At 62.8% G+C, this 56,240-nt stretch carries 51 protein-coding genes and 1 tRNA gene; 32 read left to right on the forward strand and 20 right to left on the reverse strand.

The annotated features are described in order from the left end of the window. Positions 1 to 467: 467 nt before the first annotated feature. The 4 genes from ACZYOF_RS15010 to ACZYOF_RS15025 form a co-directional block, all read right to left on the reverse strand. Entirely contained in the window at positions 468 to 1,349 is an 882-nt protein-coding gene (locus ACZYOF_RS15010; RefSeq protein ID WP_463716236.1) for an NAD(P)/FAD-dependent oxidoreductase, read from the reverse strand. Next, positions 1,339 to 1,545, reverse strand: a complete 207-nt coding sequence (locus ACZYOF_RS15015) for a hypothetical protein (RefSeq protein WP_463716237.1) — start codon at positions 1,543 to 1,545, stop codon at positions 1,339 to 1,341. The genes ACZYOF_RS15010 and ACZYOF_RS15015 overlap by 11 nt, the downstream gene beginning before the upstream one ends. A gap of 72 nt (positions 1,546 to 1,617) precedes the next feature. Continuing rightward, positions 1,618 to 1,965 carry a hypothetical protein gene (locus ACZYOF_RS15020; protein ID WP_463716238.1) on the reverse strand — a complete coding sequence of 116 codons (348 nt, stop codon included), beginning with the start codon at positions 1,963 to 1,965 and terminating at the stop codon, positions 1,618 to 1,620. After that, positions 1,941 to 2,114, reverse strand: coding sequence for a hypothetical protein (locus tag ACZYOF_RS15025; RefSeq protein ID WP_463716239.1), 174 nt, complete (start codon positions 2,112 to 2,114; stop codon positions 1,941 to 1,943). Before ACZYOF_RS15025 ends, ACZYOF_RS15020 begins: the two co-directional genes overlap by 25 nt. 133 nt (positions 2,115 to 2,247) lie before the next feature. Between ACZYOF_RS15025 and ACZYOF_RS15030 the strand changes: the two genes are divergently transcribed. From ACZYOF_RS15030 to ACZYOF_RS15065, 8 genes are all read left to right on the forward strand, one after another. Continuing rightward, entirely contained in the window at positions 2,248 to 2,580 is a 333-nt protein-coding gene (locus tag ACZYOF_RS15030; protein WP_463716240.1) for an ArsR/SmtB family transcription factor, read from the forward strand. Beyond that, on the forward strand, positions 2,580 to 3,506 hold the full coding sequence (locus tag ACZYOF_RS15035; RefSeq protein WP_463716241.1) for an SRPBCC domain-containing protein: 927 nt from the start codon (positions 2,580 to 2,582) through the stop codon (positions 3,504 to 3,506). The genes ACZYOF_RS15030 and ACZYOF_RS15035 overlap by 1 nt, the downstream gene beginning before the upstream one ends. Positions 3,507 to 3,693: 187 nt before the next feature. Then, positions 3,694 to 3,768, forward strand: a tRNA-Asn gene (locus ACZYOF_RS15040). 228 nt (positions 3,769 to 3,996) lie between these two features. Further along, the gene (locus ACZYOF_RS15045) at positions 3,997 to 4,176 is read left to right on the forward strand and encodes a hypothetical protein (RefSeq protein WP_130581694.1); all 180 of its coding nucleotides are present in this window, start codon (positions 3,997 to 3,999) and stop codon (positions 4,174 to 4,176) included. 135 nt (positions 4,177 to 4,311) lie between these two features. Continuing rightward, positions 4,312 to 4,977: a protein-L-isoaspartate O-methyltransferase family protein gene (locus ACZYOF_RS15050; RefSeq protein WP_463716242.1), complete on the forward strand. Its 666-nt coding sequence runs from the start codon at positions 4,312 to 4,314 to the stop codon at positions 4,975 to 4,977. A 322-nt stretch (positions 4,978 to 5,299) separates the two neighbouring features. Continuing rightward, the gene (locus ACZYOF_RS15055) at positions 5,300 to 6,679 is read left to right on the forward strand and encodes a TolC family outer membrane protein (protein ID WP_130581692.1); all 1,380 of its coding nucleotides are present in this window, start codon (positions 5,300 to 5,302) and stop codon (positions 6,677 to 6,679) included. Between the two features lie 396 nt (positions 6,680 to 7,075). Then, positions 7,076 to 7,837: a PopZ family protein gene (locus ACZYOF_RS15060; protein WP_165421364.1), complete on the forward strand. Its 762-nt coding sequence runs from the start codon at positions 7,076 to 7,078 to the stop codon at positions 7,835 to 7,837. Between the two features lie 133 nt (positions 7,838 to 7,970). Beyond that, positions 7,971 to 10,847, forward strand: coding sequence for a valine--tRNA ligase (locus ACZYOF_RS15065; protein ID WP_463716243.1), 2,877 nt, complete (start codon positions 7,971 to 7,973; stop codon positions 10,845 to 10,847). Positions 10,848 to 10,968: 121 nt separating this feature from the next. Here ACZYOF_RS15065 and ACZYOF_RS15070 read toward each other — a convergent pair whose 3' ends face one another. Continuing rightward, positions 10,969 to 13,218: a glycoside hydrolase family 113 gene (locus tag ACZYOF_RS15070; protein WP_463716244.1), complete on the reverse strand. Its 2,250-nt coding sequence runs from the start codon at positions 13,216 to 13,218 to the stop codon at positions 10,969 to 10,971. 246 nt (positions 13,219 to 13,464) lie between these two features. Beyond that, on the reverse strand, positions 13,465 to 14,076 hold the full coding sequence (locus ACZYOF_RS15075) for a DNA-3-methyladenine glycosylase (RefSeq protein ID WP_463716245.1): 612 nt from the start codon (positions 14,074 to 14,076) through the stop codon (positions 13,465 to 13,467). A 132-nt stretch (positions 14,077 to 14,208) separates the two neighbouring features. On the opposite strand from ACZYOF_RS15075, the gene lipA reads away from it, so the two are divergent. Genes lipA through ACZYOF_RS15090 form a run of 3 tightly spaced genes read left to right on the forward strand, consistent with a single transcriptional unit; the run spans position 14,209 to position 16,188 of the window. Continuing rightward, positions 14,209 to 15,168: a lipoyl synthase gene (gene lipA / locus ACZYOF_RS15080; RefSeq protein WP_130581687.1), complete on the forward strand. Its 960-nt coding sequence runs from the start codon at positions 14,209 to 14,211 to the stop codon at positions 15,166 to 15,168. 13 nt (positions 15,169 to 15,181) lie between these two features. After that, positions 15,182 to 15,721: a P-loop NTPase family protein gene (locus tag ACZYOF_RS15085; protein ID WP_463716246.1), complete on the forward strand. Its 540-nt coding sequence runs from the start codon at positions 15,182 to 15,184 to the stop codon at positions 15,719 to 15,721. After that, positions 15,721 to 16,188 carry a type II toxin-antitoxin system RatA family toxin gene (locus ACZYOF_RS15090; protein WP_130581685.1) on the forward strand — a complete coding sequence of 156 codons (468 nt, stop codon included), beginning with the start codon at positions 15,721 to 15,723 and terminating at the stop codon, positions 16,186 to 16,188. Before ACZYOF_RS15085 ends, ACZYOF_RS15090 begins: the two co-directional genes overlap by 1 nt. Before the next feature lie 140 nt (positions 16,189 to 16,328). On the opposite strand, the gene ACZYOF_RS15095 is transcribed toward ACZYOF_RS15090, so the two are convergent. Both ACZYOF_RS15095 and ACZYOF_RS15100 read right to left on the reverse strand, forming a co-directional pair. Further along, on the reverse strand, positions 16,329 to 16,931 hold the full coding sequence (locus ACZYOF_RS15095; protein WP_463716247.1) for a CinA family protein: 603 nt from the start codon (positions 16,929 to 16,931) through the stop codon (positions 16,329 to 16,331). 1 nt (position 16,932) lies between these two features. Further along, entirely contained in the window at positions 16,933 to 18,114 is a 1,182-nt protein-coding gene (locus ACZYOF_RS15100; RefSeq protein WP_463716248.1) for a bifunctional 2-C-methyl-D-erythritol 4-phosphate cytidylyltransferase/2-C-methyl-D-erythritol 2,4-cyclodiphosphate synthase, read from the reverse strand. 286 nt (positions 18,115 to 18,400) lie between these two features. On the opposite strand from ACZYOF_RS15100, the gene dusB reads away from it, so the two are divergent. From dusB to hflX, 7 genes are all read left to right on the forward strand, one after another. Continuing rightward, positions 18,401 to 19,402, forward strand: a complete 1,002-nt coding sequence (gene dusB / locus ACZYOF_RS15105; protein WP_463716267.1) for a tRNA dihydrouridine synthase DusB — start codon at positions 18,401 to 18,403, stop codon at positions 19,400 to 19,402. Next, complete coding sequence (locus ACZYOF_RS15110) at positions 19,399 to 20,574, forward strand: two-component system sensor histidine kinase NtrB (RefSeq protein WP_130223420.1); 1,176 nt, start codon at positions 19,399 to 19,401, stop codon at positions 20,572 to 20,574. Before dusB ends, ACZYOF_RS15110 begins: the two co-directional genes overlap by 4 nt. 9 nt (positions 20,575 to 20,583) lie before the next feature. Next, positions 20,584 to 22,026 carry a nitrogen regulation protein NR(I) gene (gene ntrC / locus ACZYOF_RS15115; RefSeq protein WP_130578437.1) on the forward strand — a complete coding sequence of 481 codons (1,443 nt, stop codon included), beginning with the start codon at positions 20,584 to 20,586 and terminating at the stop codon, positions 22,024 to 22,026. Positions 22,027 to 22,272: 246 nt separating this feature from the next. Continuing rightward, positions 22,273 to 24,645 carry a sensor histidine kinase NtrY-like gene (locus ACZYOF_RS15120; RefSeq protein ID WP_463716249.1) on the forward strand — a complete coding sequence of 791 codons (2,373 nt, stop codon included), beginning with the start codon at positions 22,273 to 22,275 and terminating at the stop codon, positions 24,643 to 24,645. Between the two features lie 16 nt (positions 24,646 to 24,661). Continuing rightward, a complete protein-coding gene (gene ntrX / locus ACZYOF_RS15125; RefSeq protein WP_130223414.1) occupies positions 24,662 to 26,032 on the forward strand; it encodes a nitrogen assimilation response regulator NtrX in 1,371 nt (456 codons plus the stop codon). A gap of 261 nt (positions 26,033 to 26,293) precedes the next feature. Next, positions 26,294 to 26,542, forward strand: a complete 249-nt coding sequence (gene hfq / locus ACZYOF_RS15130; RefSeq protein ID WP_027578348.1) for an RNA chaperone Hfq — start codon at positions 26,294 to 26,296, stop codon at positions 26,540 to 26,542. Positions 26,543 to 26,553: 11 nt separating this feature from the next. Next, entirely contained in the window at positions 26,554 to 27,936 is a 1,383-nt protein-coding gene (hflX, locus tag ACZYOF_RS15135) for a GTPase HflX (RefSeq protein ID WP_463716250.1), read from the forward strand. A gap of 78 nt (positions 27,937 to 28,014) precedes the next feature. On the opposite strand, the gene mazG is transcribed toward hflX, so the two are convergent. Further along, a complete protein-coding gene (mazG, locus tag ACZYOF_RS15140; protein WP_282526548.1) occupies positions 28,015 to 28,845 on the reverse strand; it encodes a nucleoside triphosphate pyrophosphohydrolase in 831 nt (276 codons plus the stop codon). 127 nt (positions 28,846 to 28,972) lie between these two features. Here mazG and queC point away from each other — a divergent pair, with 127 nt between their 5' ends. Then, entirely contained in the window at positions 28,973 to 29,701 is a 729-nt protein-coding gene (gene queC, locus ACZYOF_RS15145; protein ID WP_463716251.1) for a 7-cyano-7-deazaguanine synthase QueC, read from the forward strand. Positions 29,702 to 29,706: 5 nt separating this feature from the next. Here queC and ACZYOF_RS15150 read toward each other — a convergent pair whose 3' ends face one another. Together ACZYOF_RS15150 and ACZYOF_RS15155 are read right to left on the reverse strand one after the other, a co-directional pair. Continuing rightward, complete coding sequence (locus tag ACZYOF_RS15150; protein WP_282526546.1) at positions 29,707 to 29,871, reverse strand: hypothetical protein; 165 nt, start codon at positions 29,869 to 29,871, stop codon at positions 29,707 to 29,709. A gap of 149 nt (positions 29,872 to 30,020) precedes the next feature. Beyond that, complete coding sequence (locus ACZYOF_RS15155) at positions 30,021 to 30,719, reverse strand: hypothetical protein (RefSeq protein WP_463716252.1); 699 nt, start codon at positions 30,717 to 30,719, stop codon at positions 30,021 to 30,023. A gap of 253 nt (positions 30,720 to 30,972) precedes the next feature. Here ACZYOF_RS15155 and ACZYOF_RS15160 point away from each other — a divergent pair, with 253 nt between their 5' ends. The 3 genes from ACZYOF_RS15160 to ACZYOF_RS15170 all read left to right on the forward strand — a co-directional run bounded on the left by ACZYOF_RS15160 (position 30,973) and on the right by ACZYOF_RS15170 (position 36,043). After that, positions 30,973 to 32,040, forward strand: coding sequence for an endonuclease domain-containing protein (locus ACZYOF_RS15160; RefSeq protein WP_463716253.1), 1,068 nt, complete (start codon positions 30,973 to 30,975; stop codon positions 32,038 to 32,040). Continuing rightward, a complete protein-coding gene (locus ACZYOF_RS15165) occupies positions 32,037 to 32,825 on the forward strand; it encodes a hypothetical protein (protein WP_463716254.1) in 789 nt (262 codons plus the stop codon). The genes ACZYOF_RS15160 and ACZYOF_RS15165 overlap by 4 nt, the downstream gene beginning before the upstream one ends. A 119-nt stretch (positions 32,826 to 32,944) precedes the next feature. Then, positions 32,945 to 36,043, forward strand: a complete 3,099-nt coding sequence (locus ACZYOF_RS15170) for an ATP-binding protein (RefSeq protein ID WP_463716255.1) — start codon at positions 32,945 to 32,947, stop codon at positions 36,041 to 36,043. 22 nt (positions 36,044 to 36,065) lie between these two features. Here ACZYOF_RS15170 and ACZYOF_RS15175 read toward each other — a convergent pair whose 3' ends face one another. From ACZYOF_RS15175 to nthA, 3 genes are read right to left on the reverse strand one after another with little or no spacing between them, the layout of a single operon-like run. Next, positions 36,066 to 36,446: a nitrile hydratase accessory protein gene (locus ACZYOF_RS15175; protein WP_463716256.1), complete on the reverse strand. Its 381-nt coding sequence runs from the start codon at positions 36,444 to 36,446 to the stop codon at positions 36,066 to 36,068. Then, positions 36,446 to 37,105: a nitrile hydratase subunit beta gene (gene nthB / locus ACZYOF_RS15180; RefSeq protein WP_463716257.1), complete on the reverse strand. Its 660-nt coding sequence runs from the start codon at positions 37,103 to 37,105 to the stop codon at positions 36,446 to 36,448. Before nthB ends, ACZYOF_RS15175 begins: the two co-directional genes overlap by 1 nt. Beyond that, complete coding sequence (nthA, locus tag ACZYOF_RS15185) at positions 37,102 to 37,728, reverse strand: nitrile hydratase subunit alpha (protein ID WP_130578447.1); 627 nt, start codon at positions 37,726 to 37,728, stop codon at positions 37,102 to 37,104. The genes nthB and nthA overlap by 4 nt, the downstream gene beginning before the upstream one ends. Before the next feature lie 80 nt (positions 37,729 to 37,808). Here nthA and ACZYOF_RS15190 point away from each other — a divergent pair, with 80 nt between their 5' ends. Further along, entirely contained in the window at positions 37,809 to 38,615 is an 807-nt protein-coding gene (locus tag ACZYOF_RS15190; RefSeq protein WP_463716258.1) for an enoyl-CoA hydratase/isomerase family protein, read from the forward strand. A 9-nt stretch (positions 38,616 to 38,624) separates the two neighbouring features. Here ACZYOF_RS15190 and ACZYOF_RS15195 read toward each other — a convergent pair whose 3' ends face one another. From ACZYOF_RS15195 to ACZYOF_RS15210, 4 genes are all read right to left on the reverse strand, one after another. Next, complete coding sequence (locus ACZYOF_RS15195; protein ID WP_130578449.1) at positions 38,625 to 38,966, reverse strand: hypothetical protein; 342 nt, start codon at positions 38,964 to 38,966, stop codon at positions 38,625 to 38,627. Between the two features lie 200 nt (positions 38,967 to 39,166). Continuing rightward, entirely contained in the window at positions 39,167 to 40,294 is a 1,128-nt protein-coding gene (locus ACZYOF_RS15200; RefSeq protein WP_130578450.1) for an ABC transporter permease, read from the reverse strand. 4 nt (positions 40,295 to 40,298) lie between these two features. Continuing rightward, positions 40,299 to 43,043, reverse strand: coding sequence for a ribosome-associated ATPase/putative transporter RbbA (gene rbbA / locus ACZYOF_RS15205; protein WP_463716259.1), 2,745 nt, complete (start codon positions 43,041 to 43,043; stop codon positions 40,299 to 40,301). After that, complete coding sequence (locus tag ACZYOF_RS15210; RefSeq protein WP_463716260.1) at positions 43,040 to 44,131, reverse strand: HlyD family secretion protein; 1,092 nt, start codon at positions 44,129 to 44,131, stop codon at positions 43,040 to 43,042. Before ACZYOF_RS15210 ends, rbbA begins: the two co-directional genes overlap by 4 nt. Positions 44,132 to 44,371: 240 nt before the next feature. Between ACZYOF_RS15210 and ACZYOF_RS15215 the strand changes: the two genes are divergently transcribed. Together ACZYOF_RS15215 and ACZYOF_RS15220 are read left to right on the forward strand one after the other, a co-directional pair. Continuing rightward, complete coding sequence (locus ACZYOF_RS15215; protein WP_130578452.1) at positions 44,372 to 44,557, forward strand: hypothetical protein; 186 nt, start codon at positions 44,372 to 44,374, stop codon at positions 44,555 to 44,557. 123 nt (positions 44,558 to 44,680) lie between these two features. Beyond that, positions 44,681 to 45,520, forward strand: coding sequence for a universal stress protein (locus ACZYOF_RS15220; RefSeq protein WP_130578453.1), 840 nt, complete (start codon positions 44,681 to 44,683; stop codon positions 45,518 to 45,520). 14 nt (positions 45,521 to 45,534) lie between these two features. Here the strand turns inward: ACZYOF_RS15220 and ACZYOF_RS15225 are convergent, their stop codons facing one another. Beyond that, entirely contained in the window at positions 45,535 to 46,449 is a 915-nt protein-coding gene (locus tag ACZYOF_RS15225; protein WP_130578454.1) for a LysR substrate-binding domain-containing protein, read from the reverse strand. A 77-nt stretch (positions 46,450 to 46,526) separates the two neighbouring features. Between ACZYOF_RS15225 and ACZYOF_RS15230 the strand changes: the two genes are divergently transcribed. Genes ACZYOF_RS15230 through ACZYOF_RS15255 form a run of 6 tightly spaced genes read left to right on the forward strand, consistent with a single transcriptional unit; the run spans position 46,527 to position 53,700 of the window. Continuing rightward, positions 46,527 to 47,681: an acyl-CoA dehydrogenase family protein gene (locus ACZYOF_RS15230; RefSeq protein ID WP_130578455.1), complete on the forward strand. Its 1,155-nt coding sequence runs from the start codon at positions 46,527 to 46,529 to the stop codon at positions 47,679 to 47,681. 4 nt (positions 47,682 to 47,685) lie between these two features. Then, the gene (locus tag ACZYOF_RS15235; protein WP_463716261.1) at positions 47,686 to 49,758 is read left to right on the forward strand and encodes an acetate--CoA ligase family protein; all 2,073 of its coding nucleotides are present in this window, start codon (positions 47,686 to 47,688) and stop codon (positions 49,756 to 49,758) included. Positions 49,759 to 49,768: 10 nt separating this feature from the next. Further along, entirely contained in the window at positions 49,769 to 50,134 is a 366-nt protein-coding gene (locus ACZYOF_RS15240) for a hypothetical protein (RefSeq protein ID WP_130578457.1), read from the forward strand. Next, entirely contained in the window at positions 50,131 to 50,991 is an 861-nt protein-coding gene (locus ACZYOF_RS15245; RefSeq protein WP_130578458.1) for an alpha/beta fold hydrolase, read from the forward strand. The genes ACZYOF_RS15240 and ACZYOF_RS15245 overlap by 4 nt, the downstream gene beginning before the upstream one ends. A 37-nt stretch (positions 50,992 to 51,028) precedes the next feature. Further along, positions 51,029 to 52,240: an ABC transporter substrate-binding protein gene (locus tag ACZYOF_RS15250; RefSeq protein WP_130578459.1), complete on the forward strand. Its 1,212-nt coding sequence runs from the start codon at positions 51,029 to 51,031 to the stop codon at positions 52,238 to 52,240. 14 nt (positions 52,241 to 52,254) lie between these two features. After that, a complete protein-coding gene (locus tag ACZYOF_RS15255) occupies positions 52,255 to 53,700 on the forward strand; it encodes an NAD-dependent succinate-semialdehyde dehydrogenase (protein WP_463716262.1) in 1,446 nt (481 codons plus the stop codon). A gap of 9 nt (positions 53,701 to 53,709) precedes the next feature. Here the strand turns inward: ACZYOF_RS15255 and ACZYOF_RS15260 are convergent, their stop codons facing one another. Further along, positions 53,710 to 54,735: a pyridoxal phosphate-dependent aminotransferase gene (locus tag ACZYOF_RS15260; protein WP_463716263.1), complete on the reverse strand. Its 1,026-nt coding sequence runs from the start codon at positions 54,733 to 54,735 to the stop codon at positions 53,710 to 53,712. Between the two features lie 427 nt (positions 54,736 to 55,162). On the opposite strand from ACZYOF_RS15260, the gene ACZYOF_RS15265 reads away from it, so the two are divergent. Beyond that, a complete protein-coding gene (locus tag ACZYOF_RS15265; protein ID WP_463716264.1) occupies positions 55,163 to 55,633 on the forward strand; it encodes a hypothetical protein in 471 nt (156 codons plus the stop codon). Positions 55,634 to 56,240: the final 607 nt, after the last annotated feature.

The raw sequence follows: 56,240 nt of genomic DNA on the forward strand, positions 1-56,240 counted from the left end.
TCGCGCATCCCATCTTGGCCAGCGATCATCCGATCGCATCAAACAGGCCGGACATATGGATGCAAGCGATCCGATCACCTCAAAAGCTCTTGTGCCACGGGGGCCGTCCACATATGGGTCCCGGGTCCCGGCTTCGCTAAGGCTTCGCCGCGCCGCGCAAGCCCGGGACGACGGGGGACGACGGGGACCGTCATTGCGAGCGCAGCGAAGCAATCCATGTCTCCGCAAGCGGCGCGATGGATTGCTTCGCTCCGCTCGCAATGACGTAGGGAGAGGTTCCGATTCAATTGTCAAACAGCGGAGTGGATGCGAGTGCGCGCTCTCGCGGGCGCTTTGCGCCCGAGCTTTGCATCTCGCTTCACCCTCTCATTGAGCATTTGATAGGACCGCTGCTGCGGTTGTCGATGCGTGTCTGCGTGGTGGACTGGGATTGGCCGATAACGCACGGATCGCCCCCCAATGGGCCCTCAAAAGACCAGTGAACGGTGCACATGCACCCCAGCCATTGCGCCATCGCCAACCGCAAGCGATACCGAATGCGGTACTCGCGCGACGTCTCCGCAGGCAAAGGCGCCGCGCACCGTCGTTTGCTTGCTTTCGTCGGTTCGGATCTGGATGCCGAACGGAGTCGTTTCCAATTCGCAGCCAAGCGTCTCGGCCAATGGCGTAGAGGGCACATTGCGCGTTGCGGTGAACAGGCCGGCGAAAGGCAGGACGCGTCCGTCTTGCAGCCTCACGTCTGCGTGGCCTTCGATCCCTGCGATAGGACCTGCCTCGATCGTGACGCCGCGCGCAGCAAGCGCGGCGCGGGCGTCCGCGTCCGGCTCGAAGGCGCCGTTGAGCAGGAGCGTCACGTCTCCCCATTCCGTAAACAGAACGACGTGATGGAGCACGTCCGGGCTTGTGGCGATCACACCGATCCGTCCCTTATTCAGTTCATATCCGTGACAATAGGGGCAGTGAAAGACGCTACTGCCCCAGCGCTCGGCGAGCCCATCAAGAGGAGGGAGTGCATCGCTGACGCCGGTGGCAAGGATAAGCCTCTTGCCACGATAGAGCCCGCTGTTGGCTGTTGTCACCGCGAAGCCATCTCCTTGCCGCTTGGCGTCGGTAGCGATTCCCTCGAGCCATGTGAGCGTCGGATAGGCCGTGAGCTGTTCTCGCGCAGTGCGTGCGATCTCGGCTGGATCGACTCCATCCTGACCAAGAAAGCCGTGGGATGCCGAGGCGAACCTGTTGCGCCGGGCGCCTGCGTCAACGACGATCACCTTGCGCCGGGCGCGCAACAATTGAAGGGCCGCGGCCATGCCGGCGTAGCTGCCACCGATGACGATCGCGTCATGAAGCATTTCTGTTCCTTTCCTTGTGGTGCGCCATATGACGTCGCGAGAATTCCGCACTGAGATCGGCGAGGGTGATGCCGCCGAAGCGATCGAGCAGTAGCGCCTCTGCTTCGGCGAAAGCTTCGTCCAAAACGGCGTTCGCCATGCTCAGCCATGTGCAAAAGAGCATGAAGCACGGAGGTGAGGCGGCGTCTCGCGTCATGTAACTTCGTATATTACATGAGCTGCCAAGTTTCAAGGCGAGCCTTGAGGCCCGGAGCGATTCTCCTCGAAACTACGTCAAAGCCCCTTCACCAAAATCCGATGGCGCTACTCTATTGATTTGCAGGGGCGTCGGCGCGCCGTCGTATCGTGGGAAGATTCCTTCTCCCCACTCGGCGATGGTGGGCCATTCAGCAATGTCTGGTAGGGCCGGATGCATTGCGAGATGCGCGCGAATGGATTCGGGAAGAAAGCGCCAATTCGGCGTGAAAGAAAACAGCAGCGCGTCGCGCCGTGAAAGGCTGCGGTTCGGATGCGTTCCATGGAGGAGACGGTAGTCCACCGCCGCTGCATCGCCACGGCGCACATTGAGCGTGATCTGTCCTTCGTGGTCACTCAGGGCAGGGTGGTCGGCCGCCAACTGCTCGGCGGCTGCGCGAGCCGGCGCTGAACCTGCTTTTCGATCGCTTGCAAGTCAGGTTCTTCAAAGAGCGCCGGGATGGTTGTGAAACCGTCTACAGCAAAATTCGAACCTGACATGCGGGCTCCGTTACGCAGATGAAGTTTCATTACGAGATTCATCCAACCGCCGAAAGCTGACGGATCGGCTCCGGCGATTCGAACACCTGCGCCGATGCGCCCTTGACGAAAGGCGCACACTCCTATAGGAACCAGTCAGTTCCAGAACTATTTGGTTCCAAATATGCAGCCCCAAGACACGTTGAGCGCCACGTTTGGTGCCCTGGCTGATCCGACGCGCAGGGCAATTCTCGCGCGGCTGTTGGAGGGCGAGGCCTCGGTCGCCGAACTGGCCAAGCCATTCTCGCTGACGCCCCGGGCCGTCTCCAAGCATGTCGCCGTGCTGGAGGCGGCGGGCCTGGTGACGAAGGGCCGCGATGCCCAGCGACGTCCGTCGCGGATCGTCGCCAGCCCGCTGATCGAGATCGATTCCTGGCTCGCCAACTATCGCAAGCTCTGGCTGCAGCGCTTCGACAAGCTCGAGACCCATCTGGCAAAGCAAACGGGAGGAGAATGATGGACAGAGGCAAGGTGACCTTGGAGGAGAGGCCGCTGGGCGCCACCATCCAACGCTGGTTTCCAGCCCCGCCCGAGCTCGTCTATCGCAACTGGATTGAAGCCGAACAGATCCGGCACTGGTTTGCGACCGACGGCTACGAGGTCACTGGCTGCGAGATTGATGCACGGCCGGGAGGAAAGTGGCGGGTCGATTTTCGCTCCTCGACCGGGCACGTCTATTTCGAGCACGGGGAATTCCGCGAAATGGTGCTGGGGAGGTCCCTCGTGCTGACCCTGACCCAGGTCGATGGCGCCCACACAGGACCGGAGACGCTGATGACCGTCACCTTCGAGGCTTCACGCGGTGGCACTGACATGACGTTCCGCCAGGTTGGCTACGACAGCAGCCTGCGCCGCGACGGCAATGCCGAGGGCTGGCAGGAATGCTTCGACAAGCTCGTCGCCCGCCTGACAAGCTCGAACGTCACCGCCTGGAAGGAGACGCATATGAGCAGGCATGCCGCGGAAGAGCAGGAAGTCCGCGCTCTCTTCGCCGACTGGCTGCGCACTTCATCGGCGCTGGACATCGACGGCGCCATGCGTCCTCTCGATCCCGATATTCATTCCTATGAACATGTGGCGCCACTTCAGTACCGCGGTATCGATGCTATTCGCGAGGTCTGCCGGCAGGGCTTCGACCTGATCAAGGGCGAGTTCGAATGGGACATTCCTGATCTTCAGGTGATCGTGCGCGATGACATTGCCATCGCGTGGGGCCTCAACCGCATGCGCTACCGTTCAGCTTCAGCGCCGGTGGTTGAGAATTGGTCGCGAAGCACGAGAGTGTTTCAGAAGAAGGACGGGCAATGGAAGATGATCCACCAGCATCTTTCCGTCCCCGCCGATCCAAAAACCGGACAGGCCAGATTCGACCTGAAGCCCTGAAATGGCGATTGCCGAGCAACCCTGCCGATGCGATGTGCCGCTGAAATTGTACAGACCGCGCAACGAGCGGCCCGATGGCTCGCGCTGTTATCTTTGCGGACTGTGCGGCGAAGCCCATTTGGTCCTTTGCAAGCCGGGAAGGCTTTGTTATAGGGCTGACCGCAAGCGAAACGCCGGTTTCGCCCATTCCTCGGTAGCTCAGCGGTAGAGCATTCGACTGTTAATCGAATGGTCGCTGGTTCGAATCCAGCCCGGGGAGCCAATATTTCAATTAAATCAAGCTGTTAGCTGAACCTCCTAAGCTCCTGGTTTCGCGTATGCGCGGCCCGGACAAGGCGGATTCGCATCCGACGTCCCGATTCGAGTCGTCCTGAAGGGCGCGACTCAATCACATCCGCGTGGCGCTTTGCGGGTTTGGTGCGGACAGCCGCCAAATCGACTCATTCACCGTCGATTCTTGGCTAAGCAGGGTTCCTTGCGAGGTGATTCCATGGCCGTCTTCGACACCGAGGTGCCGAAAACAACACCCTCGATCGTCCCGAGCGATATCCCCACCATGAGCGACGATGAATGTCTCCGGCGGCTCGCGCAGATCGTCGAAGAGCACGATTCCGCGCGTCTTGACGAGGCTGCGAGGCTGATCGGCCGGCTTGCCGTCGCGATCGAATAGACGCGGTTCCCCTGCAAGAGCTCGTGCGGCCGGTATGGCCCATCGGGCGTGTTGCGTTTTGATCCTGCTTGTTACAAAAGACGGGCGGTCTCACTCCCGTCGCGGCCGCGCCGCACGACTTGCAGGTTTCAGCCCATGTCCGGTTTCTCGACCGCGCGCCAGAAAATGGTCGATGGCCAGGTGCGCACCAGTGACGTCACCGACGCGCGTATTCTCGATGCGATGCTTGCCGTGCCGCGCGAGGCTTTCGTCCCCGACAGCAAGCGCGCGCTGGCCTATCTCGATCTCGACCTCGATGTCAGCGAGGGCGGGGCGACGAAGCGCTACCTGATCAAGCCAGCCGTGATGGCGAAGATGTTGCAGGCGGCTGAGATCAATTCGACTGACCGCGTTCTGGTCGTCGGCTGCGCAACCGGCTACGCGGCTGCCGTGGTTGCACACCTCGCCGGGGAGGTGTTTGCCACCGAAAGCGAGCCGACGCTCGCCGACCAGGCCAAGGCCGCGCTTGCGGGGGCTGGTGCCGCCAACGTGACCGTCCATGCCGCGCCGGCGGCGAAGGGCGACGCCACGGACGCACCGTTCGACGTCATTTTCCTCAATGGTGCCACCGAGATCGTGCCGCAGGAACTCTTTGAGCAGCTCCGCGAGGGTGGGCGGCTGGTCGGGGTGTTTGCCTTGTCGCAGCCGCAGCGGGCCGCCATCGTGACACATACCCACGGGGATTTCGGGCATCGGCCGCTATTCGATGCCGTGGCGCCGCTCCTGCCGGGCCTGGAGCGCTTGCCGGCTTTCGTGTTCTAAGATCGATCGCCCCGGAGGGAGGAAGGCTTCGAGGCGTTTCGGCGAATACGGATTCACACCAAGGGAAGGATTCCTAGCCGGCTCGAACGGAGAAGTCCGGTTCGTGGCGGCTTGGTGGCGATTCGAAGCGTTAAAATCCCGTTCTGAATCAGAAGTGTGGCCCGTTTGCCCCACGTGAAGAGTTTCCACCGGGTTCCGTTGCGAGGTAGTTCCGTCCAGCCTAGCTGCGGAATAAGGTGAGGCGGGACTCACTTCGATCGAAGCAGCGCCCGGTTCATGGTCTCGAGCCGGGTGGTGAATAGCAATGGATGGATTATTGGGGATGCGTGGGGTGAAGGTTGTCACCGGAGCCGCGGCAGCGGTCCTTTTGTTGGCGTGCATGGGACCGACGCCGGCCCTGGCCGACACGATCGAGGCCGCATTGGTTCGTGCCTATCAGACCAATCCGCAGCTCAATGCGCAGCGCGCCTTCGTGCGCTCCACCGACGAAAACGTGCCGCAGGCTTTGTCGGGCTACCGGCCGAGGGTGTCGATCACGGCGAGCGGCGGTTATCAGTACACTGATGCCGTCTCGGGTGGAGTGGCTGCGCATGGAGCGCAGGCCCCGCGCGCCGTCGGCGCCACGATTTCGCAGACCCTGTTCAATGGATTTCAGACCGGCAACCGAACGCGGGCCGCGGAGAGCCAGGTTTCCGGCTCACGCGAAGCGCTGCGGAATATCGAACAGACCGTGCTGTTCAGCGCCGCGCAGATCTACATGGACTACCTGCGCGACGCGGCGATCGTCGAGGTCCAGCGCAGCAACACGCGGGTGCTCGAGCAGACGCTCAAGCAGACCCGCGACCGATTCAATGTCGGTGAGGTGACGCGTACCGACGTCGCGCAATCGGAGGCTCAGCTCGCCGCCGGACGCACGCAGCAGCTCACGGCCGAATCCCAACTGACCACGACGCGATCGAACTTCCGGCGCATCATCGGCAGCGAACCGACGAATCTCGCGCCGGGCTCACCGGTCGACCGTTTCCTGCCGCCGACCCTCAATGCCGCCATCGAACTCGCGCTGACGCAGAACCCGAACGTGACCGCAGCGATGTTTGGCGTCGACGTCAACTTCCTCAACGTCAAGATCGCCGAAGGCGCGCTGTTTCCGAGCGTGACGCTGCAGGCGAGCGCGCAGCAGGCCTACGATCAGACGCTGGTCATCCAGCGCCAGTTCCAGGCGTCGGCGATAGCGCAGATTGCGGTGCCAATATACCAGGGCGGCGCCGAATATTCGCTGATCCGCCAAAATAAGGAATCGTTGGCCCAGCAGCGCCTTGTGCTCGAACAGACGCGCGATCAGGCGCGCGCCAATGTCGTCACGGCATGGGGCCAGTTGTTGGCCGGCAAGGCGCAAGTAACCTCCGCGCAGGCGCAGGTGACGGCATCCGAGATCGCGCTCAACGGCGTGCGCGAGGAAGCCAAGGCCGGGCAGCGCACCACGCTCGACGTGCTGAACCAGCAGCAGGCCCTGGTCAACGCCCGCAACGCTCTCGTGATTGCGCAGCATGACCGTGTGGTCGCCTCCTACAGCGTGCTGCAGGCGGTGGGCCGGCTGCAGCCCCAGGTGCTCAACCTGCCGACCTCGACCTACGATGCGAGCGTGCACTACCAGCAGGTGCGTGATAGCTGGGCTGGGGTTCGAACGCCCGACGGCCGCTGATCGTCGCTCCCACATTGCTCTGAACAGACAATTGGGCCCGCTTGGCTAGCGGGCCCAATGCATTTCTGAGCCCTCGTTTGTCCCACCCGCGGCCGCCGACTCCATATGTCGCGTGGTGGTCATGAAGACGCCGCAAAACTTCGAAGCGCGTTGCTTGCAATCGATTGTTGCCCTGACATACCGTTTCCATAGGCAACAGAACGATTCGCAACGGCTTTTTGCGTCCATCGCTGCGGATCGGTTGCCGTGAGGGCGAACGCACCGCGTGCAACGCACCGGTAACCGTTGATCTGGGGACAAGTCCGGACTCGAGCGATGAAAAATTCCGGCCGCTTCATCCGGAACCGCCGAATCTCGTGCGGTTTGGTGTAGGATAATTTCGATGTGGAGTCGGAAATGACGCAACCTGCAAAGGTCCAAGAGCCCTCCATGGAGGAGATTCTGGCGTCGATCCGTCGCATCATTGCCGATGATGAGGCCAAGCCCGCTTCCGCGGATAAACCCGCAAACGACAGGCCGGCAAGTGTTGCGGCGCCGGAGAAACCGGCGGTCGCCGCCGCGCCTGCCCCCAAGCCGGTGGTGAAGGACATTCCGCCGCCGCCGACTCCTGCAGCAGCGAAGCCGGCGCCACCAGCGCCAAAACCTGCGCCGGCGCCACCACCAGCCAAAACCAACAGCCAGGACGACATCGACGCCATGCTGGCGAGCCTCGATGAGGCGACGCAGGAGGCCGAAGTCAGGCCGCCCCAACCCGATGGCGACGTATTCGAACTGACTGACGAAATGGCCCTGCCGGATCCAGCACCGACGCCCAAGCCGCCGCCACCGACCTTTCAGAAAGTTGAACCGCAGGACGACATCGAATTCACGGAAGCCACCAAGCCGCCGCCTCCACCGCGGCAGTCAGCCTATGAGCCGGCGACCGAGAGTTCCTCCTATGGTCAGCAGCCAATCTTGTCGCGCACGACCATGAACGCGGTCGAAAGCGCGTTCAATTCGCTGGCCAATACCGTGCTCAGCAACAATGCACGGACGCTGGAGGATTTGGTCAAGGAAATGCTGCGGCCGATGCTGAAATCCTGGCTGGACGACAACCTGCCGGGGCTGGTCGAGCGGATCGTGAAAGCCGAGATCGAGCGGGTTTCGCGCGGGCGCTAGCCGCTCGGGCTGCGAAGCCCCCTCAATTCAGCCATCCCGAATGGGTGTTATGGCGGCTTGGACGCGTCGGTCCGGTTGACTTGGCGCGTTCGGACGGCTTTTTAGCGCTCTCAAACATCCCATTTGTAGTGCCATGATCGAGAAAAACTACCAGCCTGCCGATATCGAAAGCCGGATGTCCCGCGTCTGGGAGGAGAGCGGCGCCTTCAAGGCCGGCCGCCCCGAGCGGCGCGACGCCGCGCCGTTCACCATCGTGATCCCGCCGCCGAACGTGACGGGCTCGCTGCACATGGGACATGCGCTGAACAATACGCTGCAGGACATCCTCTGCCGCTTCGAGCGCATGCGCGGACGCGACGTGCTCTGGCAGCCCGGCACCGACCATGCCGGCATCGCCACCCAGATGGTGGTCGAGCGGCAGTTGATGGAACGGCAGGAGCCAAGCCGTCGCGAGATGGGCCGCGCCAAATTCCTCGAGCGGGTCTGGCAATGGAAGGCCGAGAGCGGCGGTACCATCATCAACCAGCTCAAGCGGCTGGGCGCCTCCTGCGACTGGTCGCGCGAGCGCTTCACGATGGACGAGGGCCTGTCGCGCGCGGTCGTGAAGGTGTTCGTCGAACTCCACCGCGAAGGGCTGATCTACAAGGACAAGCGGCTGGTCAATTGGGACCCGAAACTGCTCACCGCGATCTCCGATCTCGAGGTGCAGCAGGTCGAGGTCAAGGGCCACCTTTGGTACCTGCGCTATCCGATCGAGGGCAGGGCGTTCAGCCCTGACGATCCCGCAAGCTTCATCGTGGTCGCGACGACCCGTCCCGAAACCATGCTCGGCGATACCGCGGTGGCCGTGCATCCGGACGACGAGCGCTACAGTGCGCTGGTCGGCAGCCACGTGATCCTGCCGCTGGTCGGCCGCAGGATTCCGATCGTGGCTGACGATTACTCCGATCCAGAGAAGGGCTCCGGCGCAGTAAAGGTCACGCCGGCGCACGACTTCAACGACTTCGAGATCGGCAAGCGCCATGGGCTGCCGCAGATCAGCGTGCTCGACCAGGAGGGCAAGCTCTCGCTTGTCGGCAACGAGGACTATCTGCGCGGCCTGCCTGAGGGTGCGCTGCAGTTCGCTGAAGAGTTCCACGGCGTCGAGCGCTTTGCCGCGCGAAAACAGATCGTGGCGCGGCTGGAGGATTTCGGCTTTCTCGAGAAGATCGAGCCGAACACGCATATGGTGCCGCATGGCGACCGTTCCGGCGTGGTCATCGAGCCGTTCCTCACCGACCAATGGTATGTCGACGCCAAGACGCTGGCGCAACCGGCGATCGCGGCCGTGCGCGCGGGCGAAACCAGCTTCGTACCGAAGAACTGGGAAAAGACCTATTTCGAATGGATGGAGAACATCCAGCCCTGGTGCATCTCGCGCCAGCTCTGGTGGGGCCATCAGATCCCGGCGTGGTACGGGCCCGACGGCAAGGTCTTCGTCGCCGAGACCGAGGAAGAGGCCGTTGGCAACGCGCTCGGCTATTACGTCGAGCAGGAAGTCATCACGCCGGAGCAGGGCCACGACATGGCGGAGGACCCCGCCAAGCGCGAGGGCTTCATCACCCGCGATGAAGACGTGCTCGACACCTGGTTCTCGTCCGCGCTGTGGCCGTTCTCGACGCTTGGCTGGCCGGACGAGACGCCGGAGCTGCAGCGCTACTATCCGACCGACACGCTGGTCACCGGTTTCGACATCATCTTCTTCTGGGTGGCGCGGATGATGATGATGGGCCTTCACTTCACGAAAGAGGTGCCGTTCTCGACCATCTACATGCACGCCCTTGTCCGCGACGAGAAGGGCGCCAAGATGTCGAAGTCGAAAGGCAACGTCATCGATCCCCTGCATCTCGTCGACGAATACGGCGCAGATGCGCTGCGCTTCACGCTGGCGGCGATGGCGGCGCAGGGACGCGACATCAAGCTGTCGACGCAGCGCGTCGATGGCTATCGCAGCTTCGCCACCAAGCTCTGGAACGCCTGCCGTTTTGCCGAGATGAACGGCGCCGGCCTGACGGCCGGGTTTGATCCGACCAGCGTGAAGGAGACGCTGAATCGCTGGATCATGCATGAGACGGCGCTTGCGGCCCGCGAGGTGACTGAAGCGATCGAGGCGTACCGTTTCAATGATGCGGCAGGCGCGGTCTATCGCTTCGTCTGGAACGTGTTCTGCGACTGGTATGTCGAGCTGACCAAACCGCTGTTGATGGGCGAGGACGGGCCTGCGAAGACCGAGACCCGCGCCATGATCGCATGGGTGCGCGACGAGATCCTGAAGCTGCTGCACCCGTTCATGCCGTTCATCACCGAGGAACTCTGGGACGTCACAGCGAAGCGCGACGGTCTTCTGGTGCTGGCGCCATGGCCGCGAAAGGCGCGCGCGCTAACGCCTGAGCAGATCGCCACGCTTTCGCTGGCAGGGCCGACCGACGCGCTCATTCCGCCCGTGATCGGCACGTTCGAGGATGACACCGAGGAGGAGTTCAGCGACCCCGAAGCCGAGGCCGAGATCGGCTGGGTGGTTGATCTCGTCAGTGCGATCCGCTCGGTGCGCGCGGAGATGAACATCCCACCGTCCACGTTGACGCCGCTGGTGCTTGTAGACGTTTCCGATGAGACGAAGGCGCGGGGGCAGCGCTGGAACGATGTCGCCAAACGGCTGGCGCGGCTGGCCGACATCTCCTTTGCCGATGCCGCCCCGGAAGGTGCTGTGCAGCTATTGGTGCGCGGCGAGGTCGCGGCGCTGCCGCTGAAGGGCGTGATCGATCTTGCCGCCGAGCGCGCGCGGCTCGAGAAGGAAATCGCGAAAGCCGACGCCGACATCAAGCGCGTCGACGCCAAGCTTTCCAACGAGAAGTTCGTCGCCAACGCGCCGGAAGAGATCGTCGAGGAAGAAAAGGAAAAGCGCGAGGCGGCGCTGGAGCGGAAGGCAAAGATCCTCGAGGCGCTCGAGCGGCTGAAGAAGGCTTCTTGAGAAGAGGTAGGGTGGGCAAAGCGCAGCGTGCCCACCATTCACGTTCGGTGCAAGTCTTCGGTGCAAGTCAAGGTGGGCACGCTGCGCTTTGCCCACCCTACAGTCCGTTCCGAAACCTCGCTTAGACGAACGTGAAGTCGCTCGCGTGGAGCTGATCGAGCGTCGTGTTCCTGATCTCGACCGAATTGTTGTCGTCGAAGGTGATCACGACGCTCGTCCCGCTCTGCGCCATGTGCGATTGCACGGCGTTGAAATCGGCAAAGACAGTGCGGTTGAACTGAATCAGATCTTGCGCGCCGTCGGTGTTCTGGAAGTCGACAATGACGTCCTTGCCGAAGCCGGGGCTGAACGTGAAAAGGTCATTGCCTGCGCCACCCGACAAAGTATCGTTACCGCCGTCGCCATTGAGCCTGTCGTCGCCGCTGCCGCCGTACAGGAACTCGTTGCCGGTTCCGCCCATCAGCGTGTCGTTGCCGTCATCGCCGGACATTTGGGTCGCGGCCGGACCGCCTTTCATCGAGTCATTGCCGGCACCGCCATAGAGGGTGTCGTTCCCGCCGCCGCCTGAAATATAGTCATTACCATCGCCACCCCTGATGACGTTGGCGGCCCATCCGCCATAGAGCTGGTCGTTGCCGGCGCCGCCGTCGAGCAGGGCGCCGGTATCGCCATTGCCGGCCTTGATGATGTCGTTGCCATCGTCGCCATAGAGTTGATCGGTTGCGGTGGCAATGCCAGGACCGCCATTGATCGTGTCGTCGCCGGCGCCGCCATGGATCACGTCGGCACCGGCGCCGCCGTAGATCACATCCTTCCCGGGACCGCCGTCGATGATGTCGTTGTCGGTCGACGAGCCAAAGAACAGGTCCTGGTGGCCGCTCATGTCATAATGGATCGCCTTGTTCTGATAGAGATTCCAGGTTCCCGGCGAGCTCGGATTGACCGCATCGGCGACCGATAGATGCTGGCCATTGACCGTGATGTCCTTGATGTAGAGGTTGCGGTCGCCACTGGCGCCGGCGATGTCGTTGATGAAGGCGAGATCGAGACTGGAAATCGTCGCGGGGTTGGCGAATGTGAAGGTGAAGGTCTGGAAGCCCGATGCGTTGGTCGCATTGTGGAACTCGACGGTGTTGCCGACCTGCTGGCCATTGACCAGAAGCTGCATCTGCGCGCCGATGCCGTCGACCACGGAGCCATAGCCGGTCACGGTGACGGTGGTTTGCGTCAATTTCGGAATCGTGTCGGGACCGCCGGTGATGGTGTCGTCGCCCGCGCCGGCCTTGATCGTATCGTTGCCGACCCCGCCCGACAGCACGTCATTGCCGCCGCCGGTATCCATCAGATCGGCGGCCGGAGAGCCCGTCAGGGTCTGGCCGGGGGGCTGACGCTCGCCGCCGTACCATTCTGTGATCAGCCCCTGAGCCGGCTTCCCTTCCGGCGAGTAGCCGAGTGGTGAATATTTGTTGTCCGCATCCCAGTTCCAGATCGATGCGCCCCTGAACCAGCTTCCGCCTTCCGATCCCCACACCTGAAAGAAGGCGTTGAACGCGTCATATTGCTCCTGGACGTCCTGCGTTGAGCTCCCTGGGTTGCCCGGGCTGATATTGGTGCCGTCGACGCTGCGATAGCCTGTTTCGGTGAAGACCACCTGCTTGCCGTATTGAAGGGCGAGGGAGTGGAAGAAATCGACCGGCGATTTGTGATCCATCACCTTGGCCCAATAGTCATCGGTGGACATGGTATTCCACGCGTTGACCATTTCCTGGACGGTTGGATCGCGCTCGGTCGTCAGCGGCGGATAGGCGTTGACGCCGATGACATCGACCTTGTCCCAGAAGCTGACATTGATGGCTTCATCGGTGGCGGCGGCGTAGGTGATTTCGCCGTGATACACGGCGCGCACGGAATTGATGATGTCCACCCAGTCGTCGCGATATTCGGGACCGGAGAGCTTGCCGAGCTCATTGCCGATCACGAACATGCTGACGCCGGCTTGCTGGGCGAGTTCCGCCATGTGAACGATTTCGGTCTTGTAGGACGCGAAGAAGGCGGCGGGATCGTCCGGTGTCAGCACATGTGCAAGCGAGCCATCGAGAGCCGAGACCATGGGTTTCAGCGAAACCGAAAGGCCGAGCGCCTTCGCATCCGCGATGGCCTTAAGGATGTTGGCGTCGCTCTCGGTCTTGCCGGGATCGGCGAACACATCGTCCGAATGCCTCGTGTTCGTAAAGAGCCGAGGCGCAAGCTCGATCGAATTTGCATTGGTGTCCGCGATTGCCTGCATGGCATCGCGCGCCGCGCTGGTGACGAATGCACCATTGTAGTTGGATGGGAATCCGAATCCTTCGACAGTAAAAACGCCCGCCATCGGCCAGCTCCTTAGTTTCTATGTTTTCTATTTTGCTGTTTCGGTAGCCAGCATTTTGCGCAGGACTTGTTCACCTGCGTTGTGTTCCGTCATTTCAGCAGAGCACAATTCATAAGCAACTCACACGCGTGCAGCGAAGCAACGCGCGCTCAGTCTGCACGCGCAACGTGGGCGTGTCGTGACAGGATTGCGTCGATGTTGCGATTGTTGATGCGCGCCTCGTTACGATGGCGCTTCAACTTCAACTCAAACTGGAAATGGCTTGCTCAGGAATTTCGAGCCCTTCATGCCATAACGCCAAGGCAGATCGATTGCTTTTGTGATTCCGATTCGCACGCCTGCGACAATATCGACACTGCCGACGCGCGCGTGCAGCGAGAACGGTGCCTGATCGAGCGGCAGGGCGTTGTGCTCAATCGTTATGCCGAGTGCTTCGGTCAGCTTTCCCGGACCGGAACATAGTGCGTGCGCTTCCTTGAGATGACGTCGCCGCCGCATCGTCGCGATCCCATGCGTGGGCTCCAGCGCGCGGATCAGCACGGCGCTCGCCGAGCCTGCTTCTTCGCAGACGAAATTCACGCACCAGTGGATGCCGTAGGAGCGATAGACATAGGCAAAGCCCGGCGGGCCGAACATCACCTGGTTGCGCGGCGTCGGCCCACGATAGGAATGGGCGGCCGGATCGGTGTGGTGATAGGCCTCCACCTCCACGATGAGGCCGCCGACGCCATTGAAGAGCAAGGTCGCGCCGATCAGGTCGGGCGCGACCTCGTGCACGCTGCGGCCAAAGAATGAGCGTTTGAGCGCCTTGCCAAGGCGGATGGGTGCTTCGCCCGGCAGTCTGGGATTTTGAACCATTTTGGTGGGAATCAGAGGGAAACGCGGGGGACTGCTGCCCATATGTTGCACGTTCTGTTAGCATGCGCGAGCCGGGTTGCGGGTTCGGGCAATACGGATTAGCTAACAGTCTCGAAGATCCGCAGATTTCCCATGGTCACCCTGATCGACACCATTTCAGCCAGTCCGCTGCGCCCGCGCCACCCCGAAAAGGTGAACCGGCCCGACGCGCTGTCGCCGCCTAAGCCGGACTGGATCCGGGTGCGTGCGCCGAACACGCGCGGCTATGCCGATACCCGCAACATCGTGAAGGAGAACGGCCTCGTCACGGTCTGCGAGGAGGCCGGCTGCCCGAATATCGGCGAGTGCTGGGACAAGAAGCACGCCACCTTCATGATCATGGGGGACACCTGCACCCGGGCGTGTGCGTTCTGCAACGTCAAGACGGGCATGCCCGGCGCGCTTGACGCCGGCGAGCCGGAGCACGTGGCGGAGGCGACCTTCAAGCTCGGGCTCTCGCATGTCGTCATCACCTCGGTCGACCGCGACGATCTTGCCGACGGCGGCGCTGAGCATTTTGCCCAGACCGTCCGCGCCATCCGGGCGCGCTGCCCCAAGACCACGATCGAGCTCCTCACCCCCGACTTCCTGCGCAAGGAAGGCGCGCTTGAAGTCGTGGCGGCGGCAAAGCCCGACGTCTTCAACCACAATCTCGAAACCGTACCCTCGCGCTATCTGTCGGTGCGGCCCGGCGCGCGCTATTTCCACTCGATCCGGTTGCTGCAGCGGGTGAAGGAGATCGATCCGACGATTTTCACCAAGTCCGGCATCATGGTGGGCCTGGGTGAGGAGCGGCACGAGGTGCTGCAGGTGATGGACGACCTGCGCTCGGCGGATGTCGATTTCCTCACGATCGGCCAATATCTGCAACCGACGCGGAAGCATCACGCCGTGATGCGCTACGTCACGCCGGACGAGTTCGCGGGCTACGAGAAGGTTGCCTATACCAAGGGCTTCCTGATGGTGTCGGCGAGTCCGTTGACGCGTTCGTCCCATCATGCGGGCGACGATTTCGCCAAACTGCAAGCGGCGCGCGTGGCGCGGTCGCGCTAACGCCGGATCGCCGATGCGACGCATTCTTGTGATGGGATCCTCGGGGTCCGGCAAATCGACCTTTGCGCAACGTCTTTCAGACACTACGGGAATCCCGTTCGTGTCGCTCGACGCGATCTACTGGAAACCAGGCTGGGTCGCGTCCGAGAACGCGGAGTTCCACGAACGCGTGACTGAGGTGGCGCTTCGACCGCAGTGGGTCATGGACGGAAACTACATTTCAAATGGGGCCGGCGAGCTGCGCCGCCAGGTCTGCGATAGCGTCATCTGGTTTGATCTTCCGCGTCGGACCTGCATGCTTGGCATCGCGAGGCGGATAGCCGGAAGCTTTGGCCAGGTTCGACCGGAAATGGCCGAGGGGTGCCCGGAACGAATCGATCTCGAATTCTTTCGATACGTCTGGACGTATCGAAAGAAACAGCGACCGAAGCTTCTCAAGTTTTTCGAGGGTCTGCGACCCGACCAATCACTTGTCCGTTTCAGGGATCGGACACAGGCGAGCCAGTATTTGAAGGAGCTCGCGCCGATGCTCCATGCGACGAGTATCCACTGATGCCGAGGTTTTCCAGCACGCGGCGGGTCCGTCACTCCGCGTCGCAGATGTTCGATCTGGTCGCCGATGTCGAGCGCTATCCGGAATTCGTGCCGCTGTGCCATGCGCTGAAGATCCGGCAGCGCACTCCGAAAGAGGACGGCACGGAGGTCCTGGTCGCCGACATGACCGTGTCGTTCAAGCTGGTGCGCGAGAACTTCACCAGTCGCGTCACGCTGGATCGGCCGAACCTGAAGATCATGGTCGAATATCTGCGCGGCCCGTTCAGCAATCTCGAGAACCGCTGGACCTTCGAGCCGAAATCCGAGACCGAGTGCGATGTCGGCTTCTTCATCTCATACGAGTTCAGGAGCCGGATGCTGGCGATGCTGATGGGATCGATGTTCGATGCAGCATTCCAACGCTTCGCCGCCGCATTCGAAAAACGCGCCGATGTGATCTACGGCAAGCCGGCTACCGCATCGTAAGCTATCCCCGTCATTGCGAGGAGCGAAGCGACGAAGCAATCCATTCTGCCCGCGTGGGAGAGGTGAATTGCTTCGCGGAGCCTGTCATCGGGCGGCGCTGCGCGCCCACCCGGTGGCTCGCAATGACGGAGCGAAAGCTCTTAGGCTCGTGGCGGACGGCGGCGCTTGACGGCGCTGCGGCGCGGGGAGCGCGCGACGCGGAGACGCAGGCGGCTAGATGCTTCGCGGCGCGGCTTGGCCGCGGCCTGGGGGCCGCGCGCCACTTCCATCAGCATGCGCAGGGCTTCCACCACGGAGCGTTGCCGTACTGCGGTGCGCCCGATCGCGCCGAAGCGGTGTTCGCGATGCATGATCCGGCCATCGCGGGCGGCGACCGCGAAATGCACCAGACCGACTGGCTTGCCCGGGGTGGCGCCGCCGGGACCGGCGATGCCGGTGATGGCGACCGCAAGATCGACGCCGGCACGCTCCAGGGCACCGACCGCCATGGCGGTCGCGGTCTCCTTGCTGACCGCGCCGAAGGTCGAAAGCGTCAGCGCGTTGACGCCGAGCATGGCGCGCTTGGCCTCGTTGGAATAGGTGACGAAGCCGCGATCGATGACGTCGGAGGAGCCGGGGATATCGGTGAGCGCGCCCGCGACCAGCCCGCCGGTGCAGGACTCCGCCGTCGCGATGGTCAATTTCCGCATCCGGCACAGATCGAGCAGCGAGCGGGAGAGGGCGCGCGCGTCGCTGCCGCTCATGTTACTCGCTCCAGGGGAGCCGAATGGTGGCGCTCGCGGTGGCCGCGATGCCTTCCTCACGGCCGGTGAAGCCCAGTTTCTCGCTGGTGGTCGCCTTCACCGCGATGCGCGAGATGTTTACACCCGAGATCTCGGCGATCTTCGCCCGCATGGTGTCGCGCAGGGGGCCGATCTTCGGCCGTTCGCAGATCAGCGTCACCTCGAGATTGGCGATGCGGCCGCCGCGCGCGGTGACGCGATCGACGGCATATTTCAGGAATCGGTCGGAAGAGGCGCCCTTCCACTGCGGATCGCTCGGCGGAAAATGCGAGCCGATGTCGCCGTCCGCGAGCGCGCCGAGAATGGCGTCGACCAGCGCATGCAGGCCGACATCGCCGTCGGAATGGGCGAGAAAGCCCTTCGTGTGCGGCACGCGCACGCCGCAGATCATCACGTGATTACCTTCCCCGAACGCATGCACGTCGTAGCCGGTGCCGGTCCTGATGTCGCCGAGCAGGCTGGCGAGGCGGGCCTCCTCGCGGACGAAGTCTTCAGGTGTGGTGAGTTTCATGTTCGCAGGATCGCCTTCAAAGGTCGCCACCGTCAATCCCGCCCATTCGGCAATCGCGGCATCGTCGGTGAAATCGCTCAAGCCCTCGCGCGCGGCGCGGCGATGCGCATCCAGGATCACGTCGAACCGAAAGACCTGTGGCGTCTGCGCGATTCGCAGCCGCGCGCGATCGGGCGTCGCTTCGACATCGCCGTTCGTACCCGTCAGCTTGATGGTATCGGTGACCGGGACCGCGGGAACAGCGGCACCGGTACGGCCGGCCGCGTCGATCGCGCGCGAGATCAGCGCCTGCGTCACGAAGGGCCGCGCGGCGTCGTGGATCAGCACGATGTCGGGCTTCTCGCTCGCAAGTGCCTCCAGTCCCGCACGCACGGACGCCTGCCTTGTCGCGCCACCGTTTGTCGGCGGCCGATGGCGAAGGCCCACGACTGCTTCGTTGAAGAGGGCGGCATCATCGGGATTGACGACGGGCTGCACGGCGAAAACATCGGGATGTCGGCTGAACGGCTCCATCGCCCGGAAGATCACCGTCTGGCCGCCGATCATTCGGTATTGCTTCGGCCCGCCCGCGCCGGCGCGAAGCCCGCGGCCGGCTGCGACAAGGATGGCGGCGGTACGCTCAGGTCTGGGCATTGGACGAGACTGTATACGAGTTGGTTGAGGTGAGGGCGCCGGGCTTTCCGCCAGCGCACAGCCCTTACCATGCTGGATGCCCAATGACAGAGCTATTCCCATACCCTGTGGGAAAAGCAGTTCTTGTTGCGGTGCACTTGCGCAAATGATAGAAATGTCTAAACCGTAGGCATAACGCTTGACTGCACAAGAATTGTGCTCAAAATATAGGGCGGCGGCGCGATAAGGCTGCCGCCAGTAACACGAGAAGCTTGTGACCGGACTCGCAAGAACACGTCGTAACTCTTTGAAAATAGGTGACATTACCGTCGCCAACCTGGTGCTTCTCGCCCCCATGTCCGGCGTGACTGATGCCCCGTTTCGGCGTCTCGCGGCGAGTCTCGGCGCGGGGCTTGTCGTCTCGGAGATGACCGCAAGCGACGATCTTGCGCAGGGCAGACCGATCTCGCTTTTGCGCTGCGAAGCGGCCGGGATCGGGCCGCATGTGGTTCAACTCGCCGGGTGCGCGACCCGCTGGATGGCCGAGGGCGCGAGGATCGCGGAGGCCGCCGGCGCCGACATCATCGATATCAACATGGGCTGCCCGGCGCGCCACGTGACCGGCGGCCAGTCCGGCTCCGCTTTGATGCGCGACCTCGATCACGCGACAAGCCTGATCGAGGCGACGATCGCCGCGGTCAAGGTGCCGGTGACACTGAAGATGCGGCTCGGCTGGGATGACCGCACGCGCAATGCGCCGGAACTGGCACGGCGTGCGCAAGCCGCCGGCGTGCAGATGGTGACGGTGCACGGCCGCACGCGCTGCCAGTTCTACAAGGGCGAGGCGGATTGGGCCGCTGTGCGTGAAGTCAGGGACGCCGTCTCGATCCCGCTCGTCGTCAATGGCGACATCACCTCCTTCGAGAGGGTGGTGACCGCGCTCGATGAGTCCGGCGCGGACGCGGTCATGATCGGACGCGGCGCGCAGGGTCAGCCCTGGCTGCCCGGGCAGATCGCGCGCCGGCTCGAGACCGGCATTGCCGAGCAGGCGCCGCCGCTCGCCGAGCAACTCAGCCATATCCGTGAGCTCTATGATGCCGTCCTGAGCCATTACGGTGTCCGTGTCGGGCTCAAGCACGCGCGAAAACATCTCGGTTGGGCGCTGGAGATCGCCGCCCACTGCAGCCGCGCTCCGGCAGCGACGCTGAAGGGCTGGCGGCAAAGCATCCTGACCTCGGACGAACCCTCGAGTGTGCATCAATCGCTTCAGGATGCTTACGACGATTTTGCATGGAGTGCTGCTGCATGACATCAGCCGCAGAGACTCGCCGGCGCATGCCCTCCGACAGCGAGGCCATTCTCAACGCGCTGCCGAACCCGGTGCTGCTGGTGGCGCCGGATGGCCGTATCGCCGACGCCAACATCGCCGCCGAATCGTTTTTCGAAATCTCCACGCAGTTCCTGCAGCGGCAGTCGCTGAAGGAACTGGTGCCATTCGGCAGCCCGCTGCTCGCGCTGATCGACCAGGTGCGCACCTCGGGGTCGCCGGTCAACGAATACAAGGTCGACCTCGGCACGCCGCGGATCGGCGGCGACCGCCAGGTCGATTTGCATGTGGCGCCAGTCACGGAGCGGCCGGGGCATATCGTCGTGATGCTGCAGGAGCGCACCATCGCCGACAAGATGGACCGGCAGCTTACCCATCGCAGCGCCGCGCGCTCGGTGATCGCGCTGGCGGCGATGCTGGCACATGAGATCAAGAACCCGCTGTCGGGCATCCGCGGCGCGGCGCAACTCTTGGAGCAGCAGGCCTCCTCGGATGACCGCATGCTGACCCGGCTGATCTGCGACGAGGCCGACCGCATCGTCACCCTGGTCGACCGCATGGAAGTGTTCGGCGACGATCGGCCGGTCGCCCGCGGCCCGGTCAACATCCATTCAGTGCTCGACCACGTCAAACGGCTGGCGCAGTCCGGCTTCGCGCGTAACGTCCGCTTCATCGAGGATTACGACCCGTCGCTGCCGCCGGTTCTCGCCAACCAGGACCAGCTCATCCAGGTGTTCCTCAATCTGGTGAAGAACGCCGCCGAGGCGGTGGCCGATCTCGGCACCGATGCGGAAATCCAGCTCACCACCGCGTTCCGTCCGGGCGTCCGGCTGTCGGTGCCCGGCAAGAAATCGCGGGTGTCGCTGCCGCTGGAATTCTGCGTCAAGGACAACGGCTCCGGCGTACCGGAAGACCTGTTGCCCAATCTGTTCGATCCCTTCGTCACCACAAAACAGACCGGCAGTGGCCTCGGGCTTGCGCTCGTGGCCAAAATCGTCGGCGATCACGGCGGCATCATCGAATGCGAATCCCAGCCGCGGAAGACCACCTTCCGCGTGCTGATGCCGATGTACAACCCCGCCAAACAAATCGACCAAAGCAGCCGCGAGGACGTTCCGGGTACGCCATCGCATGCCTCACAGGACGCAAGATGAGGAAAGACAATGCCCGCAGGTAGCATTCTCGTTGCTGATGACGATACCGCCATCCGCACGGTTCTCAACCAGGCCCTGTCACGCGCCGGGTACGAGGTGCGGTTGACCGGCAACGCGGCGACGCTGTGGCGCTGGGTGAGCCAGGGCGAGGGCGATCTCGTCATCACCGACGTGGTGATGCCCGACGAGAACGCGTTCGACCTGTTGCCACGGATCAAGAAGATGCGGCCGAACCTGCCCGTCATCGTCATGAGCGCGCAAAACACCTTCATGACGGCGATCAGGGCCTCCGAGCGCGGCGCCTACGAATATCTGCCGAAGCCGTTCGACCTGAAGGAGCTGATCACCATCGTCGGCCGGGCGCTCGCGGAGCCGAAGGAGAGGGTGGCGAGCGCCGCCGACGACTCCGAGTTCGACTCGATTCCGTTGGTCGGCCGCTCGCCGGCGATGCAGGAAATCTACCGCGTGCTGGCGCGGCTGATGCAGACCGACCTTACCGTGATGATCTCGGGCGAATCCGGCACCGGCAAGGAACTGGTCGCCCGTGCGCTGCACGACTACGGCAAGCGGCGGAACGGCCCCTTCGTCGCCGTCAACATGGCCGCGATCCCGCGCGACCTGATCGAGTCGGAATTGTTCGGCCATGAACGCGGCGCGTTCACCGGCGCCAATACCCGCGCCTCGGGCCGGTTCGAGCAGGCGGAAGGCGGCACGCTGTTCCTCGACGAGATCGGCGACATGCCGATGGAGGCGCAGACCCGGTTGCTGCGCGTGCTGCAGCAGGGGGAATACACCACCGTCGGCGGACGTACCCCGATCAAGACCGACGTGCGCATCGTCGCCGCCAGCAACAAGGATTTGCGGATCCTGATCCAGCAGGGCCTGTTCCGCGAAGACCTGTTCTTCCGCTTGAACGTGGTGCCGCTGCGGCTGCCGCCCTTGCGCGAGCGGATCGAGGATCTGCCCGACCTGATCAGGCACTTCTTTGCGCTCGCTGAGAAGGACGGCCTGCCGCCAAAGAAGCTCGACGCCCAGGCGCTGGAGCGGCTGAAGCAGCACCGCTGGCCCGGCAACGTCCGCGAACTGGAAAACCTCGCACGCCGGCTGGCGGCACTTTATCCGCAGGATGTGATCACCGCGTCCGTCATCGACGGCGAACTGGCTCCGCCGGCCGTCAACTCCGGCGGCAACACCCAGCACGGGGTGGACAATCTCGGTGGCGCGGTCGAGGCCTATTTATCCTCGCACTTCTCCGGCTTCCCGAATGGCGTACCGCCCCCGGGCCTCTACCACCGCATCCTCAAGGAGATCGAGGTGCCGCTCCTGACGGCTGCGCTCGCGGCCACCCGCGGCAACCAGATCCGCGCCGCCGACTTGCTCGGCCTCAACCGCAACACGCTGCGCAAGAAGATCAGGGACCTCGATATTCAGGTCTACCGGAGCGGGGGCTAACCCCGATCCGTCATTCCGGGGCGCGCGTTGCGTCAACTCCGATGTGCGATTGCACGTCGGAGAATCTCGAGGTTTCGAATTCGGTAGCCCGCCGCCTCGAACGAGGGGACCTCCGAGAGGGCTGTGGAACCCTGTTCATTCCTGAGCAGGCGCCGCGGAAATGTCGCAATTCGGCAACATTGTGATATGATTGCATCAGTCCGCTCGATCAGCGGACGTTGAGGCCTTCAGTTCATCCTTGCCGGAATGACCAGCCCAGAGACCACGGCCCAGCCGTACGAAGCTTCACGTACCGAGAAAAGGGGGGTGCCGCTTGCGAAGTGGCTGGCGCCCTTTGCGGTGGCGATTGCGCTCTTGTCGGCGTTCCTTACGTTCGTGGTGCTGACGGGGCTGACCCCGATCGAGCCGACGCCCGAGGTGGTCCGTTCCTTCCTGCTAATCAACGCCACGACCATCCTGCTCTTGGTCGGCATCATTGTCCGCGAGGTCTGGCAGATGGTGCAGGCGAGGCGGCGCGGCCGAGCGGCGGCGCGGCTGCATGTGCAGATCGTCGGCCTATTCTCCGTGGTCGCTGTGCTGCCCGCGGTCCTGGTCTCGATCGTTGCCAATGTCACCATCGAGCGCGGCCTCGACCGGCTCTTCTCGGGCCCCACGAAAGAGGTGATCCAGAATTCGCTGACGATCGCCGGCGCCTACATGCAGGAGCATGCGCAGCTCATCCGCGGCGACGTCTTGGGGATGGCGAATGACCTCGCCCATGCAAGGCCACTGTATGACCAGGACCGCATGACGTTCATGCAGCTCCTGACGGCGGGCGCGGCGGCGCGCAATCTGCCGGTTGCGCTGCTATTGGACAAGGACGGCAACGTTCTCAACAGCGCGGACACCGGTAGTCGTCTGAACTACGCACTACCACCGCTCGAAATTCTCAAGAACGTCAACGAGACCGAGCCGGAAATCTCGGTTTTCCCCGAAAGCTATGTCGCCTCCGTGGTCCGCCTGCGGGCTTATGACGACACATTCCTGTACGTGGCGCGTCTGCTTGATCCGACCATCGTTGCCCAGCTCAAGCAGACTCAGACCAGCGCTGCCGAATATGCTCAGCTTGAGGCGCGTCGGCTCGGCATCCAGGTGGCGTTCGCGCTGATGTTCGCGGTCATCGCACTGACCATCCTGATGGCGTCGGTGCTGACCGGTCTCAACTTCGCCAACCGGCTGGTCGCGCCGATCCGCCGACTGATGGCCGCGGCGGGCGACGTCTCAACGGGCAATCTCAATGTGCAGGTCCCCGTGCGCAAATCGGAGGGCGACCTCGCTCAGCTCGGCGAGGTTTTCAACAAGATGACGCAGGAGTTGCGGACCCAGCGCGACGAACTCGTCAATGCCAGCGAACTGATCGACAGCCGCCGCCGCTTCATCGAGGCAGTGCTGTCATCGGCCAGCGCCGGCATCATCGGCGTCGATCCGTCCGGCAGCGTCGGCACCCTCAACCGCTCGGCGGAGAAGCTGATCGGCCATGCCGAGTCGGAGACCTTGGGCCATCCGCTCTCGGACGTGCTTCCCGAGCTCGACGAGATGATGAAGACGGCGCGGGAAGGCACCCAGCGCCTGGTCCAGGGCCAGATCACCATCACGCGCGACGGCCACGAGCGCAATTTGTCGGTCCGCATCTCCGCCGAAAAGACCAGCCACTCCTGGGACAATTACATCATCACGCTCGACGACATCACCGAGCTGGTCTCGGCGCAGCGCACCTCGGCCTGGGGCGACGTCGCGCGCCGTATCGCGCATGAGATCAAGAATCCGCTGACGCCGATCCAGCTTTCGGCCGAACGCATCCGCCGCAAATTCGGCAAGACCATCACCGAGGAGAAGGACAAGTCGATCTTCGAACAATGCACCGACACCATCGTGCGCCAGGTCGACGACATCAGGCGCATGGTCGACGAATTCTCGCGCTTTGCCCGCATGCCGAAGCCGGTGATGGAAGGCGAGGATGTCGCCGACACCGTGCGGCAGGCGGTGTTCCTGATGAAGGTCGCGCATCCCGAGCTCGAGATCGAGGCCGACATCAAGCAGGACCCGATGCGGGCGCAGTTCGACCGCCGGCTGATCTCGCAGGCGCTGACCAACATCATCAAGAACGCGACCGAAGCGATCGAGCAGGTGCCGCCGGAAGAGCTGGGCAAGGGGCGGATCGACGTCATCGCGCAGCGCGAGGGCGAGGAGATCATCATCGACGTGATCGACAACGGCATCGGCCTGCCGAAGGTCGCGCGCGCACGCCTGCTCGAGCCCTATGTCACGACGCGCCAGAAGGGCACCGGGCTCGGGCTTGCGATCGTCGGCCGCGTGCTCGAAGACCATGGCGGCCGCATCGAGCTCAAGGACGCCTCCGATTTCCGTCCCGGGCAGCGCGGTGCCTGGATGCGGCTTCGATTCGCCGTCTCCGGCCAGCCGCCGAAGGCGGGGGCGAACGAGCCGCCTCAGGCGGCCGGCCCCGAGTCGCAGCAGTCAAGCGCGCCGGACGAAGAAAAAAATCCTCCGGCATCCGCGACCAGCGACCCGGCATCCACGACCAATATCCAAGCGAAAATCCAAGCAGCGACAGGCGACTGACAGGCAGGTGTAACCCATGGCAAGTGACATTCTGATTGTCGACGATGAAGCAGACATTCGCGACCTCGTTGCGGGCATCCTCGAAGACGAAGGTTTTTCCTCGCGCACCGCGCGCGACAGCGATTCGGCGCTGGCGGAGATCGCCAACCGTCGCCCGCATCTGGTCTTCCTCGACATCTGGCTGCAGGGCTCGAAGCTCGACGGGCTGCAGCTTCTGGAGCAGATCAAGAAGGATAATGCCGACCTGCCGGTGGTGATGATCTCCGGCCACGGCAACATCGAGACCGCGGTCGCTGCGATCAAGCGCGGCGCCTATGACTTCATCGAAAAGCCGTTCAAGTCGGACCGGCTGATCCTGGTCGCCAACCGGGCGCTGGAGAATTCGCGCCTCAAGCGCGAAGTGAAGGAACTCAAGCAACAGGCTCCAACTGCAAGCGTTTTGACCGGCCGCTCCGCCTGCATGAACCAGCTACGCCAGACCATCGAGCGCGCCGCCAAGGCGAACAGCCGCATCCTGATTGTCGGTCCGGCAGGCTCCGGCAAGGAGCTGGTGGCGCGTACGCTGCACCAGGCATCGAGCCGCGCCGACGGACCGTTTGTCGTCATCAACGCGGCTGCGATCACGCCCGAGCGGATGGAGGTCGAGCTGTTCGGCGTCGAGGCGTCCAATGGCGAGCAGCCGCGCAAGCCGGGCGCCCTGGAAGAGGCCCATGGCGGTACGCTGTTCATCGACGAGATCGCCGATATGCCGCGCGAAACCCAGAACAAGATCTTGCGGGTGCTGGTCGACCAGACCTTTCAACGCTCCGGCGGCACCGCAAAGGTCCATGTCGACGTGCGCATCATTTCCTCCACCGCGCGCAACCTGGAGGAAGAGATCGCGGCCGGCCACTTCCGCGAGGATCTCTACCACCGCCTGTCGGTGGTCCCGATCCGCGTCCCGCCGCTGTCCGAGCGGCGCGAGGATATCCCTGAATTGATCGACTATTTCATGGACCAGATCTCGGCGGCGACCGGCCTGCCGAAGCGGCAGATCGGCCAGGACGCGATGGCGGTGCTGCAGTCCCATGTTTGGCCGGGCAACGTCCGCCAGCTCCGCAACAATGTCGAGCGGGTGATGATTCTGGCCGGCGGCGGCCCGGAGGCGATCATCACGGCGGACATGTTGCCGCAGGACGTCGGCTCCATGGTGCCGGCGATGCCGACCAGCAGCAATGGCGAGCACATCATGGGGTTACCGCTGCGCGAGGCGCGCGAGGTGTTCGAGCGCGACTATCTGATTGCCCAGATCAGCCGGTTTTCCGGCAATATCTCGCGCACGGCGGAGTTCGTCGGCATGGAGCGCTCCGCGCTCCATCGCAAGCTCAAGGCCTTGGGGGTCGGCTGAGCCAACCGGTCGCAGATCCATGCAATTGACTGGGAATGATCGCTTTTTTCCCCATGCTTTTGCGGCAATTGCCGATTCTTGTTCATGGGTGGCGCGTGAACCGGCTTGCCTAATAGGCGGGCCTGCCCTCTAATCCTACCGCCGAGCCTGTCAGAGGGGGAACTCAGGACAGGCCGGCGACCGGGGAAAGGCTCCATCAGAGGGCTCCAACCGGTTCCAACATTCCAATAAGAAGAACCACAAGACGGCGGGACAACAAAAATGGCGGCAGACCGCGCTCAAAATCTACAAGACACCTTCCTAAATCATGTTCGTAAGACCAAGACGCCACTGACGATCTTTCTGGTGAATGGCGTGAAACTGCAGGGCATTGTCACATGGTTTGACAATTTCTGCCTTTTACTCCGGCGCGACGGTCATTCGCAGCTTGTCTACAAGCACGCGATATCGACCATCATGCCGGGCGCACCGATCCAGTTGTTTGAAGGCGGTGAGGATACACAGGGTTGAGAGTGAACTGATTGGAGCCCCGTAATCGTGAAGGGGCCGCCGACCGGCCACGGTCGGCGGAGGGAATTGATAGCGGGCGGGTGATTGTCATCGGCCCGTATATGCGCACGCGCCGCGGCGACGCCGAGGCGCAAACGGAGGCCTCTGTCCGCGACTTCGAGGGGCGGATTGAGGAAGCGGCCGGGCTTGCCCGTGCCATCGATCTTGCGGTGATCGATAGCGTGATTGCCCCGGTCAGCCAGATCAGGCCGGCGACCTATCTCGGCAAAGGTAAGGTCGAGGAGATCGCCGGCCTCGTCGCCGGCCACAACATCGAACTCGTGGTGATGGATTGCGCGCTGTCGCCGATCCAGCAGCGCAACCTGGAGAAGGCCTGGAACACCAAGGTGCTCGACCGCACCGGCCTGATTCTGGAGATCTTCGGCCGCCGCGCCAAGACCAGGGAAGGCGCACTGCAGGTCGAACTCGCGCATCTCAATTACCAGCGCAGCCGGCTGGTGCGGTCATGGACCCATCTCGAGCGCCAGCGCGGCGGCTTCGGTTTCATGGGCGGCCCCGGCGAAACCCAGATCGAGGCCGACCGGCGGCTGATCGGCGAGCGCATCACCAAGCTCGAAAGCGAGCTGAAGAAAGTGCAGGCGACGCGGCGATTGCACCGCGCCGGCCGCCAGCGCGTGCCGTACCGCGTGGTGGCGCTGGTCGGCTATACCAATGCGGGCAAGTCGACGCTGTTCAACCGGTTGACCCGTGCCGACGTCCAGGCCGCCGACATGCTGTTCGCGACGCTCGATCCGACGTTGCGCGCGCTGCATCTGCCGCATGGCGGCAAGGCGATGCTGTCCGACACCGTCGGCTTCATCTCCAACCTGCCGACACAGCTCGTCGCGGCATTCCGCGCCACGCTGGAAGAGGTGCTGGAAGCCGACCTCATCCTCCATGTCCGCGACATCTCGCATGAGGATGCCGAGGCTCAGGAGCGCGATGTCGAGGCGGTGCTGCGTCAGCTCGGGATCGATCCCGATGCCGACGGCGGCCAGCGCATCATCGAAGTCTGGAACAAGATCGACCGCTTCGATCCTGAGGAGCGGGCGAATTTGCGCAACATTGCCGCCCGTCGTCCGCCGGAGCGGCCGGCCTTCCTGGTCTCGGCCTGGAGCGGGGAAGGCGTCGACGAACTGCTCGCCGCGATCGAGGATCGGCTGGCGGCAAGGCGCATGACGCTGGATCTGTCGATCGATGCCTCCGACGGCGCCGGCATTAGCTGGCTGCACCGCAATTCCGAGGTGCTCGACAAGAAGCTGCACGACGGCCGCTTTGATATGACCGTGCGCGTCGACGAGACCAAGCGCGATATTGTCGTGTCTCGCTTCGACGCCGTCCCGCATGTGATGTGAGCGGAAGCGCCGTAGCCCGGATGGAGCGCAGCGCAATCCGGGACCGATCGAGCCATAGGCAAGAACCCCGGATTTCGCTTACGCTCCATCCGGGCTACGAACGCCCTTCGCCTCGTTCCACAGCGCGTCCATCTCCTCCAGCGACGCTTCTCCAAGCGAGCGTCCACGCGCCTCTAGCGCGCGCTCGATATAGGCGAAGCGGCGCTCGAATTTGGCGTTGGTGCCGCGGAGTGCGGTTTCCGGATCGGCGCCGACGTGCCGCGCGAGATTGACCACCGCGAACAGCAGGTCGCCGGTTTCTTCCGCCAGTTCATCGGCATCGGCTCCGTCGAGCGCTGCCTCGATCTCGTCGGCCTCCTCGCGGATTTTCTTCAACACCGCGCGCGGATCATTCCAGTCGAAGCCGACGGTCGAGGCCTTGCGCTGCAATTCCATCGCGCGCGTCAGGGCAGGCTGGCCAGCCTTGATCCCGGACAGCAACGATTTGTGCCCGACCTCTTCCGGCGGCCGGCGAGCCGCACGCTCAGCCTTCTCCTCAGCCTTGATGCGATCCCAGACTTCCTTGACGTGGGAGGGAGCAAGATTGCCGTCCTTGTCGGCGAACACATGCGGGTGCCGCCGGATCATCTTCCTGGTGATCGCCTCCACGACATCGCCGAACGCAAAGGCGTTCTGCTCCTCTGCCATGCGGGCGTGGAACACCACCTGCAGCAGGAGATCGCCGAGTTCTTCCCTGAGATCGTCGAGGTCGCCGCGGGTGATGGCGTCCACCACCTCATAGGCTTCCTCGATCGTGTAGGGAGCAATCGTCGCAAAATTCTGCTCGAGATCCCACGGGCAGCCGGTCACGGGCGTGCGCAGGGCGGCCATGATCTCAAGAAGGCGTGAAATGTCGCGGGAAGGGGTCATGCGGGCACCAGAATTCTGCTTGTCCCGCTTTATGCCGTAAGCGATGGCCCGATCCCAGCGGAACGCGCTGAAATATGCCGATTTCCACCGGTTGGCCGCCGTCGCAGGTGGTGCTAAAGCGCGCGCCATGAGCGAAGATTTATCGTCCGAAACCGCGCTGGTGCTGTTCTCCGGCGGGCAGGATTCCACCACCTGCCTCGCCTGGTCGCTCAAGCATTTTGCGCGCGTCGAAATGCTCGGTTTCGCCTATGGCCAGCGCCACGCGATCGAGCTCGAATGCCGGGAGGGGCTGATTTCCGGCATCAAGGCGCTGCGGCCGGACTGGGCTTCAAAGCTTGGCGAGAGTCACACGCTGGAAATCCCGACGCTCGCCGAAATCTCCGACACTGCGCTGACGCGTGACGTCGCGATCACGATGGGCGCGGACGGCCTGCCCAATACGTTCGTGCCTGGCCGCAACCTGGTGTTCCTCACCTTCGCGGCCGCGCTGGCCTACCGCCGCGGCATCCGCCACATCATCGGCGGCATGTGCGAGACCGATTATTCCGGCTATCCCGATTGCCGCAACGAGACCATCAAGGCGCTGCAGTCGGCGCTCAGCCTCGGCATGGCCAGGAATTTCGAACTGCACACGCCGCTGATGTGGCTCAGCAAGGCCGAGACCTGGAAGCTCGCCCACGAACTCGGCGGCACTGGCCTGGTCGACCTGATCCGCGAGCACTCCCATACCTGCTATCTCGGCGAACGCGGCGCGCCGCACGATTGGGGCTACGGCTGCGGCGAATGCCCGGCGTGTACGCTGCGGGAGAGGGGATGGCGGGAATATGCGGAGCGTGATCCCGTCTCGCGCATGTAGAGCCGTCAGTGCGGGGGCAAGCGCCTGCCGTCGGGCTCAAGCTGCGCAGAGATGTCGCGGAGCTCTTTTAAACAACCGCGAATGGTGAGGCGCGCCTGCAACTGGATCAGCGTCTTGTCTTTCAGTGCTTGCTCGATGGCTTGGATCTTGGCGACGGCATCTTCGATCATCGACTCGGCTCCCTCTGCCTTTAAGGCATTGGTAACCGAATGGGGGTTAACGAGATGTTAAGTCGCGTTGGTTTGCGCAGGCGATCGCACGGGCCAATGAAAATGCCACGCTCTTTCGAGCGTGGCATTGATGTACCATAGGCGATCTTCTACGCGGCTTTTTCGGCTTCGAATGTTTGTGGTGGCGGCGAACTGTCCGAATGTGACTCTGTCGCGACGGCGCTCGCTGGATTCAAGTCTGTCGGCGCGCTTGCCGCCGGCTCGGATGAACTGGAGGAATAGGCTACCTCCGCTGAATCCTCCGGAGCGCTGAGCGCGGTCTGAACCTGAGAAATCGCGTCCGCGGACGCTTGCTCTGCCTGCGCATCGGGTGGCGTCGTTGCAGTGAGGGCGACGGTAGTCTGCTCCGTGGTCTCGACTTGAGATGTGATCGCGGGCTGCGTTTCGGCATGAACGGCCTGCGCTGCTTCCGCAACGACAACCTGATCCGCCGCAGTCGTTTCGGGCTCGGCAGATGCCGACGTCGCATTCAACTCTGGTGCAGCCTGCTCCGGCTGCGGTTGGGTGACGGTCTGCAGGCCGAGGTCGGCGGAGACATCGCTGATCAGCTTGTCGATGGCGAGCAGCGCCCGGAATTCGGGCACGCTTGCAAGATGTTGCCGACACTTCGCCTTGGCGGCTTCGAGCGCTTCAACGACTTCCGCAGCCATCGACTGCGCGGCCGCCAAGCCCTGCAAGGTATCAGCGACCTGTTGCGTCGAACTCTCCACCAGCAGGAAAGCCGAATACTGCGGAACGGCTTTCAGATGCTCGTTGTATTCGTTACGCACAGAGCGAAGCGAATTCACAATGTTACCAAAAGAGACAACCTCAGACATTATATCCCCCTAACTCCCACCGTTGGGATTTCGCGACGCTATTTCAAAATTTTTCTGTATTCAATTTGAAATTGAGATGAATTCGTGATGTTCTGAACGAGGCGGGCTGCAGAATTAATCGATTACCTTTTTCACCGCAGTTATCGGCCCTTTTGTCTTGTGATCGTCACACTGGACATTCGCTGTCCGGTTGTAACGGTATTTTTGTTGGCTGTGATCGATCGTGGCTGGGGAGATCGTTACACAAGATTCAATTGGCCGCGTCGTACTGAACGCGACGCCGGGAAAGGTATTGGTTCTCGCCGGGCTGGACGGAGCCATGCTTGGCCGTATGATAGACCAGCTCGAGGCCAAGCCGGATTCTCGTCGTGCGCTGTTTACGCGGCTGTCACGGGCGCAGACGACCGATGCCGCGGTTCAGCAATTGACGGAGCAGCTTGCCGACGCTGCGCAGCGGTTATGGCCTGTTTGGTTCACCGACATTAGTTTTGCCGGATGCCGATCTGACGTGCTGGGCCAACTGGCCGCATCTGCGATCGTGCGCCGCGCTGCGGCCGATATCAATGACTTGCAGATGACTTGGGCGGAGGCTGCAACTAAACTGGCGTGGGATCAAAGACGTCCGCGCGTTCGGAACGTGCCTGCGGAGGTCGAAGTGGCGCAGCTTGCGCTCGCGATCAGCCGCCATGGCCTTGCGTTGGTCATCGATGCCGAGCAGGCCTGCGCGGACTCCAACCCTGCCGCCATTGTTTATACGCTGGAATGGATCGCTCAACTTACCCAATGCGTAGTGGTCGCGCTGTTTCGCGCGTTGCCGCCGCACCAGCCGCCCTTCGACCGCATCCTCTATGACGCCCGCGTCCTGGTGGTGGAAGAGGAGCTCGATCAGACAGAGATACCGGCGCCTTCAACGGACACAGTCTGGCTCGCGCCCTGGATGGGTTCGCCACATCCGCTCAGTGAAACGGAACAGCGCCTCGAGAAGGCACTGCGCGGCGATCAGGAATTGGCGCGCTTGTTCGACTGCAACCAATTCATCGAAACCGTTCGCGGATCGCGGCCGAAAGTGGATTTCGTTTGGACGCAGGGCCGGATGGTCATCGAACTCGATGGCTATGGCAGCCACGGCAATCGCGCCGCCTTTATGTATGACCGGCATCGCGATTACGAGCTCATGCTGAGCGGATATACGGTCTTGCGTCTTGCCAACGACGAGGTTGCGCAGGACGTCGGAAAAGCCGTTGAGAAAATCCGGGACATCGTCCAGCTTTGCCGCGGTCGGATCAAATGAGCGAGGCAGCAGTGGCGAAAGCAAAGCAACCCAAGGCTGAAAAGAAAGCGAAGAAGGCTGAAGCCGCCACAGCGTCAGACGGGGCCGGTCGGAAACGCAAGGCCGCCGCAACTCCAAAGAAGAGTCCGGCCAAGCCGCAAAAGACCGCAGAGCAAATCCGCGCGGAGAAGCAGGCGCTTGCGATGTGGGGATTGTTGAGCGAGGGGGGAGCGGCGTATGGCGGTAAATTGAAGCCCAGGATCGATCCGCCCGAACGCAGCGCGCTCGAGCAGGCAGGTCTCGTTGAGGTCACGACAGTTAAGCGCGCCTACTTGCTTACCGTCACCGACAAAGGTTGGGATTGGGCCGAGCAACATCTCGGTGATCCCTTGCCGGACAATGTCACCGGCGCTTCCGTCCTTCATGGCTGGCTCGCGCGGTTGCACGCTTTCCTGCAGGCGCGCGGCCTGCGTCTGTCGGATTTCTTCGTCGAGCAGTCCGTACCGGTGACCGACGCACCGGTTGCACAAGCTCAGCCGGAACATGCCGAGCTGCGCGAGCGTATTCGGGCGGCGTATCAGGAGGTTGCAGGAGGTTTTGATCGTCGCCTGCTGCTCCGCGACCTGCGCCCGCGTCTTGCTGACCTCGACCGCCAACAGGTCGACTCTGCACTGATGCAGATGGTGCGCGACGGCGAGGCGTCATTGATGCAGCTCGACTATCGCCCTGACGTCACGGACGAGGACCGCGCCGCTTCGCTGCAGATTGGCAATGAACCCAGGCATATTATCTGGATAACAGCGTAATGACAGAATTAGATGTTTTGCGTGAAGTGGATTTCAACTGGGCACGTCGGTTGCGAAGCGTCTGGCGAGATCAAGCCTACAGCGTATCGGCGATTCATCAGGACGTTGTCGAAGACGTCATGGCCTATTTTCTCAGGAATACGCGCGAACCCGAGCCCGACAACGAGCCACTTGGGCGCGTCATTCTCGGTGGGGCAGGGCACGGTAAGACCCACCTTGTCGGAGAACTCAGACGCCGTGTCTGGGAGGAGGATGGCACGTTCATTCTGCTCGATTTCGTCGGCGTCACGGATTTTTGGGCGTCGGCGGCACTCGGATTTCTCAACTCGCTCCAGATCAGGGTCGACGGGCGCCAAATACAGTATGATCGTCTAATTCAAAAGCTCATCTCCCTTCTCAGCCTGCAATCGCAATTGACTGAAATCGCAGCCCGGTACAAGGGACGACCACGTGAATTGATGGCTGAGTTGGTCAAGACCTTCATCACGGCGCTGACACGTAGAGACCGTGCAAAAACGCAGCAGCATGGCGATATCGTCCGCGCGCTGGTGATGCTGATTTCGGATGACCTCGAGTGCGCCAGCATTGCGCATGGCTGGCTGCAGGGCATGGAATTGGATACGGCGAATCTGCGTGATCTCGGGTTCGTGGCGCTGCGCAAGCCACCGATCGAAATCGTGCGCGGGCTCTCGTGGTTGTTCAGCCTCGTTGGGCCTACGATGATCGCGGTCGACCAGATCGATCCGATCATCAGCGAGGCCAGCATTGAGAGACGCCAGTTGGGGGCGCTCGCCGGTGCCGAACAACTGGAGACGCAGTCGATCATCGAGAAGCTCGTCGAGGGCCTGATGGGTCTTCACGAGGTGAAGCAACGGGCTGTAACGATCATTTCGAGCCTCGATGTGTCATGGGAGGTGCTCAAATCGCGCTCGACGGTTGCCGTGGATGCGCGTTATCGTCAGCCTACCCGCTTAAATGCGCTATCGCAGCCGCAGATGGCGCAGATGCTTGTCGCGGCCCGTCTGACGCCTGCTTACGCAACCGTTGGATTTCCGGCGCCGTACGAAACATGGCCATTCGCCCCGGAAGCGTTTGGGACAGCGGTCGGATTTGCGCCGCGTCAACTGCTGAAGGCCTGCGACGATCACCGGCAGCGTTGCATCGCTGCAGGCGAGGTGCTGATCTGCAAGTCGTTTGGCAATCAGCCAGTACCAGCGCCACCGCCTCCACCGTCCGATCTGCAGGCCATGTTCGAGCGTGCGCGAAGTGCTGCGGTGGTCGATGGCTTATTTGAGCAAGCCAACGAGAGGCGTTTGGCAGACATTCTGGCCGTAACGCTGGACGTCTATGCCAGGCAGCTCAATCTGCCCGACGACATCGATGTCGCTTCGCAGCAGGACCCTGACCAGCAGCGGCCGTCACTTCATGGGCGGCTGACATTTACTTTCCGCAGCGAAGCCGATCGCGAGCAGCATTTTTGTTTTCGCGTCATTTCGCACGGCAATGCGATCGCCTTCCAAAGCCGACTTCGCGCGGCCATGACAGCTTCTGGCGTCGACCGCGCGCTTGGTTTCAGGCATCTGTTCATCCTGCGCGGAGATGCAGCCCCGGGTGGGGCAAAGACCAAGCAGCTTGTCGAAAAATTTGAACAGGCGGGCGGCAAGTTCGTCGCTCTCAGCGATGATGATCTGCGGACCTTTATGGCGCTCAACTCCATGACGGAGCGAAAGCCCGAGGGGTTTGATGCCTGGCTACGCGAGAGCAAGCCGTTGTTCGAGACGTCACTGTTTCAAGCGGCAGGCCTTGCGCCGCCCGCGTTTCTGCCGTCTGCGCCACCGCCAAGCGGACCGGGTCCGGCCGGCACCGCAGCCGATACAACACGGGACCGAGCGGCGGCCACTCCATCACCGGCGCCGTCAGCCAGGCCGATGCCCGGAGCGACTGCATCGACAAGCCCTCACAAGCCGGAGCCGCAAGAGACAAACGCCGGGCGGGATATTCCGCTCGGCCATCGTTACGACCGTGGCACCGCCGGCACGCCCGTGAAACTCGCAGCCGATCTCCTGCCGCGGCACGTTGCCATTCTCGCCGGCAGCGGCTCCGGCAAGACCGTCCTGCTGCGCCGGATTGTCGAGGAAGCCGCGCTGCTGGGTATCCCCGCAATTGTCCTCGACACCAACAACGACCTTGCGCGACTGGGCGATCAGTGGCCCGTGCCGCCGGAAGGCTGGACCGAGGAGGACGCAGGCAAGGCCGCCAGGTACGGCCGTAACGTCGATGTCACGATCTGGACGCCCGGCCGCAATGCCGGCCGTCCGATGTCGCTGGCGCTGCTGCCGGACTTCGCCGGTCTTGGTGACGACGAGGACGAGCGCGCGCAGGCGATCGAGATGGCGCGCGCGACGCTGGCGCCGTTTATCGGGGCGAGAAGCGCCAATGCCCAATTGAAAGAGGGGGTCTTGGCCGATGCCTTGCGGACGTTCGCGAGGGAAGGCGGCGGAAGCCTGGAGCGGTTGATCGACACCCTGTCGGAACTTCCCGAGGAGGTCAGCCAGATTGACGGCGCGCCAAAGCTCGCGGCGGGCATGGCGAACTTGCTGCGCGCGGCGATCGCGACCAATCCGCTACTGCAATCGCGCGGCGTGCCGCTCGATCCCGAAATCCTGTTCGGCACTGATCCGGACAGGACCCGGATATCCGTCATCAACTTCTCGGGGCTGGCGAGCGACGAGGCAAAGCAGTCGTTTGTCAATCAGTTGCAGATGTCACTGTTCACCTGGATCAAGCGTCATCCGAGCCCCACCGGGCGGCTATTGGTGCTCGACGAAGCGCAGAACTTTGCGCCCTCGATGAAGACGACGCCCTGCAAGGAAAGCACGCTGGCGCTTGCGGCCCAGGCCCGCAAGTACGGGTTGGGGATGATCTTTGCCACGCAGACGCCGACCGGCATCGACAACAAGATCGTCTCGAACTGCACGACCCACTTTTATGGTCGCATGAGCTCGCCGGCAACGATCGCAGCCACCCGCGGCCTCCTCGAAGCAAAAGGAGGCGAGGGCGGGGAGGACGTCGCGCGGTTGATCCGCGGAGAGTTCTATTTTTCGACCGAGGCGGTTCCGCGCCCGATGCGCATTCGCACGCCTATCTGTCTGACATGGCATCCGGCCAATCCGCTCACTGCGGCGGAAGTCGTGGAGAGAGCGCGGCGGGGAGAATGAGCTAAGTGCGGCCAGCCCGGCGCTAGCCGGCAAAATCCTCCGGCCGCAGTTCGATCGGCTTGCCGTGCGGGGTGCGGTCGGCGGCGTGGTCCCAGGCGTCGCGGTAACGGTGCAGGGTCTCGGTGGTGGCGACGCCTTTTGCGGCGACGAGATGCTCCAGCGTCGCGAGCCAGTGGCGGTAATAGGTCTCGCCGGTGTCGGGATCGCCGGCCGCCTGCGCGCGCTTGATCTGGTCGGCGAGGGCTGCGGCCCATTCGCTCCAGGTGAACAGGCTGCGCTCATGCAATGTCAGCGCCATCGCAAAGGCCTGCGCCTCCCAGGGTTCGCGGAACACCGGGCCTTCATCGTCGCGCGGGATGCTTGGCACGGCGGCGGTGGCGCGCGCGGCTGCGGCGCTATCCATCAGGCAGGCTCCAGATATGGCTCGAAGGCGTCGATTGAAATCTTGACGGTCGGATCGGAGTCCGGCCCCCACAATTCGGTCCCGTCGAACACCACGGTGTAGAGCCACTGCGGGTTCTCGCCGGCTTCCGTTGCGGCCGAGTCCGGGAACACATGACAGCCATGGTCGCGCTCGACCATGCCGACATGGCCGCGCACATAGCGCGGCAGCCGGGTGTGCGTGAGGGGATGGATGTTCTTCGCGCGCACCTTGTCGCCCGGCTTGAACTTTGCGGGCACCGGCGCCGTGCGGCCGAACTTGCCGCGCACCATCACGCGCTCGACGTCGTCGAGCTCGAACTTGCCATGCTTGAGCGGCTTCGGCGGTTGCACCACATGGCCTGTGTCGACTTCCTCTTTTGCGATGAAGCCCTTGCCGACCAACAGGTCCTCGAGACCGAGCAGCCACTTCCTGTAATAGGAACTGGCGAGATAGACGTGCGGCGGCAGGGTTTCGCGATAATAGCGCGAGGTGTCGATATTGAACGCGCCGGCTGCGCCCATCGCGCGCACCATCGCCATCACCCGCGCTTCCCACGCAGCATGGAACATCGGCTCGTTCGGTTCGGGCTCGACCTTGCCGAACCCGTCCATGCCGCCCGTGTCGTGCACGCCGTTCATGACGGCGCTCCCGGCCGCTTCGGAAATCCGGTGCCGATCATGGAGTCGCGCGTCACGAGGTCCGCAAGCTGCGCCTCGCTCCAGCCCTCCGTGCCTTCAGGCCGCATCGGCAGCACCAGGAAGCGCGTCTCGGCGGTCGAGTCCCAGACGCGGATTTCGATCTCCTTCGGCAAGGTCACGCCGAAATCGGCGAGCACGCCACGCGGGTCTTTCACCGCGCGCGAACGGTAGGGCGCGGCCTTGTACCAGACCGGCGGCAGGCCGAGCATTTCCCAGGGGTAGCAGGAGCACAGCGTGCACACGACCATGTTGTGGCGCGCCGCCGTGTTCTCGACCACGACGAGATGGTCGCCGACGCGGCTGACATGACCGAGCGTGCCGACGGCCTTACTGCCGTCCTCCAGCAGCGCCTTCTTGAACGCGGGATCCGTCCAGGCCTTGGCGACGACCCGCGCGCCGTTGTGGGGGCCGATCCGGGTCTCGTAGGCCTGGATGATGGCGTCCAGCGCGGCTGGCTCGACATAGCCCTTCTCGGTCAGGATCGTCTCGAGCGCGCGCACGCGCAGCTCGGTCTCCGACAGTTCCGAATGGTCGTGGTCGTGATGATGATCGTGATCGCTCATGCAATAAGCATAGGCGCAAAAAGCCTGATATGTCGAGGTGCAGACTCTGCTAGCATTTCGGCCATGACAGGGAGGCAATCGTGGCCGAATACGTAAAAATCGAGAAAGGGCTGGGTCCGGAGGGCCGTATCGCAGTCGTGCGCTTCGACCGCGGCGACGGCATCAATGCGCTGTCGCCGGAGGCGCTTCGCCAGCTCACCGATGCCGCGCGCAGCTTCGAGGATGACGGCGCGACGTCCGTCGTCGTGCTCACCGGCGGCGCAAAATCCTTCAGCGCCGGCTTCGACCTCAAGGACGCCGAAGGCCGTTCGCGCCGCACCATGGACATCGGCACGCTGCGCCGCCACCTGAAACTGGGGCCGCGGCTGACGCGGGCCTGGCAGGACATGGAACAGGTCACGATCGGCGCGATCGAGGGCTTCTGCATCGGTGGCGGCGTGGCGCTGGCGGTTGCGCTCGACTTCCGCGTGATGGCGCGCGATGCCCATATGCGCGTGCCCGAGATCGGGCTCGGCATGAACATGAGCTGGCAGAGCGTGCCGCGCATGCTGCACCTGATGGGGCCGGCACGGACCAAGCAGGCCGTGATCCTCGCCGACGACCGCATCTCAGCCGCGGAGACCTACGAATGGGGATTGGTGGAGCAGGTGGCCGAGCCCGGCAAGGCGTTTGACGCCGCCATGGCGCTTGCGACAAAGGTCGCCGCGCAGCCACCGATCTCGGTCGCCATGACAAAGCTCACGGTCAACCGCCTCGCGCACGCGCTCGACGATCTGGCCAGCCATATGGACGTCGATCAGTTCGCGCTGGCGAGCCTGACCGAGGACCACAAGGAAGGCGTCGCGGCATTCCTGGAACGTCGGAAGCCGCGGTTCAGCGGACGATAGCGCTTCGGGCTACTTTCGTGACCCCGTCGTAGCATGCGCGTCAGTGGCCATTTCGAGGCAGGTCTGGAGCTCGACATAGCTCGGCGTACTGTCGATGCTGGACTCGCCGATGCATGCCGCCTTGTCTTTCGCTGTGAACTTGCTCCATTGCCCGGCCACTTGCGTTCGGGCCTGCTCTTCGGCCTTCATGCAGGACTCCAGGGTCTCTCCGATCCCTACCGTCTCCGCAGTCTCCGCCTTGCAGATCCGGGCGATGTCAAATTTCGGCACAGCGTCCGCCGCGCGCACGCCGTGTGATGCTGCAATTGAAACGGCCGCGCCGAGCGCGGCAAAAATGATGAATTTGCGCATGTTCGACCTCCGGTCGTATCGATCATCATTAGAGAAGCTCGTTCGACGTTGACGAAGATCAAGCGGCCGGCCGCGCACGTGATCGTGATTGTTCGCATCGCCAGAGCGTTTTCGAGCGAAGTGGATGCCGGTTCGCGTGAAGAAAACGCGTCAAAACAATAATCTAGAGCTTCGGTTCTGATTCAATCAGAACCGAAGCTCTAATTCGACGCCGAGCTGAGCGTGGATCGGAAGCGCAGCAGCGACAGCATCAGGAACAGCGACGCGATGCCGGCGACGGCGAGGAATTGCGGCCACACCACATCGAGGCCGGCGCCGCGATAGAGGATCGCCTGGGCGAAGGAGACGAAGTGCGTCGAGGGCGATGCCTGCATCACGGTCGCGAGCCAGGGCGGCATGCTCTCCAGCGGCGTGGCGCCGCCGGACAGGACGTTCATGGGAACGGCGACCAGCATGTAGAGCAGGCCGAGCTGCGGCATCGACCGCGCAACCGTGCCGAGAAACAGCCCTATCGCGGTCGCGAAGAAGAGATAGAGGATCGCTCCAAACATGAAGAGCGGGATCGAGCCGGCGATCGGTATCTTCAGCAGCAAGCGGACCACCAGATAAAGCGATAGCCCGACCGCGACCGCAATGACGAACCCGTTGGCCCAGATCTTCGACATCGCGATCTCGAACGGGCTCAGCGGCATCACCAGGAGATGATCCATCGTGCCGTGCTCGCGCTCACGCACCAGCGCGGCGCCGGCGAGGATGATCGCGAGCATGGTGACGCTCGAGATGATGCCCATGACACTGGAGAACCAGGCCGTCGTCACGTTGGGATTGAACGCGATCCTGACCGCCAGGTTGACCGGCGAGTCCGGCACGCGTTCCACCTGCGACACGAACTGGGCGATCTCGGTATTGATGATCTGTTGTGCGTAGCCCGACCCCAGGCCGGCCTGGATCATTGCGGTGGCATCGACATTGATCTGTAGTCCGGGCTGGCGCCCCGCCAAAACGTCGCGCTGGAAGTTCGGGGGAATATCGATGACAAAGGTGTATTTTCCGGTATTCATCAGGTGCTCGATATCGGCCTGCGCAATCGCCACCGGCTCCTTGAAATAGGGCATCAGGAACGCATGCGTGATCCGGCGGGATAATTCCGAGTGATCTTCATCGACCACCCCGATCGAGGCATGGAACACCTCCTGCGAATTGCTTTGCGCTTGGCTGATCACGGCAAGCGAGAACGAATAGACCACGAACCCGAGCAGCACCCAGTCGCTGAAGAAGCTTCGCAGCTCCTTGGTACCGAGCCAGAAGATGTTGGAGAGGGAGCGCATCGTTTCATCGCTCCTGCTTGGGGAGCAGCAGCATGCTGACCGACGTCAGCACAGGGACGAAGACGAGGAGCATGAGGATGCTCGAGCCGAGATCGGCAAGGCCCAGCCCCTTGGTGAAGGCGCCGACGCTGATCGGGCGGTAATAGCTCATCGGGAAGCACAGGCCGATAAGCTGCGCCGAGCCTGACAGCGAAGAGACAGGCGTCATCATGCCCGAAAACTGCTGGGCCGGCAGGATGGTGAGGATCGCGGTGCCGAACAGCGCGGCGATCTGGGTCGTGCAGAAAGTCGAGATCAGCATGCCGTAGCCGGTCGTCGTGAAGACGTAGATGATCGTGCCGGCAAGCAGGGCCACGAAGCTGCCCTTCAGCGGTACGTTGAAAATGAAGACCGCCATCGCGAACATGATGATGAAATTGATCAGCGCGACGGCGACATAAGGAAGCTGCTTGCCGACGAGGAATTCCAGCCGCGTCACCGGGGTGACGTAGAGGTTGGTGATTGAGCCAAGCTCCTTCTCGCGAACGACTGCGAGCGCCATCAGGATGGCCGGAAACAGTGCGAGCATCATTGCTAGTGTCGACGGCACCATGGCGTAGATGCTGTCAAAATCCTGATTGTACTTGAACCGGACTTCGATATTGGCGGGCAGAGGCGTTGCCGCCTGCGTCGTGTTCAGCACGGGATCGCTCAGATAGAGCTGGTGCATGCCCTGCAGGTAACCCCGAATGGTCGAGGCGCGGAACGGCATGGCGCCGTCGATCCATGCGGACACGTAGGCCGGCCGCCCGCGCTTGATGTCGAGGCCGAAGTTCGGCGGAATCTCGATGCTGACACTGATGTCCCCGTTCTTCAGCCGGCGATCGAGATCGGCATAGTCGGTCAGCGGAGGCTTTTCGAGGAAATAGGGCGATCCTCTCAGCTCCGACAGATAGGCGCGGCTTTCGGGCGTCTGGTCGCGATCGAGGACGGCAAAGCTGAGATTGTTGACGTCGGCCGAAATGCCGAAGCCGAACACGATCATCAGGAGCGCGGTGCCGAACAGGGCGAACATCAGCCGGATACGATCGCGCATCAGCTCAAGGCCCTCGCGGATCGTATAGGCGAACAGCCGCCGAAAGCTGAAAAAGGAACGTCGGTTCTCGCGGCCGACCGTCTTGTCCGGCGCGGCGGTTATCGCTTGCGGCTGGTCGAGAGTCACGGTCGAGGCCGCGCCCGGCTTTTCCTGCTCGAGGAAGCTGATGAACGCATCCTCCAGGCTCTTGGCGTTTCTCGCCTTGACCAATCCGGCCGGCGTTTCGGTGGCAAGCACGCGCCCTTCGTGCATCAGCGACAGCCGATCGCAGCGCGCCGCCTCGTTCATGAAATGCGTCGAGACGAAAATCGTCATCCCTTGATTGCGCGACAGGTCGATCAGAAGCTGCCAGAACTGGTCGCGCGCCAGCGGGTCGACGCCGGAGGTGGGCTCGTCCAGGATCAGAAGGTCGGGTTTGTGGACGACGGCAACCGCAAGCGACAGCCGCTGCCTGATCCCGAGCGGCAGCGAAGAGGCGAGATCATCGAGATAGTCGGCGAGATCGCATTTCTCGATCAGCTCCGCGATGCGCGCCTCGGCGAACGCCGGAGGAAGGTGAAACAGGCGCGCGTGCAGGACGAGGTTCTGGCGAACCGTGAGTTCCCCGTAGAGCGAAAAGGATTGCGACATGTAACCGACACGGCGGCGCGCTTCGAGATCGCCGGCGCGCAGCACCTCGCCGAAGATCAGCGCCTCGCCCTCGGACGGCGACAGCAGTCCGGTGAGCATCTTCATCGTCGTCGTCTTGCCCGATCCGTTCGAGCCAACGAAGCCGAAGATCTCGCCGCGGCGGATCGTGAAATTCACGCGGTCGACGGCGGTGAAGTCGCCGAACCGGCAGGTCAGGTCCTTGGCAACAATGACGGGCTCGGCGTGACCGTTGAGCGGCGGACCGATCGGCTTTTCGTTGCCGGCACGCTGTCGCTGCGGGAGCAGGGCGACGAAGGCGTCTTCGATCGATTCGGTGCCGGTTTGTTGTTTGAGATCGGCGGGCGAGCCGGTCGCGAGAATCTTGCCCTCGTTCATGGCCATCAGCCAATCGAACCGCTCGGCCTCTTCCATATAGGCGGTGGCGACCAGCACGCTCATTTTCGTCGTGCGACCCCTGATACGGTCGATGAGATCCCAGAACTGGCGGCGCGACAGCGGATCGACGCCGGTCGTGGGCTCGTCGAGGATCAGGAGATCTGGGTCATGGATCAGCGAGCAGCAGAGCCCGAGCTTTTGCCGCATTCCACCCGACAACTTGCTGGCCGGCCGGTCGGCGAACGGCGCAAGCCCTGTGCTTTCCAGCAGTTCATTGATGCGCCACTCGCGCTCCTTGCGCGATTGCTCGAACAGCCGGGCGAAGAACTCGACATTCTCCTTAACGCTGAGGTCGGGATAGAGATTCTTGCCGAGCCCTTGCGGCATGTAGGCGATACGCGGACAGATCAGGGCGCGCTCGGCGGCCTTGGAGATGTCGGTGCCGAGCACGGCAACCGCGCCCTCCTGGATCTTCCGCGCGCCTGCGAGGATTGCGAGCAGGGAGGATTTGCCGACGCCGTCCGGCCCGATCAGGCCGACCAGGCGTCCGGCGGGAATGTCGGCCGATATGCTGTCGAGCGCCGTCACCGAACCGTAGCGATGGGACAGGGCGCGAACGATTGCGACCGGATCGTCGCCGCCGTTCATGGAGCACCCTGCAGCGTCGCCGGCCATGCAATCGCAGGATCCCAGCGGACATAGGCGACACCGGGAAGGCCACTTCTGACAGCGTCCGCACGCGCAAGCAGGCGTTCCGGGTCGATGCGGACCCGGATACGGAACATCAGCTTGTCGCGCTCAGTCTTGGTCTCCACCGTCTTCGGCGTGAACTGCGCCTGGCTCGCGACGAACGAGACCTTCGCCGGGATCGGATGATCGGGGTAGGCGTCGAGAACGATGCGTGCGTCAGCGCCGACCTTCACCTTGCCGGCTTCCGTCGTCGGCAAATAGAGGTCCATGTAGACGTAGGTCAGATCCAGCATCGTGAAGACCTTGCCGCCGGCCGCAAGGACTTCGCCGATATTGGTAAGGCGGTACTGGATCCGGCCCGCCTTCGGCGCCACCAGCGTGTTGTCAGCGATCTGCACTCTGTAGAGGCCGGCATCGTGCTGAGCGGCTTCGAGCGCATGCTGCGTTTCGAGCACCCTGGCTTGCGCCGCGGCAAGCGCGCCATTGGCGGCGTCGAGCTGCTGCTTGCGCTGGTCCATCAATTCCTTGGTCGCCCAGCCGTTCTTGTGGAGGTATTCCGTCCGCTGGTTTTCCTGCTCGGCCAGCGTCTTCTGCGCCTGCTGCTGGGTAAGCACGGCCTGAGCCTCTTCAATGGCGCGCTGCGCCTGCCGGCCCTGTGCCACCGATTTCGAAAGCGACTGCTCGAGATCGCGCGTATCCATCCGCGCCACGACCTGTCCGGGCGCAACCATGTCGCCGATATCGGCCAACAGCTCGTACACGCGCCCGGCATACTTCGTGCTGATGTCGATTTCATCAGCTTCGATGCGGCCATTGCCGACGCTGATGCCGACGGGCAGCGGCGGATGCGCCTGCTTCCAGATGTAATAGCCGCCGCCACCCGCGCCGAGCGCAACGAGGAGGAGCGCCGCCGTGATCCGCAAACCGCGCCGTTTGCCGTTTCGATGGACCGGCACGGGCAGATGCGAGGCGGGCGCAGGCGAGGGCGAATGAGGCACATCGCCGGATTGCGCGCCTCCTTTGATCTCTTCGATTTGATCTTGCATCGGTCAGTGCGTTGGTCAGTGCCTTGGGTTGCAGAGCTTGTCCGCAATCTTGCACCGCCGCATCCGCGGGCTGTTGACGTAACGCAAATTCTGTCGCCGACCGTCTCGCGAGCCAGGTTCCCGAGCGACCGGCGCATCGATGCGCGCGGCAAAGTTGATTTCGCTCAACCCGCGTCACCGCGGATGCCTCATGCTCTGCCTAGCTGCGCACGGCGCGCTCTTGATCACCGAGGACAGTCTATGGCCGACAAGAAGAACATGGTTGCCACCGAACCCGGAACAGGCACCCAAGAGAGCCTCCAGAGCAAAGACCAGCAGGCAAAGGAGGAGGGCAGGATCCTCGATTCGCTGGAAGACGACGAAGTTCGAGAAGCGCTGGATCTCCTCCATGCACGCGACGATGGAATGTCTGCCTCCGAAGGTTGAGGTGGAGACGGCTGCGGGTGACGTCGGTTAGAGCCGGTACAACGCGACGCACTTGATCCACGTCAACGGCTGTTGTCTTGTCGCGCGTTACGTGTTCTCATCACTTCGCTGGAGAGTTTTTTCGTGCCGCTGAGAACGATAGCCGTCTTCTTCGATCCGTCGCCTGCCGGCGAGGCGCGCGCCGACTATGCCGTCGAGCTCGCATTCCGTCATCGCGCGCATCTGGTCGGAATCTTCGTGGTACCGTTCGGCTGGGATGGCAATCCGTCCGAATCCTTCGTGCGAGGGCAGGCCGCGGTTCGCGAACTCATTCAACGCCATACGACGAGCGAACTGGCGGCGACGAAGGCCGCGAGCCAAAGCTTCGCGACCGTCTCCACCCGCGAGGACATCAGTTGTGAGTTTCGTTGCATCCCTCCCGGTGAAGCCAATGAGGCGTCTGCGCTGAACGCGCTTCATTCCGATCTCGTGATCGTCGGCAGTCCGCGGTCAGGCGGCCTGCCGCAAGAGTGGTCGGCGGAATCCCTGCTGCTTGCCACCGGTGTGCCCATTCTCCTGTTGCCCGAGGATTGGAGTGGGACCGCGGCCGAGCACATCGTGGTCGCCTGGAACGCCAGCCGTGAGGCGCGCCGTGCCATCAAGGATGCTCTTCCGCTGCTTGCAGCCGCGCAGTCGGTGACTGTCCTCCTGGTGGATTCGCACAAGAATGCCCGGCATGGCGAAGAGCCCGGTGCCGATGTGGGGCTGTATCTGTCTCGCCATGGCGTAAAGGTGACCGTCGAGCGGATATCGTCGAATGGCGCTTCAGTCGCCGACGCCATCCTTGGTTTTGCCGGGCGCCATAGCGGCGATCTGATCGTGGTCGGTGCTTACAGCCACACGCGAGCAAGCCAAATGATCTTCGGCGGCGTGACCCGAGCCTTGCTGCGGGACGCGACCGTTCCATTGTTGATCGCGCATTGAGAGACCCGGGGGCGCTACCGCTGAAAATCGCTCATGCGGCTCTTCAGCCAGGCGAGAAAGCTGCGAGCCTTTTTCGGCAGGGCACGGTTCTTCGGCCAGACCGCATAGTGCGCCAACGGGCGTTCGAGCGGTTGTTCGAAAAGCGTCACGAGCGAGCCGTCGCGCAATTCGTTGCGCAGGAGGTGAAGCTGCCCCATCGCCACGCCGACCCCTTCGGTCGCGGCCTGATAGGTCAGCACGGAGCTTGGAAACGAAATCCCTGAGTCATTCAACAGATCGAGACGATCGCAGGCCATCAGCCAGTCCGCCCAATCTGTCCGCCGATAATGCGAATGCAGCATCGGCACCCGCTTCAGATCGTCGATCGAATGCAGGTTTGCCTTGCGCCGCAGGGTGGGGCTGCAAACCGGTTGGAGAAGGTCGCGGAACAGCAGCTCGCTTTCAACGCCCGGCCATTTGCCGCCGCCGAACTGGATTGCGAGATCGACCTTCTCCTTCTCGAAATCGACCGGCGCCACTGCATTGCTGATGCTGAGCCTGATGCTGGGATAGGCGGCATAGAATGAAGGCAAACGCTCGATCAGCCATTTTGCCGCAAAAGTCGTGTAGACCCGCAGTCGCAACGGCTCCGATTTGCCGCTTGCGACCAGCCGCTGCGTGACTGTTTCGATAACACGAAATGCAGGCGAAATCTGACGCTGCAGCTCCTCGCCCTCCGGCGTCAGGCGGATGCCGAGCTTGTCGCGCTCAAACAGCCGAAAGCCGAAAAAATTCTCCAGCGTCTGGATCTGGCGGCTCACGGCAGGTTGCGACACGCGCAAATCTTCGGCCGCCCGCGTGAAGCTTTGCAGGCGGGCCGTCACTTCAAACACGTGCAACGGATTGAGCGGCGGGAGCATTGGACGACCATAACAAAATGTCATGACCATATAATCTATGTTCAGTTGCCGGGCAATGCTTTGGCTGGAAAACAGGCGTCGGTATCGTTCTTCATGGCCCGTTGCAGATGGATTTCAATCTCTCAGAAGAGCAGCAGATGTTTGCGGACTCGGTGCGCCGTTTCGCCGAGGACAACCTTGCTGACGGCGCGATCGCCCGGGCGCATGACCCGCGGTTTCCGTTCGATGTGGCGCGCCTGCTGGCCGATCAGGGGCTGCTCGGCATCGCCTTTGATTCCGCGGACGGCGGTCAGGGTGGAACGCTCTTGGATTCCGTGATCGCGATCGAGCAGATTGCCTCGGTCTGTCCCCGTAGCGCCGATGTGGTGCAGGCCGGCAATTTCGGGCCGATCCGCACCTTCGTGGAATATGCCAGCGCCGAGCAGAAAGCCCGCTATCTGCCCGACCTGCTCGGAGGCCGGGCCGTCATCAGCCTCGGCATGAGCGAGCCGGATGCAGGTTCCGCCGCGACCGAGATGAAGACTGCCGCAAAGGCCGACGGCGATCACTATGTGATCGACGGGAGCAAGGTGTTCGGAACCCACAGCCCGGATGCCAACCTGTTCCTGGTCTACCTGCGCTTCGGGCCTGGCGTCGGAGGCATCGGCTCCGTGCTGGTGGAGCGTGGGACTCCGGGTTTCACAGTCGGCAAGGCGTCCTCGTTCATGAGCGGAGAAGAGTGGAGCCCGCTGTATTTCGAGAACTGCCGGATTCACAAGAGCAACGTTCTGCTCGGCCCCGGCGGCTTCAAGAAACAGATATCGGGCTTCAACGTTGAACGGCTGGGCAATTCGTCGCGCTCGCTCGCGCTGGGCCGCTATGCCTTCAATCTGGCGCGCGAGCACGCCCTGGTGCGCCGCCAGTTTGGGCGGCTGCTGTGCGAATTCCAGGGGTTGCAGTGGAAGTTCGCGGACATGGCGACCAAGCTCGATTCCGCGCAATTGCTGCTTTACCGCGCTGCCAGCATCAAGGAAGGTTTGCCCTCGGCGTACCACACCGCGATGGCGAAGCTGGCCTGCAATCAGGCCGGTTTCGATGCCGCGAACGAAGCGGTGCAGATCATGGGCGGTCTCGGCTACAGCACCGAGGGGCTGGCGGAGTACTGCATGCGGCGCACGCGCGGCTGGATGATCGCCGGCGGCTCGATCGAGATTCTCAAGAACCGGATTGCCGAGGACGTTTTCGAGCGGCGTTTCGATCAGCGCGTTCGGGCGGCCGAGTAGGGCGATGGCGGACACCGGCTTCGTTCAACCGCTGCTGGCGCCCAGAAGCATCGCGCTGGTCGGCGCCTCCGACGACAGCACCAAGACGTCGTCGCGGCCGCTGCGCTATCTGAGGCAGGCGGGATACGAAGGCACGATCTATCCTATCAATCCTCGTCGCGCGCAAATCGCGGGCGAGCGAGCATGGCCGTCATTGTCGGCGCTGCCCGCCGTCCCGGACCATGCCTTCATCCTGACGCCGACCGAGCAGGCCCTGGAGGCGGTCGAGGAATGCGCGCGCCTGGGTGTGCCCGTGGCGACGATCCTGGCGACAGGATTCTCCGAGGACCGCAACGCGGGACCTGCGCGGGTCGCGCGCCTCAAATCGCTGTGCAGGGACTCGCGGCTGCGCATCCTGGGGCCATCGAGCCTTGGCGCCATCAACCTGCACCACCGCACGATCCTTACCGCCAACGCCGCGTTTGCGGAGCCGGATCTTCCGGTTGGCGGCACCTTCGTCGCCTCCCACAGCGGCAGCATGCTTGGCGGATTGATATCGCGCGGCAAGACGCGCGGCGTAGGCTTTGCGGGCCTGGTGTCGGTTGGCAACGAAATCGACCTCAGTCTGGGCGAGATATGCGCGGCGACACTCGATGACCCGGATATCACGAGCTACATGCTGTTCCTCGAAAGCCTGCGGCACGCCGACGATCTCAGGGCGTTCGCGCTCGGCGCGGCGGCGCGCGGCAAGCCGATCGCGGCCTACAAGCTCGGGCGTTCGCCGGTGGCGGCGGAATTGGCGCTGTCGCATACCGGCGCGCTCGCCGGCGAGGATGACGTCGCCGATGCTTTCCTGGCCGATTGCGGCATCGCCCGGGTCGTGAATTTTGAAACCCTGCTCGAGGTGCTGCCGTTGCTCGATCGCATTCCGCTCGGCGCGACCACGGGTCGAAGCCCTCGGGTCGGCATCCTCACCACGACCGGTGGCGGCGCGGCAATGGTGGTGGATAGTCTGGCGGGCAGGGGAATTGAGGTCGTCACACCTTCGAAAGAGACCTTCGCCTCCATTGGCGCTGCCGGAGTGGCCGTGCAGCATGAGCGGATCGTCGATCTGACGCTTGCCGGAACGCGCTACGACGTCATGAAGGCCTCGCTTGAGGCGATGCTGGCGGCGCCTGAATTCGACATGGTTGTCGCGGTGACGGGATCTTCGGCACGGTTTCAGCCCGAGCTCGCGGTAAGGCCCGTGATCGACAGTGCCGCATCCGGAAAGCCGCTTGCTGCATTCCTGGTGCCCGATGCGCCGGACGCGCTGCGTCTGCTTGCGGAAGCCGATGTGCCGAACTTCCGGACTCCGGAAGCCTGCGCCGACGCGATCGCGGCGGCCTACAAGAGGCGCACACCGCGCGCGGCGCCCCCGGCGGCTCAGCTCTCGTCCGACACGCGACAGCTCGACGAGCTCGAAGCCTATGCGCTGCTGGCAGGCCTTGGAATCGACCATGCGCCGAGTGTGTCGCTTCCGGCCGACGGATCGAAGCTGGATCTGCCGTTCCCCTATCCCGTCGCGGTCAAGGCGCTCTCCGCTGCGATCGCACACAAGACGAATGTCGGCGGCGTCGTTCTCAACGTGACGAACGCGGAAGAACTCAAGGCCGCGATCCTGCGCATCGCCGCCTCTGTCGCCGCGAATTGCCCCGGGATTGCGCTGCGGCATGTTCTCGTCCAGCCCATGACCTCCGGTCTCGGCGAGGTCTTGCTTGGGTATCGGCGTGACCCGGACGCTGGGCCGATCGTGCTGCTCGCAGCCGGCGGCATTTACACGGAGATCTATCGCGATCGAAGCATTCGCCTTGCTCCGGTCGACCTCGCAGGCGCGCGCGAGATGATCGAGGAGCTGAGCATCTCCCGCATCTTCCAGGGCTTTCGCAACCGGCCCGTCGGTGATCTGGAGGCGCTGGCCCGCGCTATTGTCGCATTCTCAAAACTTGCCGAATATAGCGAGCGTGGCGTGATCGACGCAGAAATCAATCCTTTCATCGTCCGTCCGAAAGGAGAGGGCGTCCTGGCGATCGACGCGCTGGTGCAGCTCGCACAATAGGGAGATCGTGATGATTGAGCAATTGAAGGAGCGTGTAAACGCCGACGCCGGCCTGGTTCGCCGCGGCCGTTTCCTCTCGACCAACTTCCTGCTCGAGGTCGGCTCGACGCAGTGGCTGATAAACATCGTGGAAGGACAGGTTTCGTCGGTGACGCAAGGACCTTTCGTGATGCCCTCATGGTCGTTCGCACTGCGCGCCCCGCAGGAGGAGTGGGCGAGGTTCTGGCAGGCCGACCCGCAGCCCGGTTCGCATGATCTGATGGCGCTGATCAAGCGCCGCGTCCTGAAGGCCGAGGGGAACCTCCAGGTCTTCATGGCGAACCTTCGTTACTTCAAGGAAAGCCTCGCGAAGCTGCGGGCGGGAGTTGCAGCATGAGCGCGAGCTTTGAGCCGATCGTCGGCCGCTACATGAATCTTCAACTGCTGGGCCGGCCGCACCGCCTTTACGTCGAGGAGGCCGGGCAGGGCGCGCCGCTATTGTGCCTGCACACGGCCGGTTCGGACGGCCGGCAATATCGGGCGCTGATGAATCACAAGGACATCATCGCCCGTCATCGGGTGATCGCGTTCGATATGCCCTGGCACGGGAAGTCGTCACCGCCCGCTGGCTGGCACGATGAGGAATATCAGCTCACCTCGCAGCAATACACCACCATGATCCTCGAGATCATGCAGGCGCTCGAGCTGGACAAGCCCATCGTGATGGGATGCTCGATCGGCGGACGCATCGTGCTGCATCTTGTGCTGGAGCACCCCGAACGCTTCCGCGCGATTATCGGCCTGCAGGCCGGCGCTCATGTCGATCCCTACTATGATCTCAACTTCCTGCATCGGCCCGACGTGCACGGCGGCGAAGTTTGCGCGGCGATCGTCTCCGGCCTGGTCGGACCGAAGGCGCCGGTCAAGGAACGCTGGGAAACGCTGTGGCACTACATGCAGGGCGGGCCGGGCGTCTTCAAGGGCGATCTGCATTTCTACAAGATCGACGGCGACATCCGCGAGCGCGTCGCGCAGATCGACACGTCGCGTTGTCCGTTGTTCCTGCTTTCCGGCGAGTACGACTATTCGTGCACGCCCGAGGAAACAATGGCTGTCGCCGCAAGTGTGAAGGGTGCCCAAGCCACCATCATGAAAGGCCTCGGCCATTTTCCGATGAGTGAGGACCCTCAGGCTTTCATTGGTTACCTGCTGCCCGTGCTGGAGGAGATCAGCCGGACAGCCGGCAAGGGGTAATTTGTCAGTTTCAATTAAAGGGGAGGACAAGAGCAAAATGAATCTTCGTTCCATCGTGCTGGCCGTGTCGGCCGCTCTGGCGGCCACGCCGGCTGCGGCCGAGATTTCGGGCGGCGTCGTGAAAATCGGCGTGCTCACGGACATGTCGGGTCCATACGCCGACAATGTCGGCGCAGGTGCAGTGCTTGCGGCGAAAATGGCGGTTGAGGATTTCGGCGGCAAGGTTGCCGGCGTCGCGATCGAGGTCGTGTCTGCCGATCACCAGAACAAGGCGGACATCGGGCTTGGCATCGCACGGCGCTGGTACGACACCGAGGGTGTCGACACCATCACCGAGGTCGTGTCCTCGGCGGTCGCCCTCGCTGTTCAGCAGCTGTCGCGCGACAAGAACAAGGTCCTGCTGGCTACCGGCCCCGGAACGCCCGACCTCACGGGCAAGGCCTGCTCACCGGTCGGCGTCCATTGGGCGTACGACAACTATGCACTTGCCAATGTCGCGACCGCACCGCTGGTGCATAGGGGTCTGAAGAGCTGGTACTTCCTGACCGCGGACTACAGTTTCGGACACGCTTTGGAAGCGGAGGCGGCCAAGGTGGTCACCGCGAATGGGGGCCAGGTGCTCGGGTCGGCCCGAGCGCCGCTCAACACGTCCGACTTCTCCTCATACCTGCTGCAGGCGCAGGCATCGAAGGCTCAGGTGGTCGGCCTCGCCAATGCGGGGGCAGATATGATGAACTCGCTCAAGCAGGCCAACGAGTTCGGTCTGACTGATGGCGGCCAGAATATCGCGGCCTTGCTCGTGAACCTTCCCGACATTCACGCTCTCGGTCTCAACAGCGCCAAAGGCCTGATGTTTGCCGACAGCTTCTATTGGGATCTCAACGACAAGACCCGCGCATGGAGCAAGCGCTTCATGGAGCGTTTCAACGGCAAGGCGCCCGGCAGCCTTCAGGCGGCCGTCTACGGCGCCGTGACGCATTATCTCAAGGCGGTGGAAGCGACCAAAAGCGATGAAGGAACGGTCGTCGCACAGCAGATGCGCAAGACGCCGATCAATGATTTTTACACGGTGAACGCCAGCATCCGCGAGGACGGCCGTGTGTTGCGCGACATGTACCTGCTGCAGGTGAAGCAGCCTTCGGAATCGAAATATCCGTGGGACTACTACAAGGTGCTCGCCACCGTTTCGGGTGACAAGGCGTTTCGTTCCTTGAAGGACGGCAACTGCCCGCTGCTCACCGAGAAATGAGATCGAGCGTTCGCATGGCAATGGACTATCCTGAACTGAGGCTGTTCATCGGCGGCCGATGGATCGGCCTTGACGGCCGAAGGGGCGAGCCGGTCTACAATCCGGCGACCGGAAATGTCCTGGCCGAGCTTCCGCATGCGACCGAGGCTGATCTTGACGAAGCCCTGGCTTCCGCGGCCGCGGGTTTCGACCGGTGGCGGCGCACGTCTCCGGTCGAGCGGGCGCGGGTGCTGCAGCAGACATCCGCCCTGATGCTCGCGCGGCGGGACCAGATCGCGACGCTGATCACGTTGGAACTGGGCAAACCGATCGCCGAAGCAAAGGCCGAGGTCGAGCAGGCCGCGGGACTCTTCAACTGGAATGCAGAGGAGGGGCGACGCGCCTACGGGCGGGTCATTCCGCCACGAACGCAAGGGGCCATGCAGTTCGCTCTGCGCGAGCCGCTAGGTCCCATTGCCGCGTTCGCTTCCTGGAATGCGCCGGCAATCACGCCGTCGCGAAAGATCAGCGGCGCGCTCGCCGCCGGTTGCTCCGTCATCATCAAGGCGTCGGAAGAAACGCCGGCGACCGCACTTGCCATTGCCGCATTGCTGCAGGAGAGCGGTCTGCCGGACGGGGTGCTGAACGTCGTGTTCGGCAATCCCGCGGAGATATCGGCGAAGCTGATCGGCTCGCCGATCATTCGCGGCATAACCTTCACGGGCTCGACCTCGGTCGGCAAGCAGCTCGCATCGCTGGCGGTGCAGGGCATGAAGCGAATGACTCTGGAACTCGGCGGTCACGCGCCCGTGATGATCTTCGAAGACGTCGATCCGGAGGCGGTGGCACTTTCTGCGGTGACGGCGAAATACCGCAATGCGGGGCAGGTGTGTACTTCTCCGACACGGTTCTACGTGCATCGCTCGATCCACGATCGCTTTGTCGCGCGTTTCGCCGAGCTCGCAAGAGCCATCAAGGTCGGAAACGGCCTCGATCCGGCGACGAGGATGGGCCCGCTGGCCAATGCCCGCCGGTTGGAGGCGATGGACCGTTTCCTGGATGATGCCCGCTCGCGACAGATCGCGGTTCCGGTCGGCGGCGAGCGGATCGGAGGTGAGGGCTGCTTCTACAGCCCGACCTTGATCGCGAATGTCGATGAGGACTGCCTGGTTTCGAACGTGGAGCCGTTCGGCCCGATCGCCGCAACAACCGCGTTCGACTCGGCCGAAGATGCCATCCGTCTCTGCAACCGGCTCCCGTTCGGCCTTGCGTCCTACGTGATGACCAACGACATGCGCAATGCCGGCGCCATGATCGACGGCATCGAAGCCGGCAACGTCATCGTGAACCACTGGCAGGCATCGCTGCCGGAGACGCCGTTCGGAGGCTACAAGGACAGCGGCGTCGGTTCAGAAGGCGGGGTCGAAGGACTGCAGGCCTTTCAGAACATCAAATATGTGAGTGAGCATAGGCCGTCATAACGGCGCGGTTCAGGTCGAGCGCAACAGGTCCGCGACAGCCCGGCGGGCGATCGCGTTTTCCTCCGGCAGGCCGATCGAAATGCGCACCCAGGTGTCGAGCGGCGGATAGCTGCGACCGATGTCGATGCCTTGTGCTGCGAGCGCGGACGCAACGGCTTGTTGCGGCCGGCCGGAGTCGAAGAACACGAAATTGCCCTGCGATTCCGTGAAGCGAACCTTTCGTTGCCGGAACAGCTCGTGCCAGGCATCGCGCTCGGCCGCGACCTTGGCGCGAACCGACGGCACATAGTCTGTATCTTTCAGACTGGCGTCTGCCGCGACGAGGCTGAGCCGATTGAGCCCGAAAAAGGCGCCGATGCCGAGCAGCTTCACCGATTTGGCCAGTTCGGCGGGCGCCAGCGTGTAGCCGATGGCAAGGCTGGCAAGCCCGTAGATTTTCGCGAATGTCCTGAAGACGGCGACCTGATCGCCGTCGCGGACGAGGCTGGCCACGGTTCGCTTCTCGAAATCCGGCGTGAATTCGAGATAGGCCTCATCGACGATCACGAGCGTGCGCTTGGAGAGATCGTGCACGAAGTCGATGAACTGCGCCGCCTCGCTCACCGTGCCGCTCGGATTGTGCGGATTGACGAGATAGACCGCGCGCGTCCGTCCATTGACCTTGCCGGCGATGGCCGGGAGGTCGTTCTCAAGCCGGTCGTTGAGGGGAACGCCGACCACAATGCCGCCGGCGGGCGAGACGGCATCGACCAGTGCAGTATAGCCGGGCTCGGAATAGATGAACTCGCCGCCCACACCGCCGCGGGCCGACAGATACAGGCCGAGCACGTCGAGGATCTCGCCGAGTACGATCTGCTCGGCAGCAACATTCTCGCGCGCGGCAATTGTCTGCGTCAGCTCGGTGAGTTCGTCGCTGGTATAGCGGCTGAGACCGGTGAGGTGGGCCTTGATCGCCTCCAACGCCCGGGGCGAGGGACCGAACGGATTTTCATTCAAGGAGAGGCGAATTCGATCTTGTTTCGATGCATCGGCCATGGCTGGATACAAAAGACTGCTGGTTGCGGCCGCACTGATCAGCAGCCAATCGCGTCGAGAAAGCTCCGTCAGGGTGCTGCTCCTTGCGGTCGGTAGCGGTCGCAAGAGTTGCGCCGGTCACGACCAACTATAAGCGACCAACGGGACGATCGAGAACAGGCCAGACTGCACCGTCGCGCGATTGTTACGCGCGGTGAAGAGAAGCAGGCGGCTTACGTTGTCTACAGTCTTGATCTCGGATACAATTCTGGCCGATTGCACGCCTGCTCTCCACGCGACACTCTCATTGTCGTGACCGACAACGAAAGGATTCTCGGATCGAACGAAAATCGACACACATCGGCGAATACAAACGCTGAGTTTATTTTTCTCCGGCGCAAACTGCTGCGAACATTTCGACCTTGAGCACACGCTAAAGGAGGCAAGAATGAAGACAGTGATTGCGTTATTGTCGACGATTTTCCTGCTGGCCGTACCTGCGACGGCGCATTCCAAATCCGTTTTTGTTGCGAAAGTTCCTAGTGTTTGGCGCACGCCCAACGGCGCAGCGTTCCTGGAATTCCGTTCCAACCCTGATCTAAATCGCGCGTGGGTGTCAGCGACCCTATGCGATAAATACGTCACTGGAGATTGGGCAGCGTCCCAGTGCAAACCATACAACAGTTACAAAATTAGAGTTGCTGGCCTCGTCTACGATCGTTCATTAGGTGCAATCCGCCTTGGCAAACATGTGTGCGCATGGGTGGAAGATGGACTTGTGCGGCCGATCTTTCGGCAGACGGGCCAGTGCAAACTCAACATAGGCTCGGTTCGTCAAGACTACAGTGATGGGTTTGAAACGTACTGGCGACCGATGGATGTGATCACCATCCAGCTAAATGATGGACCCGGCAGATAGATCGAGCGATGCGCCTTGATCAAAAGGCGCATTCTCAGCGACGCCGTGCGAGCCAATCAAACCTCAGACCAGAGCTCCGCCGAGTTGCCTCATGGGCTCGGTCGCTCCGACTGGCATCGCCCACATGGTCGCTTAAAGGCCAAGAAGCCCGTCAGCCGCTTCGGTCTGACCGACAACCTGTTGAGGTTCCACAATATTTATTTCTTGCGACAACGGCATCGCGAACTGAAGCATCTTTTACGTAGCCTATCGCCTCGGGGGTCGTCGTCTCCATCCGGAAGGTGAAAGACGAATTCACAGTAGAACGGGTTACTTGCGTCCGCGTAGTGCACGGGAGGATCAGGCGTTAGCTTTCTGTAGGTGGCGCGAATCTCGACCTTCGGGTCTTCAAGACCTTCTCTGTATAATATGCTTGCTGGTCTAAATCTCTTCCCTTCGGTGATGGCGTGCGCGGTTTTTAACTCTTCATTTTTCCGGCAAGTGAATGTGACATCTACTCCCCGCAACGGTCTTCCAGTGCAATCAAACGCAAAAACCAAGATGAAAGTAGGTTCGGACCGCTTAGGCCGCGGCATAGGCTCGGCTCAGCACGTCAATGTGTAGTCGT

This window comes from Bradyrhizobium sp. LeoA1Lang, assembly GCF_055413685.1.

What these genes read in the sequence shown, in the direction of transcription:
- ACZYOF_RS15010 (WP_463716236.1), bottom strand. Translation starts at nt 1,349, where the DNA reads ATGCTTCATGACGCGATCGTCATCGGTGGCAGCTACGCCGGCATGGCC.
- ACZYOF_RS15015 (WP_463716237.1), bottom strand. Translation starts at nt 1,545, where the DNA reads ATGACGCGAGACGCCGCCTCACCTCCGTGCTTCATGCTCTTTTGCACA.
- ACZYOF_RS15025 (WP_463716239.1), bottom strand. Translation starts at nt 2,114, where the DNA reads ATGAAACTTCATCTGCGTAACGGAGCCCGCATGTCAGGTTCGAATTTT.
- ACZYOF_RS15030 (WP_463716240.1), top strand. Translation starts at nt 2,248, where the DNA reads ATGCAGCCCCAAGACACGTTGAGCGCCACGTTTGGTGCCCTGGCTGAT.
- ACZYOF_RS15035 (WP_463716241.1), top strand. Translation starts at nt 2,580, where the DNA reads ATGGACAGAGGCAAGGTGACCTTGGAGGAGAGGCCGCTGGGCGCCACC.
- ACZYOF_RS15045 (WP_130581694.1), top strand. Translation starts at nt 3,997, where the DNA reads ATGGCCGTCTTCGACACCGAGGTGCCGAAAACAACACCCTCGATCGTC.
- ACZYOF_RS15050 (WP_463716242.1), top strand. Translation starts at nt 4,312, where the DNA reads ATGTCCGGTTTCTCGACCGCGCGCCAGAAAATGGTCGATGGCCAGGTG.
- ACZYOF_RS15055 (WP_130581692.1), top strand. Translation starts at nt 5,300, where the DNA reads ATGCGTGGGGTGAAGGTTGTCACCGGAGCCGCGGCAGCGGTCCTTTTG.
- ACZYOF_RS15060 (WP_165421364.1), top strand. Translation starts at nt 7,076, where the DNA reads ATGACGCAACCTGCAAAGGTCCAAGAGCCCTCCATGGAGGAGATTCTG.
- ACZYOF_RS15065 (WP_463716243.1), top strand. Translation starts at nt 7,971, where the DNA reads ATGATCGAGAAAAACTACCAGCCTGCCGATATCGAAAGCCGGATGTCC.
- ACZYOF_RS15070 (WP_463716244.1), bottom strand. Translation starts at nt 13,218, where the DNA reads ATGGCGGGCGTTTTTACTGTCGAAGGATTCGGATTCCCATCCAACTAC.
- ACZYOF_RS15075 (WP_463716245.1), bottom strand. Translation starts at nt 14,076, where the DNA reads ATGGTTCAAAATCCCAGACTGCCGGGCGAAGCACCCATCCGCCTTGGC.
- lipA (WP_130581687.1), top strand. Translation starts at nt 14,209, where the DNA reads ATGGTCACCCTGATCGACACCATTTCAGCCAGTCCGCTGCGCCCGCGC.
- ACZYOF_RS15085 (WP_463716246.1), top strand. Translation starts at nt 15,182, where the DNA reads ATGCGACGCATTCTTGTGATGGGATCCTCGGGGTCCGGCAAATCGACC.
- ACZYOF_RS15090 (WP_130581685.1), top strand. Translation starts at nt 15,721, where the DNA reads ATGCCGAGGTTTTCCAGCACGCGGCGGGTCCGTCACTCCGCGTCGCAG.
- ACZYOF_RS15095 (WP_463716247.1), bottom strand. Translation starts at nt 16,931, where the DNA reads ATGAGCGGCAGCGACGCGCGCGCCCTCTCCCGCTCGCTGCTCGATCTG.
- ACZYOF_RS15100 (WP_463716248.1), bottom strand. Translation starts at nt 18,114, where the DNA reads ATGCCCAGACCTGAGCGTACCGCCGCCATCCTTGTCGCAGCCGGCCGC.
- ACZYOF_RS15110 (WP_130223420.1), top strand. Translation starts at nt 19,399, where the DNA reads ATGACATCAGCCGCAGAGACTCGCCGGCGCATGCCCTCCGACAGCGAG.
- ntrC (WP_130578437.1), top strand. Translation starts at nt 20,584, where the DNA reads ATGCCCGCAGGTAGCATTCTCGTTGCTGATGACGATACCGCCATCCGC.
- ACZYOF_RS15120 (WP_463716249.1), top strand. Translation starts at nt 22,273, where the DNA reads ATGACCAGCCCAGAGACCACGGCCCAGCCGTACGAAGCTTCACGTACC.
- ntrX (WP_130223414.1), top strand. Translation starts at nt 24,662, where the DNA reads ATGGCAAGTGACATTCTGATTGTCGACGATGAAGCAGACATTCGCGAC.
- hfq (WP_027578348.1), top strand. Translation starts at nt 26,294, where the DNA reads ATGGCGGCAGACCGCGCTCAAAATCTACAAGACACCTTCCTAAATCAT.
- mazG (WP_282526548.1), bottom strand. Translation starts at nt 28,845, where the DNA reads ATGACCCCTTCCCGCGACATTTCACGCCTTCTTGAGATCATGGCCGCC.
- queC (WP_463716251.1), top strand. Translation starts at nt 28,973, where the DNA reads ATGAGCGAAGATTTATCGTCCGAAACCGCGCTGGTGCTGTTCTCCGGC.
- ACZYOF_RS15150 (WP_282526546.1), bottom strand. Translation starts at nt 29,871, where the DNA reads ATGATCGAAGATGCCGTCGCCAAGATCCAAGCCATCGAGCAAGCACTG.
- ACZYOF_RS15165 (WP_463716254.1), top strand. Translation starts at nt 32,037, where the DNA reads ATGAGCGAGGCAGCAGTGGCGAAAGCAAAGCAACCCAAGGCTGAAAAG.
- ACZYOF_RS15170 (WP_463716255.1), top strand. Translation starts at nt 32,945, where the DNA reads ATGGCCTATTTTCTCAGGAATACGCGCGAACCCGAGCCCGACAACGAG.
- ACZYOF_RS15175 (WP_463716256.1), bottom strand. Translation starts at nt 36,446, where the DNA reads ATGGATAGCGCCGCAGCCGCGCGCGCCACCGCCGCCGTGCCAAGCATC.
- nthB (WP_463716257.1), bottom strand. Translation starts at nt 37,105, where the DNA reads ATGAACGGCGTGCACGACACGGGCGGCATGGACGGGTTCGGCAAGGTC.
- nthA (WP_130578447.1), bottom strand. Translation starts at nt 37,728, where the DNA reads ATGAGCGATCACGATCATCATCACGACCACGACCATTCGGAACTGTCG.
- ACZYOF_RS15195 (WP_130578449.1), bottom strand. Translation starts at nt 38,966, where the DNA reads ATGCGCAAATTCATCATTTTTGCCGCGCTCGGCGCGGCCGTTTCAATT.
- ACZYOF_RS15200 (WP_130578450.1), bottom strand. Translation starts at nt 40,294, where the DNA reads ATGCGCTCCCTCTCCAACATCTTCTGGCTCGGTACCAAGGAGCTGCGA.
- rbbA (WP_463716259.1), bottom strand. Translation starts at nt 43,043, where the DNA reads ATGAACGGCGGCGACGATCCGGTCGCAATCGTTCGCGCCCTGTCCCAT.
- ACZYOF_RS15210 (WP_463716260.1), bottom strand. Translation starts at nt 44,131, where the DNA reads ATGCAAGATCAAATCGAAGAGATCAAAGGAGGCGCGCAATCCGGCGAT.
- ACZYOF_RS15215 (WP_130578452.1), top strand. Translation starts at nt 44,372, where the DNA reads ATGGCCGACAAGAAGAACATGGTTGCCACCGAACCCGGAACAGGCACC.
- ACZYOF_RS15225 (WP_130578454.1), bottom strand. Translation starts at nt 46,449, where the DNA reads ATGGTCATGACATTTTGTTATGGTCGTCCAATGCTCCCGCCGCTCAAT.
- ACZYOF_RS15230 (WP_130578455.1), top strand. Translation starts at nt 46,527, where the DNA reads ATGGATTTCAATCTCTCAGAAGAGCAGCAGATGTTTGCGGACTCGGTG.
- ACZYOF_RS15235 (WP_463716261.1), top strand. Translation starts at nt 47,686, where the DNA reads ATGGCGGACACCGGCTTCGTTCAACCGCTGCTGGCGCCCAGAAGCATC.
- ACZYOF_RS15240 (WP_130578457.1), top strand. Translation starts at nt 49,769, where the DNA reads ATGATTGAGCAATTGAAGGAGCGTGTAAACGCCGACGCCGGCCTGGTT.
- ACZYOF_RS15245 (WP_130578458.1), top strand. Translation starts at nt 50,131, where the DNA reads ATGAGCGCGAGCTTTGAGCCGATCGTCGGCCGCTACATGAATCTTCAA.
- ACZYOF_RS15250 (WP_130578459.1), top strand. Translation starts at nt 51,029, where the DNA reads ATGAATCTTCGTTCCATCGTGCTGGCCGTGTCGGCCGCTCTGGCGGCC.
- ACZYOF_RS15255 (WP_463716262.1), top strand. Translation starts at nt 52,255, where the DNA reads ATGGCAATGGACTATCCTGAACTGAGGCTGTTCATCGGCGGCCGATGG.
- ACZYOF_RS15260 (WP_463716263.1), bottom strand. Translation starts at nt 54,735, where the DNA reads ATGGCCGATGCATCGAAACAAGATCGAATTCGCCTCTCCTTGAATGAA.
- ACZYOF_RS15265 (WP_463716264.1), top strand. Translation starts at nt 55,163, where the DNA reads ATGAAGACAGTGATTGCGTTATTGTCGACGATTTTCCTGCTGGCCGTA.